This is a genomic window from Tuberibacillus calidus DSM 17572, from assembly GCF_000430685.1.
GTDB classification, from domain to species: Bacteria; Bacillota; Bacilli; order Bacillales; family Sporolactobacillaceae; genus Tuberibacillus; species Tuberibacillus calidus.
This window is the reverse complement of sequence record NZ_KE387194.1, coordinates 4291-61961: the sequence shown is the minus strand read 5'-3', so window position 1 is coordinate 61961 and position 57671 is coordinate 4291. Positions and strand designations below refer to the sequence as shown.

The window sequence follows — 57671 nt, the reverse complement described above, 5'->3', positions numbered from 1 at the left end:
GATAATCATGAGATCATGGTCGTCCATGAGGACAAGCATTACACGGTTTCCCAAAGCCGCTTTTCAAAAAATGAAAGAACCATTTTTAACGTCAGGGCATCGGATGCCGAAGAAGACGTGCTGGATCATATGCGGACGCTTTCCGGGGTTGAATTTTTAAAAGACCAGGCGGATTTCGCACTCGGCATTGTGACGGGAAATAATCAAGAATTCGTCCTTGATGAACCCGTGGACGGGGCGGAACCGGTCATTCGCGGTGGTGATGTTTTTAAATTTAATTTCTATTCGAGCGAACAATACATGATTTTTCAACCGGAACGCTTTCAGCAAGTGGCTCCGGAAAAATGGTACCGGGCAAAAGAAAAACTCATCTATCGTTTCATTAACGAACAGCTTGTTTTTTCGTACGATAATCATGGAACGCTTTCTTTGAATAGCGCTAATGTCGTCATCCCGCGGATCCCGAATCGGTCCGTCAAATACATTTTGGCCGTTCTGAATTCCCGGGCGGCGCAATTTTTCCATGAACTATCGTTTGCATCAGTGAAGGTGTTGCGCCAGCATATTGAAGCGATCCCGATTCCACCGGCTTCATCCACCGACGAGCACCTCATCGTTGAGCTTGTTGAAAAACTGATGGATACAGAAGACAAAAACGAACGGAGCCGTATTTATGAGGAAATTGATGACCACATTATGCGCCTCTATCACTTCACGCCATCTGAAATCGATGTGATTAAACAGAGAGTGCGGACCAAATTTCTTTCGAGGTGAAGCCTTTGGACAACTTAAGAAAAAAGCTGGAATCACTAATCGCCGAACTTGATGAGCATGAAGAGATTGCAGAACAAATGCGGCAATTGGAATCGGTTTTTCCGTTCAATGCATTCGAATATATGATCGCGACGTTAATCGGAAAAGGGAAGCTGTCTCTTGCGGATTACTATGAACTTCGGAAAAACTACATTGAAAACAACCGCTATCTTGGGATTTTTGAAATCAGTGCCCCGCGGGGCTTTGGTGAAAAATGGGCCCAAAATTATCTACATGAGCTTGTGCCTCAATTGAAAAAACCGTCCAAGAAGCTAGATCCAAACTACTCGGGCCAGTATGATTTCTTCTTGGAAAACATTAAAATCGAAGTGAAAGCATCGAGAGCGGTGGATTTCAACAGCAAGGAACCTTTGTATGTTAAGGCTCTGTCGTCAAACTCTCCCCTTCCGTTTAACATGAACTTCCAGCAAATCAAGCCCGGTTGCTGTGATGTTTTTGTTTGGATCGCTGTTTGGCGGGATGTCATTCGTTATTGGGTGCTTTCATCAAAAGAAGTGGAGATGAATCCTTACTATTCAACCGGCCAGCACCGCGGCAATGTTGGCGAAGGGCAGCTCCATCTTAACCATGAAAACATTGATGAATTTTCCATCTATGAATGCCATGCCGAGGAGCTTTATGAAAAAATTTTAGCCGCAAAAGAACGAAATGATAACAGCCTCATCCTCGGTGCCCAAAAGGCGGTCATAGGTTGAAAGTGAAAAGAGGACCGATCATCCGAGTCCTCTTTCTTCGTTATTTTGCTTTTTTTCTCCGATAGTCTCTTATGAAGCGAATGAATCGAATAAAGGCGCAGGCGGCTGTTGTAAAGATAAAATAAATGGTTAACAGTATGTAGAGAATTTCATCGGCAAGAATCAGGCAAACAATTCCGCCGATCACAAACAGAACGAGCAGAAAATAAATAAGATTAATGTTGCGGAATCGGTACTGCAAGATTCCGGCAATAATACATAAGATGATGCCGATGACGACTCGAATGAGTATATAGGGGACCGTTATTTCCATAAAGGACTTCCCTCCCAACCCGCTGACACTACCATTATATATTTATTTTTATTCCGGAGGAAAATCCTTCATTTCCAAATCCTTTAAAACATGCCAATGGTCCTGCCTGCTCCGCACTATTTCTTCTATTTAGACTAAAAAAGGTGGACCCGGAGAACCCGTCCTTTTATGGCCAGGTTCTTTCAAGTCCACCTCTCTTTATGCGGTTTTTACAACGACATCGTCATGGTCAACATCGACGACGACTGCTTTAACATTATTTTCTTCCATCATCAACTCAGCAATGCCATCTTCAACTTTTTCTTCGATGACGCGACGCAACGGGCGGGCACCAAAGGCCGGATGATAGCCGAGTTCAGCTAATTTTTCCTTAGCCGCATCTGTAACGGTCACCGTGATGCCTTGCTCAGACGCCGCCGCATACACGTCTTTCAACATCAGTTCAACGATTTGCTTGAGATCTTCACGACTGAGCGCTGAAAAAGCGACGATAGCGTCAAAACGGTTGAGAAATTCCGGTCGAAAATAATCTTTCAAGCGATCCAATAGATCGTTTTTGTTTTCCTCTTCCGTCACTTGACCGAATCCGACTTTGATCGGTTTCACATCGGTTTGGCCGGCATTGGATGTCATGATGATCACCGTGTCTTTAAAACTTACGGTGCGGCCTTGGCTGTCCGTCAAGCGGCCATCTTCAAGAATTTGCAAGAACATATTCATGACGTCTGGATGGGCCTTTTCCACTTCATCAAGCAAGATGAGACTGTACGGTTTGCGGCGCACTTTTTCCGTCAGTTGACCGGCTTCTTCATGGCCGACGTAACCGGGCGGCGAACCGATGAGCTTCGACACGGAATGTTTTTCCATATATTCACTCATGTCCAAGCGAATCATCGCCTCGCGGTCACCGAAAAGTTCTTCCGCCAGCGTTTTCGACAACTCGGTTTTACCGACACCGGTCGGTCCGACAAAGAGGAAGGAGCCGATCGGTCGATGGTGACGCCTGAAACCTGCGCGATTACGGCGAATCGCTTTCGCCACTTTTTTAACGGCTTCCGCTTGTCCAATGACTTTTGCGTTCAAACGGCTTTCAAGGTTTTTCATTTTTTCTTGTTCGTTTTTCTCTAAACGACGCACCGGAATGCCGGTTTTCTCTTCAATGAGCGCTTCAATATCCGCTTTATTGACGACGGCCTTACCGGCATTTTGTCCTTTAACTTCGGCAATTTTTGCTCGCAAGCTTTGTTCTTCATCGCGAAGCTGGGCCGCGCGTTCATAGTTTTCTTGGCGCGTCGCGGTTTCTTTTTCCCTTAGCACCGCTTCAAGTTGGGCTTCGAGTTCCGTTTCATTTTCCGAAGCCGCCCGCAAATTGAGCTTAGCTCCAGCCTCGTCCATCAAGTCGATCGCTTTATCTGGCAAATAGCGGTCTTGGATATAGCGATTGGACAGTGTGACACAGGCGCGAATCGCTTCATCAGTATAAGTGACTTCATGATAGTCCTCGTAGCGTTTCTTCAGGCCATTCAAAATGGCTATCGCTTGCTCAATCGTCGGTTCGTTGACAATTATTGGCTGGAATCGGCGCTCAAGTGCCGCATCTTTTTCGATTTTCCGATATTCTTTTAAGGTCGTGGCGCCAATGATTTGAATATCGCCGCGAGCTAGAGCCGGTTTTAAAATGTTGCCGGCGTCTTGGGATCCTTCGGCAGAGCCTGCTCCGACAATTTGATGGATTTCATCGATGAAAACAATCACGTCAGATCGTTGTTGCATTTCGCGAATCAATTGTTGCATCCTTTGTTCAAATTGACCGCGAATTCCAGTACCCGCAACAAGGCTTGCCATATCCAGCACATAAATTTGTTTGTTCCTTAATTTTGCCGGGACTTTTCCTTCTACAATGCGAAGAGCAAGACCCTCCGCAATGGCCGTTTTACCAACACCCGGATCACCAATCAAAACCGGGTTGTTTTTATTGCGGCGATTTAATGTTTCAATGACGCGTTCAATTTCTTTCTCGCGGCCGATGACAGGGTCAATCTTACCCGCTTGTGCTTCAGCCGTTAGGTTTTTGCCCAATTGATCGAGCAACCCGCCACGACCACCGCGATGCGGAGATTCCGTCATTACATGCGGTGTGCCGTTTGCGAATTGTCCGCCTTGGGCATCGCTGAAAAAGCCTTTCAAGAGATCATCAAAAGATGAACCTCCAAAAAGATTCAATTGAGGCGCTTCAGCACGCATTTTATTGTAACAATCTTGACAGAGTTGCAAATGTTCATGGTGATGGTTCATTTGCCAATCTAATTCAATCGTTGCAGGATTCATATGGCATTTTTCACAGAGCATAGCAAAAACCTCCTTCTGCAATGCTTCATTTTCACACTTCTTATTTTGACTTTGACTTTCTTTGACCTTAATGGTTTTAAATAACGCTCTAAATATTTTTAGAGCTTCCTTGTTGTTTGACTATCTTTGACCTTACGCCTTTATTATACTCTGACCTTTTTTGACTTTCAACCCCTTTGCCCAATTTTTTTATAATGATTTTCATTTAAGTTTAAATTTATTATATTACCTTCCAATGCGTGTAAAGAAAAATTAGCTTTGCCAAGCCTTTTAGGCAGAGGCAGAACCTTAGTTGCCCTTATGTTGGCCTAAAAATGATATCCTTTCTTACCAGTATAAAAAACCAGGCATACACCCGGAATCTTTTTAGGGTTTAACTGAGTTTTTGGCTGTTGCGCAATCTTTTATAGCCATTCCCCATTGGAATACCGCGAGTCCATGACCGCCACTCCTCCCGGAAAGCTAGCGCAAATTGCACTTACTCTAATTTTTATCGCTATTGAATCTTGGAAAATACCACCGTTCACGTCGCTGTTGTAGACCCCAGATTTTTTATACGTTCTTTTCCTTAAAGAAAAAAGACATCAGCAAGAAACCGATGCCTTTTATTTGCCGTTTGCCTCAGAACAACGTACACTAAATTTGAGCATTTACACAAATTGCTCTTCTTCGGTGGAACCTTTAAGCGCTGTGGTGGAACTGGTTCCACCGGAGACAATATTCGACACCTCATCAAAATACCCCGTGCCGACTTCATGTTGATGTTTCGTTGCCGTGTATCCTTTCGCTTCACTGGCAAATTCCGCTTGTTGAAAATCAGAATACGCCGCCATTCCGCGGTCGCGATAATCGAGCGCCAATTGAAACATGCTGTGGTTAAGCGCATGAAAGCCAGCAAGCGTGACAAATTGGAATTTATACCCCATCTTACCTAATTGTTCTTGGAAATGGTCAATGGTTTGATCATCCAATTTCTTTTTCCAGTTAAACGACGGTGAGCAGTTGTAAGCAAGTAATTTCCCAGGGAATTTTTTATGAATCGCCTCAGCAAATCGTTTCGCTTCTTCTAAATTCGGCTCTGAGGTTTCACACCAAACCAAATCCGCATAGGGCGCATAGGCAAGACCCCGGGCGATCGCTTGATTAATGCCGGATCTGGTATAATAAAAACCTTCTGTTGAGCGTTTCCCGGTTAAAAATGGATGATCATACGGGTCGACATCACTTGTTAAAAGCTGAGCCGCATGGGCATCGGTTCTGGCAATAAGGACCGTCGGCACATTCAAAACATCCGCGGCAAGGCGGGCAGCAATCAAATGGCGGACGGCTTGCCGTGTCGGCAAAAGCACTTTCCCGCCAAGATGACCGCACTTTTTCTCTGAGGAAAGTTGGTCTTCCAAATGAACCGCGGCGGCACCTGCTTCGATCATCGCTTTCATGATTTCAAAAACGTTTAAAGCCCCGCCAAAACCGGCCTCGGCATCCGCCACAATTGGGACGAGCCAGTCATTGCCTTCTTTACCGTCAATGTGATCAATCTGGTCGGCACGCTCTAACGCTTGATTGATCCGCTTAACCACTTGAGGCACACTGTTAGCCGGGTACAAGCTCTGGTCGGGATACATGTGTCCCGCCACATTCGCATCAGCCGCCACCTGCCAACCGCTGACGTAGATCGCTTTCAAACCCGCTTTGACTTGCTGCACGGCTTGGTTTCCCGTCAACGCCCCGAGCGCGTGTACATAATCTTCCTTATTAATTAGTTCCCAAAACCGCTCGGCACCGCGGCGTGCCAAAGTATGTTCAATCAGAACGGAACCGCGCAGCTTCACGACATCTTCAGCGCTGTAAGGTCGGACGATCCCCTGCCAACGTTCGGACTTCCATTCTTCCTTTAACTTTTGAATTTGTTCCACTTTAGTCATACCTTTCTCCTCCCCTTTTTTAAACCCCGTCATCAAAGCCTCTTAGGGTGAACATTTGTGCATTCTGGGCACATGCGCCGTTATTCCAAAAGATCGTACCCTGGAAGTGTGAAAAATTCCGTGAATTCATCCTTCTCAATCAATGTTTTGAAAAGGCCAATGGCTTCCGAAAATTTCCCGGTTTCAAAGCGATCCGCTCCAAGGTCATTTTTTATTTTCTGACACTCTTCCTCCATCAGCTCCAGTACTAACGCTAATGTGACTTTTCTTCCGTCTTCGAGAACGCCTGCCGGATGGTGGATCCATTGCCAGACTTGCGCTCGAGAAATTTCTGCCGTTGCCGCATCTTCCATCAAATGGTATAGCGGCACAGCCCCACGCCCGCTCAGCCAAGCTTCCATATATTGAATGGCCACAGTGATGTTCAACCGCAGCCCTTCCTCGGTAATCGTGCCCTCTGGTACTGACAATAAATCCGCAGCCGATACTTTGAGATCGTCGCGTTGGCGCTCAATCTGGTTGGCATTTGGCATATGCTCATCAAAAACCTTCATGACCCCTTCAACCAATCCCGGATGTGCCACCCAACTGCCATCGAAGCCATCGAGCACTTCGCGTTTTTTGTCTTTGTAGACTTTCTCCAATGCCACATGATTTGCTTCCGGGTCGTTTTTTACGGGAATTTGTGCAGCCATGCCGCCAATCGCATGAATACCTCGGTGGTGGCAAGTTTTGACAATATAATTCGTATATGCCCGCATAAAAGGCGCTTCCATGGTGACTTGCGAGCGGTCAGGAAAAATAAAGCGTTCGTTGCAGCGGAATTTTTTAATGACACTGAAAATGTAGTCCCAACGGCCGCAATTCAAGCCTGCGCTATGTTCTTTTAATTCGTATAAAATTTCATCTGCCTCGAAAACAGCGGGAATGGTTTCTATTAAAACCGTGGCTTTGATCGTGCCGCGTGGAATGCCAAGTTCATCTTCAGAAAAAAGAAAACAGTCGTTCCATAACCGCGCTTCTAAATGACTCTCTAGCTTTGGCAAGTAAAAGTAGGGGCCGGAGCCATTCTTCAGCAGCGTTTTCGCATTCAGAAAAAAGTACAACCCAAAGTCAAATAAACCCGCTGATATCGGCTCATCATCCACTAAAAAATGTTTTTCAACGAGATGCCAACCTCTTGGCCGTACGACCAAAGTCGCTCTCTTTTCATTTAATTGATAGCGCTTGCCGTTTTCGGCGGTCCATGTCAGACGGCCGCGAATGGCTTCATATAAATTTTTTTGCCCCTTTAGGAGGTTATCAAAAGCGGGGGTAAGTGCATCTTCAAAATCTGCCATATACACTTTAGCCCCCGAATTAAGGGCATTGATGACCATTTTGGCATCACTGGCAGGCCCGGTAATTTCAACGCGACGATCTTCCAAATCGTGCGGAACCGGTGAAACCGTCCAATCGGTTTCCCGAATGGCTTTTGTTTCTTCAAGAAAATCCGGTAAATGTCCGCGGTCGAACGCCTCTTGCCGTTTTTTACGAAATTCCAATAATTGTCTTCTCCGGCCCTCAAAACGTCGATGTAATTTCCCCATAAAAACCGCGGCTTCTTTCGTGATAAGTTCGCAGTCGATGGCGCGGCTGTCGGTTGTTGGCATGTGTTTCAACCCATATCTCTCCTTTTCCAACAGATTAAAATCCATACTCTAAGTAGCCGGTCCCATTGCAGTGTAAACATACCACAAAGCCTTCTCCACGGCAGCCATCACACGGTGTGCAATGGTCACCCCTGTTGCCAGTGCAGTTTGAACAGGCGATTTCGCCGTTTCCATTACACATTGGGCAATCCACGGTTTTACCTCCTTCCATTGTACCAATACAGATTATATTTATGTTCCCTATTATATAACAGTATATAGAAAAGTTTATAAATACTTTTCGACAAATACAAACAAAGAAGAGGTTGACCTCCGTCACCTCTTCTTATATTGGGGTTAATGTATACACGGCTCGGGCCGTGCGGAAAAACACACCCTCTGCATCGCAATGCAACTCTAAAGCTTCTTCGATTGGAATATCAAAGGAGGCATAAGGGAGGGCGGCTTGAGAGTCGTTCGTTAATGTCTGGCCGCTTCCGATCAGTTGCACCGCGGTTTTTGGCAAATATTCATCGGTATGGTTATACACTTCCTCATTGAAACGCTCGAGGTCAATCACCGTTTGATCTAAATCTCCGTTTTCTTCCTTTGTCACGAGAATTCTCCGGCCGATCCATTGCTGCAATACTTTTTTGAGCTCTTCGATGACTTTTTCTTGGTTCTCCTCCATAGATGATTCACCCCTTTGGACGACCTATTATTCCAATCGTTTAAGCGGTTTTTCTGCAGGCCCTTCTAAAATTTCACCTTTATAGTTAAACCGTGAGCCGTGGCAAGGGCAATCCCATGAGCGGTCGCCGCTGTTCCATTCCAATTCACAGCCCATATGCGTGCATGTTGTGTCGACGATATATAATTTTCCATCTTCATCACGAAACGCGCCTCTCCGTCCCCCTTTATAAAGAACCACACCGCCTTCCGATGGACCGAGTTCTTCAGGTGACCGATCGATGACATCCAGTTTCCCCTGAATCAAATGCTTGGCGGCATCACCGTTTAGCAACAAAAATTCTTTCAAGCTGGGGTCGGCGTAAAAGCGGTTTGGCGCAAATACCTTGCGATAAGGGTTGTCCCGATCCAAAATAATGTCCTTCATAATATGAGCGGCGACAACGCCGGAAGTCATCCCCCACTTTTTGTAGCCGGTCGCAACGAGGATATTCGGATAACTTTGCGTGATCTCACCGATATAGGGAACTTTATCAATCGTAAAAAGGTCTTGTGCCGACCATTTATATTTTATCTCTTTAATGCCTAAAACTTTTTCGCCGAATTGCGCTAATTTTTCATAGTGAATGCTTGTATCCAGGCCTTGACCCGTTTTATGGTCCTCACCAACGACAAGCACCATCTCTTCACCGTCAATCTTGGCGCTTCGGAGCGACCGCGATGGGCTTTCAGCGTTAATGTACATGCCGCCGGGGTACGGTTTTTCGGTTTTTACGGCAAGAACATAAGCACGGGACGCATACATCCTTGTAAAATAAAGGCCTTGCCATTCATAAAAGGGGAAATGCGACGCGGAAACCACCCATTGACACGTCAAACGCCGACCATCTCGAGTAATGACCGTCGGCTTTTTATTTTTCTCAACATCGACTGCCATCGTTCCTTCATACACCTTACCGCCCTTTTTAACGAAATCGTTTAAAAGTGGGACAAGGAATTTTAGCGGATGGCATTGTAATTGGTTTTTCATGACTAAGGCGCGTTTAATCTTTAAAGGGAAAGGAATTTGGTCGACAAGTTCCCCTGGGATGCCCAAGGTCGTATAGGCCTCATACTCCTTTTCCAATTTCGTGACGGACGTATCGGTTGTTGCGTACACATAAGCATCCTGAACGGACAAATCGCAATCGATGTTAAGTTTCTTGGCGGTTTCTTGATAAAAATCCATCGCTTTTTTGTTTGCTTCGTAATAAAGCCGGGCTTTGGTTTTCCCCATATGCTGGATCATTTCGTGATAAAACAGTTGATGTTGCGCCGTAATTTTGGCGGTCGTATGGCCGGTTGTGCCGTTCAATACCCGACTGGCCTCAATCAGAGCGACGGACAATCCTTCCTGAATCAGAAGATAAGCCGAAACAATGCCAGTCAATCCGCCGCCGACCACAACGACATCGACTTCCAAATCCTCTTTCAGCGGTTCAAAGCTTGGTATATCCACCGATTCCCGCCAATAAGAATGCGGTTCTTTTGGCATGAGTAATTCCGACAATGAAAATTCCTCCTTCGCCTTTCGATTACCTTATTATCCCAATCTAAGGGCTTAACTATACGGCCATTATTGCGCAATAAAAAATTGGCTCTGCTGGGCCTTTTAGGCGGAGGCAGAGCCGTGTGGTATTTCATCGAGATTCACTCATTGGTTGGAGTTTTCGATGTGCGGTCAACAGGTTTCCCATTGATATACTTGGGGATGTCACCGGTGTACGTCATTTCGGCAACGGGAAGATCTTGTCTAATGACTGAAGTTTTAGTGGCAAAAGGCATCACAATCCGCACGCTAACTTTAACATGGATGACAAGTTGAATTTGAACAACATTCAATCCTTTTTCTTCAATTTTTGGATCAATATACGTCTCGACATCACTAATGGGTTGAAAATGAATCGGAATTTCCGGCCCTAAGTTTCCAAATAAAGACATGTCGGTTGCTTGGCCGAGCGGGACACTTGCGGATGTTCCAATCGGTTTTCTGTTAATACGAATAATGCGGTCCGAGCCATGTTCAATGGAGATCGTGCCATTTTCGACAAGCCGCATAAACGTCTGAATACGCGCCGACTTGTTAAATAAAAAGTCTCTGATCGCCGCGTTGTCAAAAATGATGGAATCGACATTGCCGTTTCTGTCATAATCGACGTTAAAAAAATCGGCATTATTTTGAATGATATTTTCCTTTGAGAGGTCAATATCATGCTCCATTTGCTCCAAGGTCGCGTTGCTGAGCCCATAGTTTATCGCATACATGACCGCTTGTTCCGCTTCATTCTGGGCCATGTCCATCAAAACGGGGGTCAGCTCACGGCTGATATAATCTAGTCCCATAATGGTCACTGAAATGAACACGATGCATGCGAAATAAAAAATTTGGGCATTCGATAAGCGCCATGGTCGTCGTCCAAGTTTCAATCTTCGCTTTTTATAAAAAATCACGCCCATCACCTATAGCATGTATATGCCACAGGCCATAGCAAACTTGACCGCGTAATGCTCTTTTCGACGTATCGGACGCAAAAACAAGCCGATTCATATATGTCCCCTTTTTCTGATCTGATTAACGCTCGATTTTCTTACCGGAATAAAAAAAGCTGCCCAATTGAGCAGCTTTTCTAGGCTTCTTGCCCATGGATTTTATCCCGCCGTTTGATCATTAAATAAAGGAACACGACTACGGCGATAATCATAAAAGCGATCGACGTCCATTGTCCGCCGCTGAACCCGGCATAATTCGGGGAGTCGCCGCGGAAAAATTCCATCGTAAACCTCAGCAAGCCATATAGGAATAAGAAGAGTGAAAAAATAAAGCCTTGGAAAACTTTTTTGCCGAAAAAGTAAAGCAATATGGCGAAGATGACGAAATCGCCTTCGATCTCCCAGTTGATGACAGGCCACAAAGGTTCAGAACCAAATGTATCATAGGCAATGGTGCCTTCGGGATACACGATGCCATAACCGGAATGTGTCGGAGAACCAAATGCATCGCCGCCGAAGAAACAAGCGACACGACCAATCCCCATCCCGAGCATTAACGCCGGGGCAAGGTAATCGGAGAAGTCCCAAAAATTGAGCTTGTATTTATGTACGTATAATAGAAGCGAGACGATGCCGCCGACAATCGCCCCCATAATGGAAATCCCGCCATTCCAAATCGCTATGATTTCAGCAGGATGGTGCATATAATAGGGCCATTGGAACACAAACACATGCCATATTCGCGCACCGATGATGGAGCCAATCAGCGCCCAAAAGATATAGTTATACACGTGTTCGTGATAAATGGTGTGACGCGTTAATGTCAGAGCCACCCCAAAGCCGAGGATAATGGCGATGATCGAAATGACCGCATGCGTTTGGATCGTATAGCCGAAAACCGTGAATAAATCCTTGTACATTGAACAGGTCCACTCCAACTCCATGTTTTTATCCATTTTATCATATTTGTACCGCAACGCTAAACGGAAAATCCCATTTTCTTGCGATTAAATCCCATTACCTATTTTTTTAAAGGTCCAAAAAAGGTAAACTAAAAAGGAATCGTCCTCACTCCATAATGAAAGGAGTCCAATTATCATTGCAATGAAACTTCGCGCTTTTATCTTATCCCTTTGGGGATTGTGGGACCCCTTCTATTATTTCTGTTCCCATTTGACGTTGCTTGACCCCAATGACCGTAAAAACAACGTATTCCGAGTTAAACTCGTTCGCTATAAGGGACATCCAGTCGTTCTTAAGGATGGCACAATGGTTAGAAAAAATGATCTCCTTGTTAAAATACACCTTCATAATGTCCGACTTTTGAAAGACATGGTTAACATCAACAGTGAATTCCACAAAGGGCTTTTTATTTATAAAAAAATCAAAGATGCCTTACCGACGCTCGCGCATTACGTTCATAAACATGACAGGGCGGATGTAATCAAGGGCATCATCGGGATTTCCATGCTCCATCAAGGAAGCGAACGGCTTGGATTTGAAATTCATGGCATTTACAGTCGCTTTTATCGTTGGTTTAAAACGCTAGCCCAGTATCCCATCCATTTACTCGCATCGGACCATCCGTACCATGCCCGGCATCGGGTACACCCAAAATATTTATTTATGTCAAAAGCCACCTTGATTAGTCGTTATTATATCCATCTCGATCAGCGTGCTATTTCTAACACAATGGATGGGTTATAGTAGATAAGCACTACGGCATCCCATTTTCAATTGAAGTAAAGAAAACTTGGCGCTGCCTAGCCTTTTGAGCACAGACGAGCTTAGTTTCCCTTATGCTAGCAAGTATAAGTAAATAAGAGGTTGACTCAAGTGCGAGGTCATGCCCACTAAAACCATCAATCGTGTGGTTCGCAATAATGGATCATGGTGGGCGTTTGACCCTTAATGAGTCAACCCCTTCTTTTATTTACACAAAACCTGGTCGACAATGCCGTAAGCTTTGGCTTCTTCGGCGCTCATAAAATAGTCGCGATCAACATCGCGAGCGATTTTTTCCAATGGCTGGCCGGTGCGCTCCGCGAGAAATTCGTTTAGTTTTTGACGAAGCCGTAAAATCCGACGGGCGCTAATTTCCAAATCGCTCGCCTGTCCTTTGGCACCGCCGTGCGGTTGATGAATCATAATCTCGCTATTCGGCAGTGCCAGGCGCTTTCCTTTGGTTCCCGCCGCTAGAATAACCGCGGCAAATGATGCGGCCATACCGGTACAAATGGTCTGAACATCCGGTTTGATGAATGCCATCGTATCAAGAATCGCAAATCCCGCCGATGTCGATCCACCCGGGCTATTGATTAACAATGCAAAAAAACAAACCGCATATTGAACGCTTGCACCATACTCCACCGTCTCTTTCAAAAACAAATTGAATGCTATTCAAAACATTTGTCAACACCAATCCCCTCCATTCCGTCATGTTTAACCTTTAGGTCCAATTGGTTAGACTAGACGCGTACTTATTTATCAATTGGAGCTGATGGAAATGACACGGCACCGGCTTCTAATGACGGGTGCACTTGTCTTGATTTTCCTTTATCTTTCGCCATATTACATCCTTGGGGAAGATACGAGAGTACGCATTCATGACAATTTAGACTCAAATGTTGTTTGGTATAAACTGATGGCAGATACCCATACCCTTTTTGGCGGGCTTCACAGCGTGATTCCCAATATGATGAACGGGGTACCGCGCAATTCACTTGGTTCTGAATTTGATATCGGACTCATTCTTTATGTACTGTTTAAACCGTTTATGGCCTACACGTTAAACCAAACATTTATGCGGTTTGCCGCCTTTTTGGGCATGTATCTACTGCTAAAACGGCATCTCTTTAAAAAAGGGGAAGAAGCGCTGGTCATCGGGACCGCCTTATGTTACGCGTTTTTACCTTTTTGGCCATCTGGAGGTTTATCCATCGCCGGCTTGCCGCTTGCGCTTTACGCTTTTCTTAACTTCAGAGCGAATCAACAAACCAAATGGGATTGGCTGATCATCTGCTTTATCCCATTTTATTCCAGTTTTATCCTCAGTTTTTGTTTTTTTATTGGCTGCATGGGGATATGGTGGCTGGCTGAGGCGCTTAAGAAACGAAAATGGCATATCCCTTGGCTCTCGGCTTTAATAATCATGACGACGCTTTACCTAGCCATAAACTACAGGGTCATTTATGAAATGTTCATTCAAGATCGGTTTCTTTCTCACCGAGAGGAATTCAGCCGCGGCACATTAAACACCTTGGAAATGATCGGACGCGCCGTCATCTATTTTGTCATAGGCCAAACCCATGTCATTCGATTAACAGAATTTATCGTCCTTCCGACCATCCTTATTGCTTTATATCTTGGCTATGTATATAAGAAAAAAGTTGATCTATTATGGTGGATTTTTGGGTTATGCGGCTTGTTTTCTTTTTTGATAGCCGCCTACTATTGGCAGGGAACATGGACGCTTGAGAAATCATTTCCGATCATCCGATCCTTTAATTTCGGGCGCATTCATTTTTTAGAACCCGTCCTTTGGTACATTGGCTTTGCCCTCGCTCTTTTCATTATTAAAACAACCTGCCGAAACGGCCGTTTGGTGTCAACGCTCCTTTTAATTTCGCAAATCGTGTTGCTTTTTTCTTTTAATGAACAGTGGAAATACACGTATTACCACTTTCCAACCTATCGGGAATTTTATTCACCGGCGCTTTTTCAAGAGATAAAAAAATACATTGGCCAACCGCCGTCGACGTATCGCGTCATCTCGATCGGCATCCATCCGGCGATCGCAGCGTATAACGGCTTTTATACCTTGGATGGCTATGTGCCAAGCTATCCGCTCAAGTATAAACATGAATTCCGCCGCATCATCAGCCCAGAACTTAAGAAAAACGACCGCCTCCGCCATTATTTTGATGATTGGGGAAGCCGCTGCTATATTTTTGTCGATGAGTTGGGCCAGCACTATATGTACCGACACAAAACGATCCGTCATTTGCAGCTTAATATCAAGGCACTTCAAGAAATGGGTGGTAAATATGTGTTGTCAGCGGTTAGAATTGCTAACGCTAAGGAGAATCATTTGGTAATGCAAAAAAAATTTACCCGGCCATCCTCTCCTTGGACCATCTATTTATATAAAATCAGTTAAGGGTTTAAATATGTAAAATCTACCTAAATTCGCTATACTTTTAGTTAAAAATATATTATTTGTATGGAGTGATGAACATGCGACCAATGCAAAAAGAAATTATGCAAGCCTTACACGTCCGGCCCGAAATTGACCCTGAAGCCGAGATTCGCGCACGAGTGGATTTTATTAAATCATATCTTTTAAAGTCGGGGGCAAAAACGCTCGTTCTGGGCTTAAGCCTCGGCCAAGACTCAACGCTCGCCGGAAAACTTTGTCAAATGGCTGCCAATGAGCTCAATGAGACGGAAGGCGGGGGTTATGCTTTTATCGGCGTGAGACTGCCGTACGGGGTACAAAAAGATGCCGATGATGAAGCCGCTGTCCTCGATTTTATCCAGCCTGATTACACTTATAAATTTAATATTCAACCGGCTGTAGACCAATTGAAAGCGACCTATGACGCTGTTTTACCTGAACCGCTTGGCGACTTTCAAAAAGGAAATGTCAAAGCGCGCATGCGCATGATCGCGCAATATGCGATTGCTGGTGAAAAACGCGGTTTGGTTGTCGGCACGGATCACGCCGCCGAAGCGGTCACAGGCTTTTTTACGAAATATGGCGACGGTGCCGCCGATTTGTTGCCGTTAGCTGGTTTAACAAAAAGGCAAGGGAAAGCCTTGCTTAAAGCTTTAAACTGTCCTGAACAACTGTACTTAAAAACGCCTACAGCAGATTTACTCGATCAAAAGCCGCAACAGGCTGATGAAACGGAACTGGGCCTCACTTATGAACAAATTGACGATTATCTGGAAGGTAAAGAGGTACCAGAAGACGTTGCTGAAAAAATTGAAAACCAATATTCAAAAACCTGTCACAAACGAGCCCTACCGGTTTCGATGTTCGATTGATACCAGTACGGTTCGGGTTTGGTTTGGTTTTCCTTAATAAAAATGCCTGTTTTTTTGCGGCCATTTGAAGCTTGCTAGCATAATTCAACGAATCTTTTCATATAATTTGCTCGTCTAAAATAATAAAGAGCAAGTCACAAATCGTCGTTTTTTGGAAAAAGATTCAGTTTGACATTTTGACCAATCCGACTAAAATAAATGGAGTAAACAAATCCGTGGTTGGTAATAACTTGAAAATCTTTGCCAATGCATACCTCAAAGGTTCCTTCAAGTGGCCGATTCTGGCTTTTTAGGAGGGGAAACTATGACTCTTTTAAACATTACAAAGAAAATCATGAACAGAAAAATGACCTTTTTCTTTATAGCTGTGTTGCTTTTATGGGCGAAATCCTATTATGCCTATTTGACGGAGTTTAACTTAGGGGTTTCAAACAATATGCAACGCTTCCTGTTGTTTTTGAACCCGGCAAGCTCCGCCCTATTCTTCCTTGGCATTGCCCTTATTTTTAAAGGTCGCAAGCAGTATGTTTTAACCATTATTATCGACTTGATCTTGACGATCGTTTTATATGCTAACGTCGTGTTTTATCGCTTCTTCAGTGACTTTATTACACTACCCGTTATTTTCCAAACGAAAAACTTTGGGGAAGTCTCGGGCAGCGCTCAAGCATTGATGGAGCCGCACGACGCAATCTATTTTGTTGATATTTTGCTGTTAATCGCCCTTGTCGTCTTCAAAGTCGTGAAGCCGCATGAGCGGTTGCAATGGCGGACTGTGGGATCAGTGTTTACGGCTGCCATTGTTCTATTTGCGATCAACTTAAGCCTTGCTGAAGCTGACCGCCCGCAGCTGTTGCAACGGGCGTTTGACCGAAATTATTTGGTCAAATATCTTGGGGCATACAATTACACGATTTACGACTTGATCCAAAATGCCCGGACTTCGGCACAGCGCGCGATGGCCGACAGCAGCGATGTCGTTGATGTCGCCAACTACGTGAAATCGAATTATTCAGAGCCGAACCCCAAATATTTCGGCAAAGCTAAAGGCGACAACGTCATTTATATCTCTCTTGAGTCTTTGCAAAACTTTATGATTGATTATCAATTGCCTGATGAGAATGGGAAAATGCAGTATGTCATGCCGTTTTTGCATTCCTTGACAACGGACGACCATACGTTTTATTTCAAAAACTTTTTCCATCAAACCGGTCAAGGAAAAACATCCGATGCTGAATTTATGATGGAAAACTCTTTATTCCCGTTATCACAAGGTTCCGTCTTTTACACGAAAGCGCAAAACACGTACCAAGCGGCACCGGAAATTTTACATGATCACGGCTATACGACAGCGGTCTTTCACGGCAACTATAAATCCTTCTGGAACCGCGATGTCATGTACAAGTCGCTCGGGTATGACAAATTTTTCGATGCGCGCTACTATGACATGCAGCCCGACCATGTGATTAACTACGGTATGGAAGATAAGCCGTTCTTTACCGAATCCATGCCTTTACTGAAGGGCTTGAAACAACCGTTTTACACGAAGTTCATCACATTGTCCAATCACTTTGATTTTAAACTCGACCCGGAAGATATCGATTTTCCGGCCGGCGATTTCGGTGACGGTGTCGTCAACCGTTACTTCCAAACCGCGCATTACTTGGATGAAGCGCTCAAGCAGTTCTTTACGGATCTGAAGAAAAGCGGTCTTTATGACCATACGGTGATCGTCATGTACGGCGACCATTACGGCATCTCCGAAAACCACAATAAAGCGATGGAGAAAGTCATGGGTCAGCCAATCACACCGTTTGAAAACGCGCAACTCCAACGCGTTCCGCTTTTCATTCATGTTCCGCAAGTGAAAAGCCCAGGAAAACCGATTGAAACGTATGGCGGTGAAGTCGATGTCCGGCCGACGCTCATGCACCTGTTAGGCATTAATACGAAAGACTTTATTGCCTTCGGTTCTGACCTGTTATCCAAGCAGCACCGCGATATCGTCCCGTTCCGTAACGGCGATTTCGTGACAACGAAATACACGTCGGTCAAAGGCACTTGCTACTTGAATGCCACCGGAGAAAAAGTCGATAGCAAGCTCTGCAAACCTTACGATGAAATTGCGAAGAAGGAACTGGAAATGTCCGATAAAGTCGTCAACAGCGACCTGCTTCGCTTCTATAAACCAAAAGGCTTCGTGCCAATGGATAAATCGAAAATTGATTATCGCCGTGAAGTACAAGACAAAGACATGCCGCCATCTTCTTTCATCAACTATGATCAGCAACCAGAAACGACCACCAAAACGATGGGAACAGAAGGCGAGTAATCTATCATTTAAAAAAGAGCGGGCTCCACAGTGAGCCTGCTCTTTTTATTCCGGTTAGAAAGTCTATGAGATTTGCTTAAAGAGCCCAAAGGCTCTGCCTTCGCCTAAAAAAAAGACTTGGCAGAGCCAAGTTTCTTTAGCAGAGCCTAATTGTTTTATTTCATTCCAGTCCTCTCCCGACTTTTTTAACCAGAGATTTCTTTGTTCGTCAGGTTGATGAATTTTTCTTTCCCCATCAATAGAGCAAAAACGAACGTAAACGCTGCCGGCAGGATCAACCATAAAAACGTGATGGTGATGGACGATGACAAAGCGTCCGTCCATTTTTCTAACACCGGTGACGGAATGTGGGCGCGAGTTTCCGGTGCCATCATCGCTCGCGGGTCACCCGACATCATCTTGCCCATTGGTCCCATTCCGGAAATGACATCGGCCAGTTTATTCGTCATCAAGTGGCTTTGAATCATCCCATAAATCGTCAACCCGACGGTCATGCCTAGTTCGCGAACGAAATTGATGCTCGAGCCTGCCTGACCGCGACGTGTGTAATCAAAAGGTTGAATCGCTGCCATATTAAGAACCGAAAACGAAAACCCAGTGCCAAAACCGGTGATGATCATATAAATCGTGATCCACCACCGCGATGTTTCGACGGATAGCGTTGATAGCAAAATAATCCCTGCAATAAGAATCAGGCTTGAAAGGGTCATCACCGTACGGAACCGAAATTTAGCGACAATCATCCCACCAATAACGCTAGTGATGACCGACGCCAAGCTCATCGGCAATAAAAGGATCCCGGAGTTCGTCGCCGAGCCCCCTTTAACTCCTTGAATGAAAATCGGAATAAACATGACGGCTGCAACAAACACGATGCCATAAAATAAGCCAGCAAGGGTGCTCGTCGCAAATAAGCGGTTTTTAAACATTTCAAAAGAAATAATGGGGGATTCGGCCTTTGTTTCGATTATGAGAAAGGCGACCATAAACAGGACAAAAGCGGCAAACAAGCTGATGATGATGCCGGAATCCCATGCATAAATTTTTCCGCCTAACTCTAGGGCAAACATCAGGCAAACAACTGAAGTGACGAGGGTGATGGCCCCCCACCAGTCAATTTTTTGTTTTTCATGTACCGCTGACTCGTGATAAAAGACGCCGATCAAAAACAGCGTGATTAATCCCAGCGGCAAATTGATGTAGAAAACCCATCGCCAGTTGATATAATCCGTAATATAGGCTCCGGCTAGCGGCCCAATAATGCTCGATAACCCGAAGACAGCCCCAAAAACACCGGACAACTTTCCGCGTTGGTCTGCTGGAAAAACATCAAAGATGATGGTAAAGGCGATCGGGATCAGCGCGCCGCCCCCAATCCCTTGTATCGCGCGATAAATGCTGAGTTGTATAATGGACTGCGCCGTCCCACTAAGCACCGAACCTAATAAAAACATCGACAGACCGAAGAGAAAGAATTTTTTCCGGCCATACATATCCGACAATTTTCCGAAAATCGGCATGCCTGCGAGTTCCGTGACTAAATAAGCGGTTGTGACCCAGATGAATTTGTCTAAACCGCCAAGGTCGCTGACAATCGTCCCCATCGCTGTTGCCACGACGGTTTGGTCAATGGAAGCCACAAACATGCCGAGCATCAGTCCTGCAAGAACAAACTTTAATCGATTTTTACGTTCTGTCATCATACCACCCTTTCTACACCTTTTCATATTTTTGAACGACTGAATCTTCGTGTGCGTGATAATGCGTTTTATATTCCACGGTCTCGATGTCACAGCCTGGACCAAGACGAACATTTGTGCCTCTTACGGTTTTGGCCTTTGTAAATTCTAAGTAGATCTCATCACCTTCAATCGACTCGGCATTCAAGATCCCTCTAGAGTGTAACAACCCGATTAACCCTTTCCGCCTTTTTACAATGATTTCATCCCCGCCGATTTCTTTGACTTTACTCGGGCCGAAACTTTTCACTGAAATTTGAATGGTTCCAGCATTAAGGAGGCCATTGACTTCAAACGCTCCGATAGCCTCAAACCTCTCCGCTTCCACATCGCCTTGGACAGTGAGCCTTCCCTTAATCCTCACGCGCTCCGCCTGTATATTTCCCTGAACTTCTGCCTGTCCCCAGATCCCGAAATCGTCGGCTTGGACGTTGCGTAAAAACTCGGTCTGCCCAAAGATGCGAACATTTTTGGCTTGGACATCATCATGAAAATTCGCTTGACCAGCCACTCGCACATTTTCGGCCATCATTTGTCCCATCGCTCTCCCTGACCCGCGGCAAATGAACTCCGCACATTTTAAGTCAGTTGTGATGCTTCCTTCACCGCGAATGATGACCTTTCTAAAGTCACCACCAGCCGTCATGCCCGCGCCGTTAATGCGGATATCTTTATTTGTCATGATTCACACACCTCTTATAGCTTTTTAAAACTTTTAACTTCCGCTTCTTGATCTTGCGTCAATTCCTCGTAATACTCGACGAGGTCAATCATACAGCCGGGCCCGATGTGTACGTTTTTTCCGCGGACGACACGGGCTTTGGTATTTTCCAGCGAAATATCATCACCCTCAATGACATCCGCCGACAACATCGGTTGCAACCCATTAAAAAGTTTAGACAACGAAAATCCTTTATGCTCTTTTCTCACTTGTATGGTACTGCCCCCAATTTCCTTGGCCGAAGCATTTTGGTAAAGCATGATCTCGATCGTATCAGCATTGAGCATTTCACCAATTTTAAAAGAGCCTTTAATGGTAAAATGTTCACTCGCACAATTTCCTTTGATCGTGAGCGTTCCATTGACCTCTGTTTTTTCTCCGGTAAAGTGTTTATCAACTTTTAGGGAGCCGCTGGCTTTCAAGTCTTCACATGCTAAGCGGCCGTCGACACGGCATGCGCCGCTCACATCCATCGCTTGAGCCTCCACATTGCCGAAATGATGGCTGGTGCCGCTCACTTTCATGATTTTCACTTTCACATCGCCATCCGTTTTGCCCGACCCTGATATGCGGCAATAATCACACATCAAATCCCCGCTAACCGTTGCCGAACCGCTTATTTCAACGCGCCGATATTTGCCGCCTGCGGCTTTGGCCGTGCCTGATATGATTAAATCATGATTGTTTTCCATTCTCATTTCCATCCTCCTGGTTATTCGCTTCAAGCTTTTCTTTTAATGCCTCAATGGATTGAGCAATGTTGGCTCGGTAGGCAATCCTCGCTTCATTCTCAATAAAAAGTTCAGCGGGGCTTCCGATAATCATTGCAATTTGCAATCCTAGCTTTCGAATCAATATGAGCTCGCCGTTTTTCCCCTTAACGTTTTCATAATGGTCACGCATGACGTGAAGGAGTAGACGCCCCTCTTCTAGGCTGATGGAACCGTTTTTCAGCCCTTGATCGATGAGGAAAATGGTCAGCAATTCATCAAAATTGAGGATCGGCTTCTTTCCAAAGGCTTCTTCAAATAACTTCACAGCAACATTTGAAACAATGTTTTGTTTTAATAATTGTTCAGTTTCCACGGTGATGGCCGCCGGATTCGGTGAAACATGGGCGGCGATTTCATCCAAAGACAGATGGTCCTTCATGTTAAGGATTTTATCGATCCTTTTTAAAATTTTTTGCTTCGGAAAAAACGTTTCTTGACCGGTAAAGGTCGATTTCCGAATAAACCATTCTTCGGGAATCAAGTTTTTTCGCTTCCAACGATATAACTGGCCGTAGGAAATGCCGGTTAGTTCAAGCAATTCCTTTTTTGAAATCAATTCATTCTCCATTGATTGCCACCCCCTCCATTAAAGTAACATAACAATGTTATGTTGTAAAGATGTTATTTTTCGACTACAATCATTTTATAAGCCGAACGAATTTCGCCAAACGCTCCAGAGGTTTAACCTCTCTCAGCCCTAAGACGTATTTTTATATTTCCGGAGGGTGAATATGACCTACGAAGAAATCGCTAAAAAAGAATGCCTGGATTGGCAGCGTAAAATGATGAAAAAGAGCGGTATGGTAAGCCGTGCAGCCAAAAAAGTCCAGGTGGCTATTAATAATAAAATCCCCGAAGCCGTCCATCGCACTATGACGGAAGCCATAAAAAAAATCACCCAAGCGGCATTGCTCGGGTCAAAATGGACAACCCAACGGCCCCCAGCGGCAAATCTTTCACTAAAGGAAAGAGAAACACTTATTCAAGAAAAAATAAAAACCTACAAACGCGTGGCTGCTGTGGAAGGTGCCGGAACGGGCGCCGGAGGGTTTTGGCTTTCTTTAGCCGATTTCCCTGCTCTATTGTCAATTAAAATGAAATTTTTGTTTGAGGCTGCCACCCTTTACGGCTTCGATGTCAAAGATCAACGGGAAAGATTGTTCATCCTATACGTGTTTCTCACCGCTTTTTCAAGTGACGAAAAAAGACAGGACGCTTTCCTCAAACTGAAAAATTGGGAGCAGTACGATCACCATCCTGAAATGGACTGGTACACCTTCCAACAAGAATACCGCGACACGATTGACCTAGCCAAATTACTGCAATTGGTTCCGGGTTTGGGAGCTGCTGTTGGCGCTTTCGCCAATTATCGCTTTCTTGATCATTTAGGAAATACAGCCATGAACGCCTATCGCATGCGGATTTTTCGCCTTTAATTTCCAAGGTGGTATCCGTAACACTAACAGCTCGCCGTACTTTAAGACTTCTTCATCTTTAATTTCCAGAGAGACGGGGACCCCTTGACCGCCCCCCTTTTCGATGCTTGTCCAAAACCGGTATATTTTTGACCGCTATTTTCCCATCACTGTCACTCCAAAACAAACCACCTAATCACCTCGTATTAAGGAGCTTCAGACCTATGTCTTAAGCGCCTTATTTTTTTCGCAAATAACTTCGTCCCCTTGCCATTTAAATCAAAGTCCAACAGTCCCTTTTCCCAATACCAGAAATTTTGCTAAATGTTAAAATAAATTCACGTGACCACCCTATTAATCTATTAGGAGGGATAAAAGTATGAAAGGTTTTTGGAGCAAACTAGCTGTCACACTGTCTTCATCTGCATTATTGCTACTTGGAACTGCCACCGCTGACGCCTATTCCCCACATCAAAAAGCTTGGGAAGCAAATCATCCGGTCCACGTAAAACCATCCGCCACTCATTCCTACCAGTATGGGCTTAACCCGGCACAAGTTCGGCATGCCTATGGGTTGGATAAACTTAGTCAAACCGGTGCCGGCCAAACCATTGCCATTGTTGATGCGTACGGTAGCCCGACGATCCAAAACGACCTGCAGGTTTTTAATAACCAATTCAATCTCCCGCCCGCTAATTTACAAGTCGTTTATCCAAATGGTAAACCGAGAAAAACCGATCCGGGTTGGGCACTTGAGACCTCAATGGACGTTGAATGGGCACATGCGATTGCTCCGGATGCTAAAATTCTACTTGTTGTGGCGCCATCGGCATCCATCACTGACCTTCTTGCCGCCATCGACTATGCCACTAGCCACGGAGCGCAAGTCGTCTCAAACAGTTGGGGCGGCTCGGAATTTTCCTCTGAATCAAGCTATAACAGTCACTTTAGCCATCCCGGTGTGACGTATTTCGCCTCATCCGGTGATAGCGGAGCAGGGGTTTCATGGCCTGCGTCCTCACCTTATGTCGTCTCAGTCGGCGGGACGACTCTAAATGTTGACCCATCCGGAAATTACTTAAGTGAAAGTGCTTGGTCTGGTTCCGGCGGTGGGTTAAGTGCCTATGTATCAAGACCCGCTTACCAAGATGTTGTTTCCCAGCTGGTTGGTGCATCCCGCGGTAATCCGGACATCGCTTTTGATGCCGACCCGAATACGGGCGTCGCTGTCTATGACACGACAAGGTATCAAGGACAAAGCGGCTGGTATGTCGTCGGAGGAACGAGCCTCAGCGCGCCAGCCTGGGCAGCGATCGTAGCTTTGGCTGACCAAAGCCGTAACACCCCACTTTCATCAAACGAAACCTTAAATGCCCTTTACAGCCTCGGCAGCGGGTCCAACTATCAGACCTATTTCCACGACATTTTATCCGGCGATAACAGCGGTTATAATGCCGGAAGCGGGTATGATTTAGTCACCGGTTGGGGAAGCCCGATCGCCAACCAACTCGTACCCGCTTTAGCGCAATACTAAAATCAGGCGGCTGTATTAAAAATTAAACTGACAGACGAAAAGCCGGGTACCCGCCCGGCTTTTTTATTGGTAGGAAAGCATAAAATTTTTAGGACAGCATAAGTGCTACTAAGTCCCCCGCTTTCGCCTAACAGGCTTAGCCGATCTCCCACTTAAAACTTTTAATTAGGCCAGCATGACTGCACGAAGGCTTGGATGGAGCAAGTTTTGGACTTGACAAATAACCGAGTCATATATAAAATATATAAGCGAGGTTTCTTTAACATTCGGTTGCCCGGATGAGAAATGAAATCTATCATAAAAAGTATGAGATACATAGGGGCACCACCATCTGTCCCTTTTTATATTTAATAAAATGCAATAATAGGTGGACGCTTAAAGGGCCGTTTTTGGCCAGTTAAACGTAAACCGGCAATTTTCCATCATCCGTGGAATCTCTCATAAGAGCGGTTCCGAACGGTGGAAGTTGCCGGTTTTTTATTTTCATAAAAGTACAAAAATGAAGTTGGCCTGTTTGGAGGGAAACCACATGACGGATTTATTGCATACGTTATTGCCGATTCTTTTTATCGCATTTTTACTCCTTGCGGCTCTCAGCGCGCTTATCTTTTTACAACCCTGCGTACCATTGTCCTATGTTCGCGTGCATATGGGCCTTTTAACGTTACCGCCTTTGATCTCTCTTGGGGCGCTCATTATGGACCGGACCCCTACCATCCTAGGGCCGTTTCGCTTCTATTCATTATCATGGTTGATCGCCTTATTTGTACTGACGATCGGGCTCATCGTCCAACGCTATTCGGTTCGCTATCTCTTGGGCGATCGCCATTATCGCGGCTATTTTGCTTTTCTTTCCTTCATCACTTTTTTTGATGCTTTCGCTTGGGTCAGCGATGATATACGGCTTATGCTCGTTTTTTGGGGAGCCGTCCTTCTGTCTTTAACGCTTTTGATTCGGCTAAATCACACATGGCGGCAAGCACTATGGTCTTCTGCCTTAGCCGGCCGCGTGTTTAGCTTGAGCTGGCTATTCCTGTTAGTCGCCATCGTTTGGCTCGTCAAAGAAACCGGAAGCTGGCATTGGTCACAGCTCAGCGCTCATGTCGCCCAGCTTCACCCTTGGTCACATACCGGTATGACGCTACTACTCGTGATGTCGGTCATGATTCCTGCCGCTCAGTTTCCTTTTCAAAGTTGGCTACTCAACTCTGTTGTCACACCGACACCGGTTTCGGCGATTATGCATGCCGGCATCGTCAATGTCGGCGGGATTCTTTTGACGGTAGCTGCACCTTTATTTACAAATGCTTTAGCCCAAACCGTCCTTTTGATCGCGTCAGGGCTTTCCGTACTTCTAGGAACGGGCATCATGCTGGTTCAGCCGGATTATAAACGGCAACTTGTCGGTTCAACGATCGCGCAAATGGGCTTTATGCTCGTTCAATGTGCCTTGGGCGCTTTCGCTGCCGCCATCACACACGCTGTTTTACACGGTCTATTTAAGGCCACATTGTTCTTGCAATCCGGGAATGCCTTGCAACATGCGGAAAAGCCTGAACGTACAGGCCTTCATGCCAATCTATGGCGGGTGCTCGGACTTATTTTGGGCATCGCAGCAGGCGTTATCTACTGGACGCTTTCGCCGGACTATGGCTACCGGACAGCAAGTGCCGTCATTTTAGGGTGGTCACTCGCTATCGCTTGGACGCAACTGACCGCTTATGACTACGGGCGATTGGGACGGCTCATCAACTTGGGTGTGCTGTGTGTTGCGGGACTCATGTTTTTCTTGATCCATCTCGCTTTTTATCACCTTTTGAACGGCATTCCGTCCCCCGGTCCATCAACGCCTTTAGTCATCATTCTGTTAATACTATTAATTGGAGCCAGCCTGCTCGCCATCTGGGTCAAACGGCAGCGTCATTCAAAACTTTATACTTGGCTGTACCTTTGGCTCATTCGTATTGGTGAAGCCCACCCGGATGCCATGGAAAGCCATCCGAAATATCTCACACAGCTTATGTCAAAAGGAGGTCCAACGCGATGAATACCACTTTAAAAAACCTCGCGTTTTCATCGGTTCACGCCATTGATCTTCATCAACTGGTAAAAGCAGCTTCACGCGTCATTGCACCATATGGACCGATTACGGCTTTTGCTGCCCGCAGTCCTTGGGCCGGTTGGGAACACATGCAGTTCGATAAAGCAGTGGAGCGGTTGAAAAGATGGTGTGATGTCGACATCCTACCCAGTGAGGCGATGATTCAAGCCGCTATTAGCAGCCATCACATCGACCAACAGGAATTAAAGGCAGCGCTCCACCGCTGGCTTGAAAGCCAAGCCTTGGACATTCCGCAAGAGATCCAAGAACAATTTGGTTGGGCATTACTTAATGATAATAAGGAATACGCCGCCGACATAGATCCCGGTCATGTGAAAACCGTTTCGAAACGGCTGCGCCGCCTCGCCTCTCATCTAGCTGGGCCATCGATTGTTGAAACGCACAGTCGGAAAACGGAACGGCTCGGCATCGACAACACAGGGGAACGCCTCAATCACCAGATGATGAAGTGGTGTAAGTTATATCTCGATGATCAGCAAGCCGCTTGGCCGATGCCGCACCGGGAAAAAGGCTTTTATGGCGCTTGGAAGCGGCTTTCGCCTCATGATCCGGCACTTCCCCGCAGCCTGCGTCAACGGTTAAAAGCTTTACCGGAAGACGCTGAGCAAGCCCTTAAGAAAGCGCTCGTCGATTTACACATACGCCCGGAAGAAAGCCGTCAATATTTAGAAGCACATCTTTTGGCTTTGCCCGGTTGGGCGGGGATGTTGCTTTGGATGGCAGAAGAAAACGGTGATGATCACCTCCTTATCGACTATCTTGCCATCCGCCTCTCCCTTGAAGCCTTTCTTATTCCGCCCGAGTTGATCGAAACCCCTTCGTCGCAAGATGACGGTGGAATGCTTGAAGCGCTCATTCAATCTTGGGCGGCGTATGGCGGAATGGCGCCAAGTGATTGGCTCCATCTGACAACGGATGAACAAAAAAGCCGATTGCATCTCGCCCAGCGGCTAAAGGCCGCCCGCCGCCTGATTTGGCTTGAGGCTTGGGAGAGAACATATGAAGCGCATTTGAAAAACCTCATTTCGGAAAAGGTATCGGCACCTAAGACGCGCGAACAACCGCCTGTTGCGCAATTTGCTTTTTGTTTGGATGTTCGTTCGGAAGCGATCCGTCGCCACCTCGAAGAAACGGGTCCATTCGAGACTTTTGGCACGGCTGGTTTTTTTGGATTACCGATCAAAGCCCGGAAACTCGGAAAAAAGCGGAGTCACAGCGCGTTGCCGGTCATGCTCAAACCGCAATATAAAATCGAGGAAACCTTGCCGGATCTTGATTACCGGGATTTCCAGAAACGCGCCGATCTTGCCGAGTCACCGAAACAAACTTTTGAAACATTGAAATACAATATGCCGAGCGGCTTGTTGCTTCCGGAAATCAGCGGTCCGTGGCTCGCTTTGCATAGCCTCGCTTCAAGCTTTATTCCCGAAACCGTGCGAAAATGGTACGGGAACATACACAAGCGCTTGGTCAAAACGCCGAAGATCGGCTTGACACTTGACCGTTGTTGTGAAGGCGAAACGGACTTGCCTTTGGGATTTAGCGATGAAGAAAAAGTCTTCTTTGCGCGCCAAGCCTTGGTGACAATGGGCTTAACGGAAAACTTCGCGCCTCTAGTGGTGATTTGCGGGCATGAAGGGGAAACCGTGAATAATCCTCATGCCACCGCCTTGGATTGCAGTGCTTGCGGGGGCGCATCGAGCACATTCAACGCCCGCGTTCTCGTCGCCTTGTGCAATCTCCCGGAAGTACGCGAAAAGTTGAAAACAACAGGGATTATCATTCCAGAAGAAACCGTTTTTGTCGCCGCCAAACATGTGACAACAACCGATGAATTGCAATGGCTCGATGTACCAGACCTTAGTCCAGAAGCGCAATCGGCCTTTGACCGCGTCGAAAAAGTTTTACCTAAAGTCACTGAACAACTTGGCCGTGAGCGTCTCCCCCTTCTTCCAACCATTGTTTCGGTAAAAGAACGCACACATGCGGAAGCGGAAAAGCGGGCTAAGGATTGGAGCGAAATTCGTCCTGAGTGGGCGCTGGCGGGGAATGCCGCTTTTATCATCGGAGAGCGTTCCTTGACAAAAGGCCGCCATTTGGAAGGTAGGGTCTTTCTTCATAATTATCAATGGCAGAAAGACCGTAACGGTGAATTATTGGCCAACATAATTAAAGGTCCGGTGACGGTAGCCCAGTGGATTAACTTGCAATATTACGCCTCCACCGTGGCCCCGCATTATTACGGAAGCGGCAATAAAATCACCCAAACCGTCACGTCAGGTATCGGGGTAATGCAAGGCAATGGCAGTGACCTGTTGACTGGCCTCCCTTGGCAATCCGTCATGGCTTCTGACACGGCCATCTATCATGAGCCGTTACGCTTGCTCACGGTCATCCAAGCGCCGACCGAGTCCATTCAGCGCATCCTTGATCATGACCCGGATTTTCGACAAAAGTTGAAAAACGGTTGGCTTCGTCTAGCGACGATTGACCCCGACGGAAACTGGATCAGCTGGTCTTAGAGGGGCCCTTTTTCATAGACGGTTTTTGTTCAGCCTGTGAGAAGAAACTGCGAAAGCTTTGGTGGAAAGTCAGCCGGCCTAACGATTAACGGTTGATTCTCATTCATGATAAACTATAAAAAAGAAACGCTACACGGAAAGGAACACAATATGGGAAAAACAAAAGGTGATCTAGAAGCCGAAATCAGCAATGCCTTAACGCACTGGGAAAAAACATATCTCGGACGGGGCTCCATATCCGTTAAATCGGACATCTTACGCAACATGATTATTGTCACCCTTAGGGGCATTTTAACGCCTGCCGAGTATTCGCTATGTAGCGATAAAGACGGTTTATTGTCCGTCAAAAAACACCGAAATAGTTTGGTGGAGTCCGGTGTCGATGATTTAAAAGAAATTATTTATAATATTACGCAATTTGAAGTCGTCAGCATGCATACGGATTTAAGCACGAAAACCGGCGAACGCGTCATGGTGTTTAAGCTTGCCGGCAATCTTCAAAATGCCATAGAAGAAAGAGGTTGACCGATCGGGGTTTTGTCCCCCTGGTCAACCTCTTTTTATCTATATCAAAACCGTTTTTCCGCGATCTAGAGTGTATGCTCATTTTCCCAAGCTCAAAAGTGTACCAAAGTCCCGTTTTTGTCCATTTTCTTTGCTAACCCGGTCTTAGACACGGGCATACCGCCTCGTTTTTACATAATAGAGTCCCAACGCTTTCCCTTTAAGGTATCGAGGCATTTCCTGCTGAAAAACGGGCGGTCGCCGCAGTCTCTTCTAGTTTTTAGAAACGGAGGCTTGCCGGTTCAGTCCTTCCGTTAACCTCCACTTTGAAGATGGGGTTTCGGTTCTTCCTTTTTCCCCGGCAACGGACCGCAAAAGACGTAAGCCATTTAAAATAACTAAGATGGTGCTTCCTTCATGGCCGACAACACCAAAGGGTAAATTGATGACCTGAAGAAAATTGGAACAGATTAATAGGAAGATCACGGCCACGGCAAAGGTGATATTCTGTTTGACGACCCGGTTCATCCGCCGTGAAAGTTGAATGGCATAGGCGATTTTATCAAGGCTGTTTTTCATTAAAACGACATCGGCCGTCTCAAGGGCCACATCCGTTCCTTCCCCCATCGCAATGCCCACATCGGCAGTCGCAAGTGCCGGGGCATCGTTCATGCCGTCACCGACCATCGCCGTTCGCCCATAGCTTTCTTTAATGTTTTTAATGTATGCCAATTTTTCCTCCGGCAAGCATTTCGCGACATAAACATCGACTCCCGCTTCCTTAGCAACTGCACGGGCCGTCGTCTCATGATCCCCGGTGAGCATGATCGTGTGAATGCCTAAGCTTTTCAATGTCTTAATGGCTGAGGAAGCTTCAGGCCGTACCTTATCTTTCATCGCAATCAAACCTTGAATGCCGGCTTCATTACCAACATAAACGACGGTTTTCCCTTCTTCTTTAAGCGATTGGGCCTCGGCCGGTTCGTCATCTAGAAACCAACCGGCTTGCCCGATGCGCCATCGTTGGCCATCAACCGTCGCTTCCACCCCAAGTCCAGCGGTTTCTTCCATGTCACCGACTTCCGGTAGAGGAACTTGAGAAAGCTTTTTATATTCATGGACAATTGCCTGGGCAAGCGGATGATTGGAATGGTGCTCAATAGCTGCCGCTAATCGCAAAAGATCATGTTCATTTCGGTCGCCGAACGGCACAACATCCGTTACACTCGGTTGACCAAGCGTTAATGTCCCGGTTTTGTCAAAAGCCACAGCTTTAATATGACCTAATTGTTCAAGATGGACACCGCCTTTAAATAAAACCCCGCGCTTGGCTCCATTTGAAATGGCGGCCAGTGTAGCGGGCATAATGGAAGCGACAACCGCGCATGGAGACGCCACAACCAAGAGCACCATGGCGCGATAAAGGGTGTCCGCAAAGCTCCAACCGAAAGCAAAATGGGGGATCACCATCATCAGGAGCACAGCGAATAAAACGACTTTGACGTAGACATCCTCAAATTTTTCAATAAAAAGCTGGGATGGCGATTTTTCACTTTGGGCATTTTGGACAAGGTCTATAATTTTTTGGAATAACGTATCGTTTGCCTTTTTTGCCACTTCAACGATCAAGACGCCATTGACATTGATCGTCCCGGCAAACACCTCGTCATTCTTACACTTCATCACAGGGAGGCTTTCTCCTGTAATAGCCGATTCATCGACCGTGGTTTCCCCTTTGAGAATCACGCCGTCCGCCGGAATGCGTTCCCCGGGTTTTACAATAATTCGGTCACCGACTGCGAGTTCCTTGGCATGAATCACTCGTTCTTCTCCGTCTTCGATGCGCGTCGCTTTTTCCGGCTGGATATTCATCAGGGATGAGATTTCTTTTCTGCTTTTATTTGTCGTATAGGTCTCAAGCGCCCCGCTCAATGCAAAAATGAAAATCAGTACACCGCCTTCCCACCAATAGCCAATCAAAGCGGACCCAATCGCTGCCAAAAACATTAAAAGTTCCACGTTTAAGGTTTTCTTCTCGATGGTCTCCGTGATGCCTTCCTTCGCCTTCGCATAACCGCCGATCACAAACGCAATGATAAAGAAAACAATGGAAAAAATCGTATTTTCATAGGTTAAAAGCCATCCGATCAGCATGAGTAAACCGCTTGTGAGTGCTGCAATCAGCTCACCATGCTCATTTAAAATATATTTTACTTTAGTATTATTATTATTTTTAGTGAAAATTTTGGCGTATTCTGCCATGTGGAGATGCATGTAAACACCACCTTAATTGAGAATAAGAATCATTATACATTTTATATTCGAGTTTAAAAAAACTTGATATTTAGCCTTGCTTTTCTCCATTATATTCCCATTTTAAATTATAATCAATATAAATAATTATATTTTTAGATGATAATAATTATCATTAACAATTATCTTATTCCCACACCAAATTCGATTAAAGATTATGAATCTAACTTGTCCTAAAGAGAGGAATCGAACAGACTACGGAAGTCGAAAATGATTCTTTAGTTGACGAATTGAAAGACATGCCTTATAGTATAACCAGTTACTTTAATGCTTAAAAGCATTTATGCATAAAACTGCGAAAGTGCCAAAAGTCAAACAACGACAAGGGAGAGACAACAATATGAACAAACTTCGCAGGGAACTCAGCAGCTGGCACGGTTACGCATTAGTGATCGGCGGAATGATTGGTTCCGGGATATTTGTCGTCACAGGCCAAGCTGGCGCAGAGGCCGGGCCATCTGTTCCATTCGGTTATATCGCCCTGTTACCGGTTTTACTGGCTTCCGCCCTTGCTTACTTAATTTTTTTAAGCAGTCCATTGGGGAAAAAGCCCGGCGGTGCCTACGTCCATATCAGCCGTACTTTTCAAAGTCACTTCGTTGGATTTATCTTTATGTGGTTTCAATATATCGCTTTAATTGGCGTCATGGCGGTCATCGCGCTGTCTTTCAGCGATTATGTGACCAGTTTGTTAGGTTGGGGACATTCTCTGCTACTTGCAACCGTCTTCGTGCTCTTTTTTTACTTGCTGAACTTAATCGGTGTTAAATGGTTCGGACGCATACAACTATGGATGTCGATTATCCTTTTGGTTTCCATCGGCTTTCTCGTCTTACCAGGGTTGTTTGCTGTACACCTGAAAAACTACACCCCCATCCTTCCCCATGGGTGGCATGGATTCTTTAGCATCCTTCCTTCGTTGTTTTTTGCCTATTTCGGCTTTGAACAGCTCGCACAAACTGGGGGAGAAATGAAAAATCCACAAAAAGCCCTGCCGAGAACGATGTTGCGCGGGGCGCTCATCACGATGGCTATTTACTTTTTAGTGTCTTGGGTTGCTTTTGGGGTTCTGCCGGCGGACATTCTAGCTAAATCGCAAAGTGCGATGGCCGATGTGGCGGCCGTTTATTTACCGGGATGGGCCAAATGGATTGTCGTCATCGGTATCATCATGGCTTTTGCCACGACTTTAAATTCGATCATGATGGTCGTAAGCCGCATGCTGTTCAGTTATGCAGAGGACCGAACCGTCCCATCTGTTTTGGCATTGGTTAACAAAAAATTTGGCACGCCTCATCTGTCATTAACAGTAAATACGCTTCTTGTCATTGGGTTGCTTTGGACGAAAACATTGGATTTTATTATCAACATATCTTTACAGGGAATGTTTCTGATGTATATGGGACATGCCATCGCCATGATCGCCCTCCCATATGTCCGGCCGGCATTATTGGAAACCGCTCTTTTTAAACCGTCAAAAAAATGGATGGTTATCTGTGGCTGTTTTGCCTTCGTGGTGCTTGCCGTATTCAGTTTTCAAATGATACTTTCCGTCGCACCGATGCTCATTGGCTGGGCAATCATAGGAACAGCCTTATTTTTCATCGGTAAATGGGAGGGTAAACGGAAAGGCTTTGACTATCAGGCCAATTTGAAAGAGGATTGGGCGAAAAAAGCTTCATGAAAAACGGGGACAATCCCCGTTTTTATTTTTCCGGTAAGTGACCTATCCTTTTTCAGGCTAGCATGACACAACTACGGCTTTGCCTTTGTGCGATATTTTTAAGCTTCGGACATGATAAAACGTTGCGCAAAAAGAGGAAGCGCAACGTTTTTCGGTTCAATGGCGTCCAAAACGTCGCGCTGCAACCAGATATTAGGGAAATCAAGGCACGATTCACGGGTCCAGACGCCTTTGCGCGACTTTTTTAGGGCTCCGACACACGAAAACGTTGCGCAAAAAGAGGAAGCGCAACGTTTTTCGGTTCAATGGCGTCCAAAACGTCGCGCTACAACCAGAAATTGGGAAAAATCAGACGCGATGCTAGGATCCAAACGCCTTTGCGCGACTTTTTTAGGGCTCCGACACACGGAAACGTTGCGCAAAAGATGGAATCGCAACGTTTTTCGGTTCAATGGTGTCCAAAACGTCGTGCAGCTACCAGATATTAGGGAAATCAAGGCACAATTCACGGGTCCAAACGCCTTTGCGCGACTTTTTTAAGCCTCCGACACACAAAAACATTGCGCAAAAAGTGAAAGCGCAACATTTTTTGGATCAACGGCGGCCAAAACATCGCGCTGCAACCAGATATTAGAAAAATATAAACGCGTATCACGAGTCCAAACGCCTTTGCGCGACTTTTTTAAGCTTCCAACACGCGAAAACGTTGCGTAAAAGGTGGAAGTGCAACATTTTTTGGATCAACGGCGGCCAAAACATCGCGCTGCAACCAGATATTAGAAAAAAATAAAAGCAATTCACGGGTCCAAACGCCTTTGCGCGACTTTTTTAAGCTTCCAACACGCGAAAACGTTGCGTAAAAGGTGGAAGTGCAACATTTTTTGGATCAACGGCGGCCAAAACATCGCGCTGCAACCAGATATTAGAAAAATATAAACGCGTATCACGAGTCCAAACGCCTTTGCGCGACTTTTTTAAGCTTCCAACACGCGAAAACGTTGCGTAAAAGGGTCTTTAAATGGGAACATCTCTAAACAAAGAAGGCCGGGTCGTATGCCTGGTTTATCTTATATAAAATTTACTTTACAAGTGCGCGTAAATTTTACGACGCGGGTGAACATCATCCGGAAATGGGGTGTTCGGAGATTTCCTTCCCATCGGCCAGACCATCTTCATAGCCGGCGCCATAGGCTTCCCTGACAGCTTTTTCAATCAGGGACTTGTCCATATCGCTTAGGGATACTTGCGACTGTTCTAAGTGGTCGAGGATTCGTTTTGTTTGTATTTCATATTCCTTTTTGAAAGTCATCGCGAATTACTCCTTCTTTTTCCTATATTTATTTTTGCCATTTTAAAAGATAATATTATATTTGAAAGGCAAATGAGATCGATATGGGGGTAACAGAATGAAACAAATCATTCCACATATTACTGTAGAAAATTGCAAGGAAGCTCTCGATTTCTATCAAGGCATTTTCGGTGGCGAAGTCCGAAACGCCCAGCTCGCCGACGGCATCGAGATGTTTAAGGGCCATGAAGGCAAGTATATCCATGCTGAATTGCATATTAATGAAGCTTGCGTCATCTACCTCGTTGATATTTTCGGAAAGGAGCCGATTAAAGGGTACCATATTCAACTCGCTCTTCAAATGGATAGTGAAGACGAGATCAATCGCGTTTACGAAGCCCTTTCTAAAGAAGGACAAATCAAGATGGAATTGCAGGATACCATGTGGGGAGCGCGGTATGGCATTGTGGTCGACCGTTATGGTGTGATTTGGGAACTTAACTATCAAAAATAATGCGTGGCTGGCGTTGAAGACCATCAGGAAACCTTTTTTAAGCGGACGAATGGAAAGGTTCGTTTTCCTAAATAAAACGTGTTGGAAAAAGGCTATGAATGACGGGAACAAAGCCTCATGGTCAGACATCTTCCCCCTAGGTTACCGTTACAATAAAACCATAAATATAATCTGCTTGAGCCTTAAAATTGCGCATAAATCGGGTTTTTGCTCATTTTCGGTGGCCGTTCGGCCTGAATTTGCGCATATGCTCCAGTTATTTACAGTTTTTGTCCTTGTTTTTCCATTTACTGGATTTATTAAATGGGAAATCTCACGCTGTTTTCCCTAAAGAAAATTGGGAGAAATGGTATCAAAAATACATTGTTTCGGTTAAAACATTAAATAATTAGTGCTTTTTCATTGAAGTCACAAGTGCTTCCATTATTGAAGGTATCCAGCTTATGAGGATGATCGGCGATTGGACGATATAAAGGGAATTTAAGAAAACTGGGCTCCGCTTGTAGGCGGAGCCTTTGTTATCCTGATGCTGGCCCAAAAAACGACAGACGTTCTTATCCGCAAAAAACCGCCTCCAATGAGACGGCTGTTCGATTCTTTTTACTCGATGGAAAATGTCCCTAAAACATCATTTCCCCATTTTAACGTAAAACGGTCGCCGGTTTCCGCCGCACCGACTCCTGAAGGCGTGCCGGTGTATAAGAGATCCCCAGGTCCGAGGCCAAAATGCTCGCCCGCGAAATCAATTAAAGTTTGCGGATCAAAAATCATCTCCTTGATGTTGCCACGCTGAACCTCTGCATCATTTTTCAGTAAAACAAAATCGGTATCTTTCAATGGTTCAATGCCGGGAAAAGCAAGCCAACGGGTAAGAACGGCGGAATTTTTAAAGCCTTTTGCCCGAAGCCACGGCAGGCCTTTCTTTTTCAACTCCGTTTGGATGTCTCTTAACGTAAAATCGATGCCCAAGGCCATTTTGTCGACAATGTCATCGACCCGAATCCCTTTCTCATACGGCTTGGAGATATATAGCACCAATTCCGCTTCGTAATGGATGGCGCCAGCGCCCTTTGGCAAGTGAATCGCTTGACCGTCTGCTTTTACCAAAGCATGGGTCGGTTTGGTAAACATAAATGGGGATGACGGGACGGCGTTGTTCAATTCCTTGGCATGTTCGACATAGTTTCTTCCGACGCAAAAAATGTTGCGAATGGTTTCCATGGCCAACGTCCTCTCTTCATTGGTTACACTTCCCATGTTAATCCCCTCGTTCTTCTTTGACAATCATCTTTAGCGTTTTTCAAACTTTATTTGATGGAAAAATGTTAGCGAGTCATGACAGTTCATAAAAACACCCCCCGGGAGATCTCGAGAGGCGTATTTTTCGCCTTAAAAATTCAGAATTGTTTCCATCCAGCGGTAAATTTAAAAAAACTGACGGTAAAATGCTAAAAGATGACGGTAAATCCCCAAGACTTGACGGTAAACGGCTGAAACATGGCGGTAAATCATCAAAATCTGACGGTAAAATGCTAAAACATGAAGGTAAATCATCAAAATCCGTCGGTAATATGCTAAAACATGACGGAAAATCGAAAACCTGGTTGAAAGAAGACTCTAATGATGGTTTGAGAATTTTTTTGACTCCCTACTTGTAAAACGAAACACCCCGTACCACTTTTAGCGTGATACGGGGTGGTTATTGGAATGGGTCACATGCCCATTATCCCAAGTTGTTTTTTAATCTTATTACAGCCCTTCACTTTGTCTTACTCTGAGCGAGGTTTGAATGATCATGTCAAGCAATTCGCTGTATGAGATGCCGGCGGCCCGGGCGCTTTTGGGCAATAAGCTGTTTTTCGTCATTCCCGGCAATGTGTTGACCTCCATCACATAGGGAATGCCTTCTTTCACCATCATATCAATGCGCGCATACACGCTGCACTTTAGCGCGCGATAACAATCGAGGGTTGCTTTGGCCACTTTGTCCTGAAGCGCCTCGGGAAGCTCGATGGGCTCTTCAATCGTTCGGGCATCATTATATTTGGACTGATAATCGAAGAATTCGCCGGCGTGCCGGATGGATAATACGGGAAGGAGCTTACCGTCCAACACCGCACACGTGATTTCATCGCCTTTCACATATTGTTCGATGAGGACTTCGCTATCCCATTGAAAAACTTCTTTAATGGCCGATAATAAAGCGTCTTGGTCTTTAACGATTTTCACTCCGACACTGGAGCCGCCGGAGTTGGGTTTGACGACTAGTGGGTATCCCAATTTTTCTAGCTCCGCATAAGGGACTTCGTCTTCCCTTGAAAAACAGACCCAATCCGGTGTCGGAATCCCTTCGAAACGCATGATTTTCTTGGACATATTTTTATCCATGCACAAGCTGCTTGATAACACGCCGCTTCCGGTATAAGGGACGCCAAGCGTTTCCAACGTGCCTTGGATGGTGCCGTCTTCGCCGAACTTCCCGTGCAGGGCGATTAGAGCCAAATCTAAGTCTTTGGCCTTCGCGAATAAATCTTCCTTCTTATCAATTTGCACCGGAATAACGTCATACTTCGTTTGATCTAGATGAGCGATCATTTCCTGACCGGTCATTAAAGATACGTCTCTTTCGGAGGAGATGCCCCCCATGACTACGCCAACTTTCATGTTCTAGCCTCCAACATATTTTTTAAAGTGTCGCCGATCCGTTGAATGCCAAGACGGATCTCCGCTTCACTCAAGCGGGAAAAGCCGAGACGGAAGGTGTTTTTGCCACCACCGTTCGTATAAAAAACATCACCGGGTGAGAAAACGACACCTTTTGCATAACACTGTCTTAATAATGTTCGCGCGTCCACACCATCTTCTAACTCAACAAAAAGATGCAAGCCCCCGTCACCTGTTAAACGCTTATAAGGAATATATTTTTGGCATGCCGCCCAGGCGCATTCATATTTTCGTTTATAAACGGCTTTGGCTTTCTTCAAATATTTTTCAAAATACCCGTCGTGCATATACTGATACAACAGCGCTTGATCTAACGTTGAGGTATGGATGGTTCGGGCTCGTTTGACGCTTTCCAACTGCTCAATAAGATATCGATCGGCAAGAATCCAGCCGACGCGCAAACCGGGAAAAAGGATTTTCGAAAAACTGCTGATATAGACGACATTATTACCTTGACCAGCAATGGCCAAAAGCGGTGAAAAGTGGGATCCGGAATACCGCAACTCTTCGTTGAACCCATCTTCAATGATGGGGATGTCGTAATGGGAAAACAGGTTCATCACCGCCATGCGTTTTTCTGAGGATGTGACGATGCCAGTTGGGTTATGATAGGACGGAATAAAATACGCCAAATCATAGTCTGATTGAGAGAGCGCCTCTTTCAGTTGCTCGATCGAGACGCCATCCTCTTCCATGGGAATCCCATGGACGACATACCCGTGCAGGCGAAACAGCTTCAATGCCGATTGATGGGTGGGGTTTTCACAAATAATGCGCCCGCTTTTCTTACACAAGGCGGATAAAACAATGTCCAACCCCTCTGTAAAACCGTTTGTCATCAGGATGTCTTTGCCAGTGAGATCGACACCCTTCACTTCCATATAGTGAAAAAGTAAATCAATCAGCGGTTTATAGCCTTTGGCATAGCCGTAATTTAAAACCACTTGCCCCTCAATGGCCATCCGGTTGAGAAACGCTCTTTTCACATTTTCAACATCAAACAGTTTTTCATCAGGCGCAATGCTGTTAAAGGCGATCATACCTTTTTCCCAGCGAACGCCGTGTTTCATTAAATCCATGTCACACGCGATGCGCACATCATCATTGAGCTTCTTTTCCCAATCGAGACTCGCTTCCGGGGACTTCTCGGTGGTGACTTTTCCAACAAAATGGCCTTTGCCTTTTACCGGATAGACGAGCCCTTCTTGTTCCAACTCCCCATAACTAGCAAGTACCGTATTGCGGCTGACTCCCGCGAGTTCACTCATTTCACGGGTTGACGGCAGTTTCGTATGCTCTGGAAGATGGCCGTTTGTGATCAAGCGTTTCAAATACTCCTTAAGTTGGATATACACCGGCCGGCCTTCCTCAGGCTTAAAGTCGTTAAACAACTGCCTCACCCCTACTATTATTTTTACACACGGATCCTCTTTGAAGAAGAACCACCGCTTATGTATTTTTCATTGTCAGTGGTATCAATCTGTATTTTATTTTACTAAAAGACGAGTCATGCGGCTTGGTTTTTCATGGCGACTCCACCGCATAACTCTTATAACTTCCCAAGATCTTAACAGTACATCCGAGGGCTCTGATTTCTTCTAATGCAAATTGCAAAAGCGGCTCATTCAAGGAATGATTAATATCGATCATAAAAAAATAATTCCCGAGGCCGGTTTTTAGCGGGCGGGATTCCAGCTTGCTTAAATTGAGATTGCGCCAAGCAAAAGCCGAGAGCACTTGATTTAAACTGCCCGCTCGATCTGAAGCAAGCGTAACCATGACAGATGTTTTTACCACCGATGAGGAAAGGGCAAACTTCAACGGGCGATCGGATAAAGCGATGAATCGCGTATGATTAACGGTATAATCTTGAATATCCGCCTTGACGATCGTCAACCCGTATTTTTCAGCCGCCAATTGATTGGCAATGGCTCCATAGTTACCTTCCGGATGCTCACTCACATATTTAGCGGCAGCAGCCGTTGAATTCATCGGTTCAATCACGGCCTTTTGAAAATGAGAACGGAGAAACTTATGACATTGGGCAAGGGCATGGGGGTGTGAGACTATTTTTATTGCCTTTTCCCAATTCTGTGCATGGTGCGGGTGGACCATCAGATGTTGTTTGATCGGAACGATGATTTCTCCCCGAATCGGCGGATTTTCTTCGTGATACAAATAATCCACACTGACATTTACGGATCCTTCCAACGCATTTTCTAAAGGAATGACCGCTGCATCCGCTTGATTGTTTTTTACGGCTTCCAAACAATCAGGAATCGTCTGGCAAGCGATTCTTTCAGTGTCGGGAAAGACGGCTTTCACTGCCATCTCTGTAAAGGTTGCTTCAGGTCCAAGAAATGCAGTTTTCATGATATCACAGTCCTTAAGAAACATTTTCTACACATTATATAACGGTTCGGCCGCTAAGCCAATCATATTTAAAATGGCGGTCACTCCTTTAAGGGAGATGCCGCCTCTCTTTTGATTTTCCAACTGTCATACTTAATAACATTCAAATCCAGTTCTCCCTTTCGGAGCCAAGCGAATGCGGCAAGCACTAACGGTGATGCCGTATCAATGGTCGCTTCTTCTTCCGAAATCCATAATGCGCCGTCGGAATCCTGACCTTCAAAAATTTTCGGTGTGGATAATGTGCCGCCGATAATGTTAACTAAATAAAAGACGGCAATATGGTGGACATCGGTAAATGTTTTCCATTGCCAAGGCAGCATAAAGTCACAAACCCCGATGTTTTTCTCAACGGCAATGTCAAAACCGGTTTCTTCGTGGAACTCGCGCTTTAGAGCATGTAGCAAAGGTTCCCCGTCTTCCAAGCTGCCGCCGGGCAAGTCGTACCGGTTGATATATGGACCGCCGTTTTTACTAATGACGAGCAGCTTTCCTTCTTGATAACATATGCCATATACCCCGAAGGCACGATGAAAACGTTTGGTCTCCGTCACTTTTCCGCTCCTCACTGTTAAAAGGTCTTCAATGTCCGTGCGATTCTCATTAATCTACTTTAGTATAATTCATATTTTGGTAAGGCACTACTATTTCATCTATTGAATAGCCGCCATAGCGCAAGTCTTTTGGGAAAATTTTCTTATCCCATAAAGTAAAAACGGCACCGCGTTATAGCGGAGCCGTTCGTCGCTTTTTATGAAACAGGTGGCGGAGTGGACGCGCTTAAAGCACGTCATAGCCTTGATCTTCAATGGCTTCTTTCATTTGGTCGATGGTGACTTTGGCTGGATCGTATTGGACATCGACTTTACCAGACTCAAGATCCACTTTGACGTCACGGACGCCGATTTCATTCAAGGCTTTCGTTACGGCCTGAACGCAGTGGCTACAAGACATTCCTTGAACATCTAAAGTTAACTTTTCCATGCCGACATCTCCTTTTAAAAAGTTTAACCCGCTTTCATCTTAACGCATGAGCGACAATGCCTACAGGGCTGAGCCTCAAGCCCTGAACTTGGCACGGTGATGCGGAATTTTTAGTCGGTTTCTCGTTAAAATCCCGAATCAAACCGAATAGGTCATGCCAGTGTGAAAGTGCTTTGGGTCAGTTGCTTTATGATCTCCAAATTCACTTCGCGGAGTCAAAAATATACTCCACTTCATCACTACCCATGACCACTTTCAGCTGGTATTCATTCAGGAACCAGGCGTCATCCGCATTAAAATAGAAGGTGATGCCATCTACGACATCTTTAATGGCCGGTTCCCCTTCTTTTCCGACGGTAACCCCCAAATAATAGTCCGGATGGGCGGTTGGAATACCGCCATAAAGTTTTATAAAAAAGCGGACATAGTCCCCTTGACCGACACCAAGTTCTTCTTTAAACCATTCTGCCGCTTCTTTACTGACTGAGAATGCCATGTGCTCCACCCTCATTCCGGTTCTTTTTTCGATTCCAATATACAGCAATCCACTCGTCTTTCCCAATTTTTCGTACCGGCGACACAAAAAATTCAAGAAATAAGGTGTATCCGTATGGATCATTTCGCGGATTTTCTTAGAAATCCCTGTTTCATACGGTGACATCAGCTAGCGCAATAAATTCGTTCTAGCCAATTGCACCAATTTGCTGCCTTCACCGTTCAGGACGGCTTTCAGCATCCAGAGGGTAAAACCATGCGCTTGTTCAAAGTTGATTTTCGGCGGCAGTGAAAGTTCTTGGCGGTTGACTAGGACATCCAGCAGCACGGGGCCGTCCATGGTAAAGGCCCGATCGACCGCTGCTTCCAGGTCACCAGGGTCTTCAACCCTTATTCCGGTAATGCCGATGGCTTGCGCGACGGAGGCAAAATTCGGATTAACGAGTTCTGTGCCTGTCTCTAAGTAACCGGCGGCTTTCATTTCAAGCTCCACAAAGCTCAATGCGCTGTTGTTAAAAACCACGATCTTAATCGGCAATTGATATTGGTGAATCGTCAATAAATCACCCATTAACATTGAAAGCCCGCCATCGCCGCATAATGCGATCACTTGCCTTTTGGGGTCAGCACACTGCGCACCGATTGCTTGCGGCATGGCATTTGCCATCGTCCCGTGATTAAACGAACCTAAGAGCCGCCTTTTTCCGTTCATCTTCAAATAGCGCGCCGCCCATAACGTCGGCGTGCCTACATCACATGTAAACACAGCATCTTCCTTGGCGTGGTCGCTAACGACTTTCGTTAAAAATTGAGGGTGAATTGGTTTGCGCCCCGGCTTGCCATCCGCCAATGCGTCAAGGCTGCGGCGCACTTTTTGATAGTGAGCAACATATTTTCTTAAATGACGGTCATCGGTCTTTTCGTTTACATGGGGCAATAATGCCTCAACCGTTTCTTTGACATCCCCGCAAACCCCCATCGTCAGATTGGCACGCCGCCCAAGATGCTCTGCCCGAATGTCGACTTGAAGAATATCGGCTTCTTTCGGAAAAAATTGCCGGTATGGAAAATCGGTCCCCAACATGAGTAAAACATCACAGTCCATCATGGCGTGAAAACCGGACGAATAACCGATGAGCCCTGTTAAACCTACAGAATAGGGATTATCATACTCCAGATGTTCTTTCCCTCTTAGGGCAATGACCATCGGCGCTTTTAGCCGATCACAAAGTGCCATCAGTTCGTCATGAGCGCCCTCACAACCGGCTCCGCATAACAAAGTGATGCGCTCGCCTTTATTCAGGTATTCAGAGAGCTTTTTAATTTCTTCATCAGACGGGCGAACGACGGGATGGGTGACATGAATGACTTCCTTGGGGACGGACTCATCATCCGGAAGCGCCGCAACATCACCGGGAAGCACGAGTACGGAAACATCTTTTCTTGAAATGGCGTGTTGCATGGCAATCGTCACCATGCGCGGCATTTGTTCCGGGCGTGTTAGCACCTCGCTGAAAACACTGCATTCGCGATACAGCTCTTGGGGGTTGGTTTGTTGAAAATATTCACTGCCAATTTCATTACTCGGAATATGTGCTGCAATGGCTAACACAGGAATACGGCTTCGATGACAATCATACAACCCATTGATCAAATGTAAATTTCCCGGTCCGCTTGAGCCGGCACATACGGCAATGCTTCCGCTGAGAAGGGAATCCGCACCTGCAGCAAACGCCGCCACTTCTTCATGGCGAACGCCAATCCACTGGATTTTTTTTGAGCGGCGAATCGAGTCCAGAACGGCATTAAGGGAATCCCCAACGATGCCATAAATTCTTTTGACACCAGCACGAACAAGAGCATCAATCAGTAAATCAGCAATGGTTTGTTTCATGGTGACCTCCAATAGTCTATCGTTCAAACCTTGAGCAACAATATTGAATAGCGTTCACATGTGTGTACCACGGGCGTAACATCCGTGTAAGAAATATTCTTTCGGATTTGTATTAAGGGGATTGTGGTGATTTGGCATCGCGCATGAGCGATTCAGCGTCTGCCATATCATCGTAGGAAATATTCAAATCGGCATCTTCGAAGAGATCGCCAAACAAAGAAAAAGTCTCCGGTGGTAAGTGACGATCGAGGTTCACACGTTCTTTGATCGTTGCGATGACGTTTTTTATGTACAACGAATGTCGCCGCCCTTTCGCTTATAAACATTCTTTAACTATTGACTAATATGCCTTGAAACCTTAACAGCTATACCACAGGGTCCGATCAGTGACAAAACACATGGTAAAAAGTGATGCGCAAATCTTGCAATGAGCTGATTGGCTAATAAAAAAACTTGGCTCTACCACACCTTTTAAGCGATAGCAGACCCATAGTTACTCTCATGCTAGCTTGACAAATGAAAAAAATTTCTTACCAGGGCCAGCTTTTTGGGCGAAAGCTAAACCAGTTGCACCTATGCTAGTCTGAAAAATGAATGACTTTCTTCCCAATACAAAAAAGGTTGACTCAAAGCTCGGGGCAAAACCCCTTTGAGTCAACCTCATGATCGCAAGGACTTATTGAATATTTTATCTGAATTCCGGCGGGATACGGCGGGCGACCCCCGTCAGAATTGCGGTTTCAATCACGGCATGGCGGACTTTCGAAACCACTTGTTCATTGAAGATACTTGGGATGATGTATTGTTCATTCAATTCACTATTGGTGACCACAGAAGCGATCGCTCTTGCGGCTGCCAATTTCATCGGTTCATTGATGACGCTTGCGCGGCAGTCGAGTGCGCCTCGATAAATTCCAGGGAAAACTAAAACGTTATTGATTTGGTTCGGATAGTCACTCCGACCGGTCGCAAACACGCGCACATGCTCCAGAGCTTCCTCCGGTGAAATTTCCGGGTCCGGATTAGCCATCGCAAAAACAATCGGATCCGGCGCCATTTTTTTAACATCCTCGACATTTAAAATGCCGCCGCGAGACACCCCGATGAAAACATCAGCATCACGAATGAGATCCTTAAGCGTGCCTTCTTGGGCTTCAACCTGTTCTTGCTCCGAAAGCCATTGCCACATGGGATGTTGATAGGTTCCCCCGCGCACGATGGCACCATCGCGGTCAATGGGCACAAGTCTTTTGACGCCGGCATTGATCAGCATTTTACAAATCGCCACCCCAGCTGCACCGATGCCATTCACAATGACGCGTACTTGATCCATTTGCTTTCCGACAACTTTTAACGCATTTAAAAGCCCGGCAATGACAACGACAGCGGTCCCGTGTTGGTCATCATGAAAAACGGGGATATCCAACTCTTTAGACAATCTTTCTTCAATTTCAAAGCAACGCGGCGAACTGATGTCTTCAAGGTTAATGCCACCAAAAATCGGGGCGATGTTTTTGATCGTCTGAATAATTTCCTCAGTGTCTTGGGTGTTCAAACAAATCGGGAAGGCATCAACATCCGCCAATTGCTTGAATAACATCGCTTTTCCTTCCATAACCGGGGCTGAAGCCAGCGCACCGATATTTCCGAGACCAAGAACGGCACTTCCGTCGGAAATGACGGCGACCGTATTTCGCTTGATTGTCAGAGAATAGGCTTTCCTTTCATCTTCATGGATGGCTGCGCACACACGCGCAACGCCCGGAGTGTATACCCTCGATAAATCGTCACGGTTTTTAATCGGAATTTTTGATTTCATGGCGATTTTACCGCCCAAGTGGGCAAGGAATGTCCGATCCGAAACATTGATAATTTTGACGCCCGGGGTCGCGCGCAAGCTTTCTAAAACTTGCTCCTCATCTGCGTCCCTCACTTCAATGGTGATATCGCGTACGGATGTTTCACCGCTTGAGCTAATCACGTCAATAGAAATGATATCGCCGCCCGCTTTGCCAATGACGGAGGCCACTTCACCAAACGAGACATGCGTTAATTCCACACGAGCGATTAAATTATTGTAAGCCATGGTTTTCTCCTTCTGTACAAATTTAGCTTGTCAAAAACTATTCTACTAGATTTCAAAAAAAAATTTAACTGTTTTCGCTGCTATTTTTCTTCTAAAACGATGGCGTGATTCGAATCGCGTTAAAAGCCATTTTGGATCGTCTCTTACTCCAAAATGGCTTTTGGGATACAGTTATTAGGAAAATATGGCTCGAATCGGGTTCATTTTTCCAATAAATTCAGGCTAAATACCATTTTGAAAAAATTTTCAACTCAAAATGGCAGATAGAGCCTCTCTAAAGACCATTTTGAGCGCCTTCCCATCTCAAAATGACCAATTGGATACAGATATTGGGAAAACTACCCTCAAATCAAACTTGTCCTTCCAATAAATTCAAGCTAAATACCATTTCAAAAAAATTTTTAGCCCAAAATGACAGATAGAGCCTCTCTAAAGGCCATTTTGGTCCTCTTACCTTGTCAAAATGGTCATTAGGATACAGTTTCTAGGAATTATTACCTCAAATCAGGCTTGTTCTTCCAGTAAATTCAAGCTAAATACCATTTCAAAAAAATTTACAGCCCGAAATGGCAGATAGAGCCTCTCTAAAGGCCGTTTTGGTCCCTTTACCTTGTCAAAATGGTCATTAGGATACAGTTATTGGAAATTCTAACCTCAAATCAGGCTTGTTCTTCCAGTAAATTCAAGCTAAATACCATTTCAAAAAATTTTTCAGTCCAAAATGGCAGATAGAACACAGGACAGCCACTCACACCTACAACTGCGTAGCGTATACATACCGCCCAATTAGAGGACTTGATTTAGCCGATTTTTAATGTTTTCTTATACTACAAGTGAAAACAGCTGATTTCCCGAACGGAAAACCAGCCGTTTTTATCCCTATCTCAAAGGACGACTTCATAGCCTTGATCTTCAATGGCTTCTTTCATCGCCTCAACGGTGACTTTTGATTCGTCATAAGTGACTGCGACATTAGCGGCCTCCAAATTCACTTCGGCGCTGGATACTCCGTCCAGTTTTTTCAAAGCGCCTTCAACAGCCATTTTACAATGTCCGCATGTCATACCTTGAACGTTCAACGTTTTCTTTTCCACTCGTTTTCACCCCCTTTTATAAGGAAAACCAAGAACCCATTTAAGTGAAGGCGGAACTTACGTAGCCCATATCCTGGCATGTTAAAGGGAATAATTTTTAGAATGACGCGCGTTTTTCTTGATTTAGGTCGCAAACCCTTTAAGGCTAGTTTAGAAAAACTACTTTACAACCTCACTCGCTTCAGACGAAGGGCATTGGTGACAACACTTACGGAACTCAGTGCCATCGCGGCGCCGGCAATCCACGGAGCAAGCAAACCAAAGGCTGCAATTGGTATTCCCGCCGTGTTATACCCAAATGCCCAGAACAAATTTTGTCGGATATTGCGGATCGTGGCATGGCTAATCTTAATGGCCTTCGGTATGAGTAATAACTCCCCGCCGAGAATCGTCACATCGGCTGCTTCAATGGCCACTTCCGTCCCAGTGCCTATGGCCATGCCGATGTCGGCGGTAACCAACGCGGGGGCATCATTAACGCCATCGCCAACCATCGCCACTTTTTTTCCTTGGTCTTGAAGGGCTTTAACCTTATCGGCTTTTTGTTCGGGAAGGACTTGAGCGATCACGCGATCAATGCCCACCTGTTTGGCAATCGCTTTTGCCGTTCTTTCGTTGTCGCCGGTCAACATGATCACTTCAATCCCCATATCCTTTAACTGCTTGATCGCTTTGGGTGCCGTTTCTTTAATAGTGTCGGCGACCGCCACGAGTCCCCGACATTGTCCGTCGACGGCGATCACCATCGCGGTTTTGCCGTTTGTTTCATATTCGGCTAATTGCGCTTCATATTCTTCCATGGCGATATGATAATCCCGCAATAGCTTGCGGTTACCGACAAGAACGTGTTTTCCAGAAACTTTCGCTTCGATGCCTTGGCCGGGGATGGCGCGAAAATCATCGACAGGTAAACATTCGATTTCGTGCTCCGCCGCGTACGCCACGATCGCACCTGCCAGCGGGTGTTCCGAACCTTTTTCCGCACTCGCTAATAACTGTAGGGTTTTTCTATCCCCCGTAAAATCGGTGACTTCCGGCTTCCCTTTCGTGATGGTTCCCGTTTTATCCAATACAATGGTTTCGATTTGGTGGGTTCTTTCCAGGTGTTCTCCACCTTTAAATAGGATGCCGTTTTCAGCGGCCTTTCCGGTGCCGACCATAATCGAGGTTGGCGTTGCCAGGCCCAGTGCACACGGACAGGCAATCACAAGGACAGCAATCGCCGCAACCCATGCCGGTTCAAATCGGCCAGGCGCAACAAAGATGATCCAGATCAAGAAGGTTAGGACAGCGATGCCAATAACGATCGGAACAAAATAACCGGAAATCACATCAGCCAGTCGTTGGATCGGCGCTTTGGAACCTTGAGCTTCTTCTACGACTTTTATAATGGCGGCAAGGGCCGTATCTTTCCCTACTTTTGTTGCTTCCATTTCGATGACACCATTTTTGTTAATCGTCGATCCGATGAGTTTGGCGCCGCGCTCTTTTTCCACAGGTAGGGATTCGCCGGTGAGCATCGATTCATCGACAGACGTACGGCCGTTGACAACGAATCCATCCACTGGTATTTTCTCCCCAGGTTTCACAATCAAATGATCGCCAACAACGACCTCTTCCACCGGAACCATTATTTCTTCGCCGTCTCGGATGACGCGCGCTTCTTTGGCTTGTAAATTTAGCAATTCGGAAATGGCATTAGTCGTTTGGCTTTTCGCCCTTGCCTCCAAATATTTGCCGAATAAAATCAATGTCATGAGTACCGCACTCGTTTCGAAATATAAATGCGGCATATATCCCGGATTTCCTATAGTTTTAAAGGCTTCATAAAGGCTGTAAAAATAGGCTGCGCTCGTTCCCAATGCGACAAGGACGTCCATGTTGGCTCCGCCGTTCCGGAGGTTTTTAAAAGCACCCACATAAAACGGCCAGCCGATATAAAATTGTACTGGAGTAGCCAACGTAAACTGGAACCAGGGATTCATCAAGATTTCTGGCAAGTTGGCACCAAGCATTTCCAAAAGCATTGTTAATAATAAAGGTGCGGAAAGGACGGCCGAAATGATCAGTTTAACCTTCTTGCGTTGCAGTTCTTTTTCCTTATAAGTTTGTTTTTCGTTGGCTTCAGCCTTTGGTTTCGCATCGTAGCCTAAACGTTGGATTTTCTCAATTAAAGTTTGCACATCCACTAATCCGGAATAATACTCAATTGCGGCACTTTCCGTCGTTAAATTAACCGTGGCTCTGGCGACGCCGGCTTGTTTGTTCAGCATTTTTTCGATGCGGTTTGAGCAAGCCGCACACGTCATGCCAAAGACGTCAAGTTCTGCTTTCTCCCTTAAAACCCCGTAACCGATCTGCTCAATTTTCTTTGTGATCTCTTCAAGCGAGGTTTTCTCCGGATCGTATTGGACAGTGGCTTTTTCTGTCGTTAAATTCACTTGGGCTTCGACGCCGTCCATTTTATTTAACGTTTTTTCAATCCGATTCGAACAAGCGGCACACGTCATCCCTGTGACACTGAGGGTTGCCTGTTTGGTTTCACCCATCCGAATCCCTCCTTACTTCGTAAACTGCTTTAAGACCTCCATTAATTCTGCAATCGTTTCTTTTCCGTCACCTTGCTTGATCGCATCGCTGACACAATGTTGTATATGCCGTTCGGTAATCGAGTAGCCGACATTTTTCAAAGCCGACTGAACAGCACTGATTTGCACCAAAATATCCATACAGTAACGATCTTCTTCAATCATCTTTTGGATGCCGCGGATCTGGCCTTCTATTCGTTTTAAGCGGTTGATTAACGCTTGCTTTTCCCCTTGGGTTCTTGGCTGGCTTGGGTGATCATGCAAAAATTTGTCCAAATCAACACATCCTTCATTTTTAGTTATACTATACCCCCCTATCGTATCTTTGTCAATCTTAATGCACCTTCTTGCGACATTCCTTCTTCGAAAATAGCCGAACACAATGATTCTTTTTCGGTGAACGGATGAATGGGCCATCAACCAAATGCCACCTTTCCAAAAAAAGGTGACCAAGAGCTCTTATGTTCCATCCACCGCATCTTCTGGCGATGACAATGCTGTTGACCGTATACAAACAATTTGCTATTTTTATAATTGTAAGCGTTTTCGCATTCAAGAGGGGGAGAAGCATTGAAAACATTAACGAATTTCTTTGATCAATTGGTAAGAAAATACTTACCCGATGCTTTTTTATTTGCAATTATTTTAACTCTGGTTGTTTTTGTATTAGGCATGGTCGTCATGGGTCACAGCCCTGTCGACATGGTTCAATATTGGGGCGAAGGCTTCTGGGAATTGCTGAGCTTTTCCATGCAAATGTCCTTAGTGGTTGTAACGGGATATGTCTTGGCTAACACCCCCACCGTAAAAAAAGGGCTATATAAAATAAGTTCACTGGCAAAAACACCAGGACAAGCGATTTTACTTGTCACATTTGTCTCCATTATCGCTTGTTTAATTAACTATGGATTTGGGCTCATTGTTGGGGCACTGCTAGCCGTACACGTTGCCAAACGGGTCCCTACGGCAGATTACCGTGTACTCATAGCCGGTGCTTATAGCGCCTTTTTGGTTTGGCATGGCGGATTTTCCGGTTCCATACCGTTAACGATTGCCACACCCGGACACTTTTTAGAAAAAACCATCGGTGTCATTCCCGTCACCGAAACGTTATTTAGCAGCTATAATATTTTTATTGTTGTTGTCTTACTCGTCACCTTGCCGCTTCTCAATTGGTACATCATGAAAACGCGTGACCCAATAAAAGACTATGATGCCCATATTTTTCAGGCAGCAAGTATGGAACCCGAGACGGCGGAGGAACCTGTTGCCAAGACAGATATGTATCCCGCCGACAAGTTGGAAAACAGCCGGATCATTTCGCTCATCATTGGCTTACTTGGTCTTGCATACATTGTGTATCATTTTGTGACGAAAGGCTTTGATTTAAACATCAACATTGTGAACTTTATTATGTTTTTCCTCGGTATTTTGCTGCATCGTACTCCGCGCCGATTCTTAGATTCTGTTGCGGATGGGGTAAAAAATGCTGGTGGCATCATCATCCAGTTCCCTTTTTACGCCGGCATCATGGGCATGATGACCGCTTCTGGGCTGTCAGCGGCTTTATCTACGTGGTTTGTTCATATTTCAAACGAAACAACTTTACCGCTTCTTACATTTATCAGCGCGGGAATCGTGAACGTTTTTGTCCCGTCCGGCGGCGGTCAATGGGCGGTTCAAGGGCCGATTATGATTCCAGCGGCACTGCAAATTGGTGCAGATACGGCAAAAACGGCTATGGCCATTGCATGGGGGGATGCATGGACGAATATGATTCAACCGTTTTGGGCTTTGCCGCTCCTTGCTATTGCTGGCTTAAAAATCCGTGACATTATGGGCTTTTGTGTCATCGCTTTATTTTACAGTTTTATCCCCATTGCCATCGCCATGTTATTTTTATAAAGAAAAGTTAGCGCTACTAAAGTCAACTTGGCTCTGCCAGGGCTTTTGGATATTGGTAGAGATACATGCCCTAAAAAAGAAAAATCTCATGCCAAGCGTGCCTTTTACGTAATGACAGAGCTTTCAATGCCCTTATTCTAGCCAGATAAAGTACAAACCTTTTAAACGAATGTGGCGCCTTTTCATTACCCTTATATTGGCCAAAAAATGATATACTTTCAAATAAGTAAAAAAAGATCCTCGCGTGATTCATGCGATGGATCTTTTCTTTTCTCCTTTTTTCATCATTTGGGCGATCACAATACCCGCAATAATTAAAATGGATCCCGTGATGGTTCCCAAAGTTAATTTTTCATCTAAATACAGCCATCCCAAAAATAATCCAAAAACGGGGACAAGCATCGTGGATATGGTTGCCGTGACCATGTCAATCAAGCTCAGTATGAGAAACCATAAAGAAAAGCACAGAGCGCTCGCTAAAATACCCGTAAACAAAATAAGAAAAAGGCTTGTGCCAGTAAATTTAACCGGCTCACCCCATTCCATGATAAAGGCCACTAGCGTTATGCCTATTGTGCCGAATAACATTTGATAAGCGGTAACCACAAGACGCGGCAGCTCTTCCAACTTCACCCGATAATAAACATTGGAAGCTCCCCATGAAACGGCAGCCAGCACAATCAGCAGTTCACCAAAAATTGACCGTAAATTCTGGCCCGCCCATAGATCTGCGCCGAGAATGGCCAATAAACCCACCAATCCTAAGATGTTCCCCGCCACCTGCCATGGCGTGACATGTTCCCTTAAAAATCTTACCGCAAGAAGAGTGCTCCAAATGGGCATGGAATAAAGCAAAATCGAAGCCTTACCCGCGCCAATAAATTGCATGCCGTACATCACAAGTAAAAAGACAATGGATGTTTGTAGGATCCCAAGAACAATGAGCGGTTTGATGTATTTCTTCGGCGGCCTTTTCATTTTGAATAAAAGGATGGAAATAAATAAGGTGATGGCTCCCGTCCCAAAACGGAAAGCCGAGAACGTAAATGGTCCCATGTAAGCCAACGAGACTTTCATCATCACCCATGAATAACCCCAAATCACTGTAATGACGAAGATTAAAACCCAAACCACACTTTTGCTGCGGGTAAAAAATTTCATCCTGATCAGACCTTTATATTAAAGGATGATTTCATTTTACCACGTAGGAAAGTCTTTTTATATTAAATTGCAAATTTGCGAGAGGGTCTATGTTGGTTATTTAGGTTCTACTCAATATTATGAATGGAACTATAACTTAACCGATAGCCATCCGGCTACCTATTTGCGTAATGCATGTTATGGATGGTATATTGATGTAACAACTAACAATTCCGAGGACTATTGGCATGTTGACCATGATTTTGAAAGATTAACGTACATGTGCTTATAAGGGGGGTTATCATGAAGAAGAAAAATCTCATAATTGGCGGTATTGTAGGAGCAGCACTAGCTGTTGTTATTTCCGGTTTTGTTTCACAAGAAAAAGCAACATCAGCAAATTCCTATCAAAACACGAAAGTGACAGAAGATACAAAAATAAAGGTCGAACGTTTTAATGGAATTGCCCAAGATAAACTGTCGTTTAAAGCCAAAAAACCGACTGTGCTTCCGGAAGATGTGAAAGAACTTGAACCTAAAACAGAGGTAGTTATTCAAGGAGCCAAAAGACTAAAGGTTGTCAAACAGGCGTGGGTGGATAAAGACGCTGATAAGAAGTTAAAGTATCAACGAAAAGAATTGTTAATCATTCAATCCGATGATGATGGAAGAGTTAAGCCGATGAATGTTCTCTCAAAAGGAGAAAAAATTCAAGTAGCTGGCGTAGATGCATGGTTGATTAAGCGTGGCGAACATGATCCTATTCAGCTGATATTTTGGAAAGATGGTCGTTACTTTAATGTCCGAGGTATGAACATTAAAGCCGACAAATTAATCAAGATTGCAGAATCCCTTCAATAATCAAAATCGCGGCTATCTGCCGGGGTTTTTTCTCTTTTTAACATAGTTCCGAAAGAGAAGTCTTCCGCCCTCCTTAAGCCTTCATCAATCGTAAAAATAACATGACGATGGTTGACTTGAAGAACATCTTCAGTCAATAGTCGACTTCACTCTTCACTTTCTCCAACTGAACATGTGGTACAAAATCGTCCTTTACAACGATAGGGTACCTTGCGTACATCATGGCAACCTTCGCAAACAAAGAGTTTAAATCCTTTTTTCAAATCCCCGCAGTCACGAAATTTTTCAACCTCTTTGATCACAATAAGGCGGATTCGACGTCTATATTTTCGTTTGAAAGCTTCCCTATGTTGATGTTGATCAAAGAAAATCTGCCTTAGTATATTTGTTTCCATATATAGAAAATACCACAGTTTACATCACTGTGGTAGACCCGAATTTTTATACATTCTTATCCTTTAAAATAAAAGGAACCATAAAATTTCCAAACGGAAATTTTATGGTTCCTGTCACAGCGTATAAAAAAACCACCATCGTTATGTATGGTGGAGACGGTGGGAATCGAACCCACGTCCAAAGGCATCGTAATTTAAGCTTCTACGAGCGTAGTCGATATATTCCATTTTCGCGAACACGTCGGCCTATCGACAGGCACCGGTGCTGCTAGTCCGATTGGTCTCTTCCCCTATCCTCGGACTGCGGACACAGGGCGTATCCCACTACGTTGAGTCCCTGACCCTACCACGTGGGCGATGGAGGGAGGAACCGCTTTAGGCTAATTAGGCAGCTAAAGCGAGATTGTTGTTAGCTTTGCCAGTTATTGGCTTTGGCGTTTTTACGAGGCCGACCCCCTCGGCTCGCCACTTAAATCCGACCTACCCTTGTCGAATCCAAAACGTCCCCATGATGTAAAAGAAACGTTCTTGGACAGCATCAGTCTTCAATGGCTGACAGTTAATAGTATACCAAACCTGTGGATAAATTCAAGGGCTTTTTCAGTTTCTACCTTTAGTGAATCCTGCCAAATGTGACGTTTGCCCCCAACTTCAAACCTCCGCTCATTTTCGAGAATCTTTACAGGCCTTTTTCCGACCGGCGCAATGCCTTTTGAATTTGCCGCTCCGCTGTTCGTTTTTTCAGCGTTTCACGTTTATCATAATTTTTCTTCCCTTTTCCGAGCCCAATCTCCAGTTTGGCGAAACCGCCTTTTATATAAAGCTTCAATGGCACGATCGTATAGCTGGTTTCCTTCACTTTACCGATCAATTTGCTGATTTCCTTTTTATGCAAAAGCAATTTCCGGGTCCGCAAAGGATCGTGGTTGTAACGGTTGCCCTGTTCATATGGCGCGATATGCATGTTATATAAAAACACTTCGCCATTTTCGATGCGAGCAAAGGCATCTTTGAAATTGACCGAGCCTTTACGGATGGATTTGATTTCCGTACCTTTTAACACGATCCCTGCTTCATACGTATCCTCAATAAAATAATCATGGCGGGCTTTTTTGTTTTGGGCAATCAGATGTCCGTGTTCTGGCATGAGTTTCCCTCCCTTGCGTAAAAGTGACAGCGATTGAAGACTTTGACACAGCATTCATTATAAATGCTGTTTACAGAAAACGCCATAAGTGAAATTTTAGATGTTCACTTAAAACTCAAAATCAACGGCCAATTTATCAATACAGCCGATCTGATCCAGATACTGGACGACGGCTTGGTGCTCAGGCGACGGCCCGTAATGCTCTAACGCCTTTTTCGATTCAAAACGAACGACAAGACCCATAGTGTAGCCTTTTCCACGATCAGAAAAGTTATGGCCTACCTGTAAATCAAGAATGCCCGGCAATTTGTCTTTAAGGGCTTTGAGCCGTCTCATACCTTCTTCTTTTTCCTCTTGAGTGGTTGTTTCCTTAAATTTAAAAAGGACAATGTGTTCGACCATGAGATTTTTCTCCTTTCATCATCATAAAAATTTATGGACCATCTTTGTGTCGAAGATATCGGGCCAAACCTATAGGTGCTCGCTGAGTAAACGGTGGATCGCTAAAGCCACACCATTTTCCTCATTTGTGGCGGTGACGTAATCGGCCATCGCCTTTACCGGTGGTTCCGCATTACCCATGGCGACACTAATGCCCGCTACCTGAAACATCGAAGCGTCATTATAATTATCGCCGATGGCAACCGTTTCTTGAAGAGGGATTTGCAAATGTTTTGCTAAGGTTTCCAGCCCTTTCCCTTTCGTTGCCTTGCAATCCATAATTTCGAAATTTCCCTTGCCAGAGGAAACGATGTGAAAGCGTTCATCATCGCCAAGTGCCGCTCTTGCATTTTCGAGTTTTTCCGGGTCAAAAGAAAACGCAACGACTTTGTAAATGGTCTCCTTAAGCTCCAAGATTTCTTGATAATCATGAAAAAGGCGGGCCATATCTTTCGTCAATTTGTTCGGAGTCAAAAAGCGAGTGATGTCTTGAACTTTGGCTGACCAGTGATTTTTCCATCGTTCATAGTCGCTTTCGAGCCAATCGATGCCTTGTTTGTGGCCGTACTTCCCGTTTTCCGTAAAAACGGTAAAATAAATCTGGTGCCTTACGAGTTCCGCAAACAGTGGGATAAGCGCTTCTTTTTCGAGCGGCGCCTCATAAATCTTTTCACCTTCCTTTGTGTGGACGGTGGCGCCGTTCGTCCCGATAATAGCCGCTTTGAGCCCTGCTTTTTTTAAATAATCATCGACATTATAATAAATGCGGCCGGTCGCAATGGCCAGCTCCACACCGCGCGATTGCGCAAAACGCAAAGCTTTCAAATTTTCTTCACTGATTTCATGGTCTTTATTTAACAGCGTGCCATCCATATCTGACGCAAACAATTTCATGAGGCATGTCCCTTCTTTTTAAAATGATTAGAGACAGGCGGCTCTTTTTTGTAAAATGGATAAAAAGGAAAAAGGAGCGCTCGTCATGAGAATTGTATCACTTTGTCCAAGCAATACGGAAATCCTTGCATGTTTAGGATTGACCGATTCACTCGTTGGCGTTGACCATTATTCGGATTGGCCGCCTGAAGTGCAGTCACTTCCCGACCTCGGTCCCGATTTACATATTAACATAGAAAAAGTGAAAGCATTACATCCTGATTTGATCGTCGCTTCACTTAGTGTGCCAGGAATGGAGAAAATTGTTTCCGAACTCGAAACCATGACCATTCCCTATCTCGTTCTCGCCCCGCACCGCCTGAACGATATCTATGATACCATTATAGAGGTGGGTGAGGCATGCGATTGCTATCAAAAGGCGGTTGCCCTCGTCCAAGCCATGAAAGAGCGGCTGCAGGAAATTAACGAAAAATGTCCCTTCGATGTCCCGGCAAAACGGCTTTACTGGGAATGGTGGCCGAAGCCGGTATTTTCACCAGGAGGAAACAACTGGCTGACCGATTTGTCGGAAGTAGTTCGTGCAGAAAACATATTTGCCCATATTGCCCAAGACCAAGTGAAAACCGACTGGCAAACGGTGGCCGAAAAAAAGCCGGATTACACGCTTGTCGTCTGGACAGGGGTGCCGGCTAAGCATGTGCCGATTGCAAAAATATTGAACCGGCCCGAATGGCAAGGAGCCCCTTTTGCGCAGCCTGACCGCGTCCATGTCTTGGAAGAAGGTTGGTACTGCCGCCCATCACCGCGCTTAGTGACCGGTGCCGAACATTTGGCTCATCTTCTTTACCCGGAACGGTTTCCGGAAGCCCGGAGCTTTCTAACACCTTTTTAAATGCTTAAAGGTTAAAACTGTAAAAAGCTGGAGTGTATGCGTACTTGTCAAGCCGATCCGGTGCGAAAATGCGCAAAAACCGCATTTATGCTCATTTTTCAGCCGTGAAGCCCGCGAAATTGAGCAGGCGTTCCATAATCTGGAAAAATTGCAGCTAAAAATGTTAAAAACTGGAGCATATGCGCATTTCCAAACCAGATCCAGGGCAAAAATGCGCAAAAACCGCATTTATGCTCATTTTTC

49 protein-coding genes, 1 other RNA gene and 1 pseudogene (1 of these 51 running past the window's edge) are annotated in these 57671 nt (G+C 45.3%); 17 read left to right on the top strand and 34 right to left on the bottom strand.

The window, feature by feature from the left end:
- Together H532_RS0115470 and H532_RS19165 are read left to right on the top strand one after the other, a co-directional pair.
- Positions 1 to 774: the 3' end of a TaqI-like C-terminal specificity domain-containing protein gene (locus H532_RS0115470; RefSeq protein WP_027726223.1), read on the top strand. 1326 nt of this gene lie to the left of the window's left edge; the window shows 774 of its 2100 coding nt (coding positions 1327-2100); the start codon falls outside the window, past its left edge; it ends in the stop codon at positions 772 to 774.
- Positions 775 to 779: 5 nt separating this feature from the next.
- Positions 780 to 1529, top strand: coding sequence for a hypothetical protein (locus tag H532_RS19165; RefSeq protein WP_051263379.1), 750 nt, complete (start codon positions 780 to 782; stop codon positions 1527 to 1529).
- 40 nt (positions 1530 to 1569) lie between these two features.
- Here the strand turns inward: H532_RS19165 and H532_RS0115460 are convergent, their stop codons facing one another.
- The 8 genes from H532_RS0115460 to lgt all read right to left on the bottom strand — a co-directional run bounded on the left by H532_RS0115460 (position 1570) and on the right by lgt (position 11886).
- Complete coding sequence (locus H532_RS0115460) at positions 1570 to 1842, bottom strand: hypothetical protein (protein ID WP_027726222.1); 273 nt, start codon at positions 1840 to 1842, stop codon at positions 1570 to 1572.
- A 198-nt stretch (positions 1843 to 2040) separates the two neighbouring features.
- The gene (locus H532_RS0115455) at positions 2041 to 4191 is read right to left on the bottom strand and encodes an ATP-dependent Clp protease ATP-binding subunit (RefSeq protein WP_027726221.1); all 2151 of its coding nucleotides are present in this window, start codon (positions 4189 to 4191) and stop codon (positions 2041 to 2043) included.
- 650 nt (positions 4192 to 4841) lie between these two features.
- Positions 4842 to 6116 (bottom strand): isocitrate lyase, encoded by a 1275-nt coding sequence (aceA, locus tag H532_RS0115450; protein ID WP_027726220.1) that lies wholly within the window; start codon positions 6114 to 6116, stop codon positions 4842 to 4844.
- An 80-nt stretch (positions 6117 to 6196) separates the two neighbouring features.
- Positions 6197 to 7768, bottom strand: a complete 1572-nt coding sequence (gene aceB / locus H532_RS0115445; RefSeq protein ID WP_027726219.1) for a malate synthase A — start codon at positions 7766 to 7768, stop codon at positions 6197 to 6199.
- A gap of 325 nt (positions 7769 to 8093) precedes the next feature.
- Positions 8094 to 8438 (bottom strand): protein YmzB, encoded by a 345-nt coding sequence (ymzB, locus tag H532_RS0115435; RefSeq protein ID WP_027726218.1) that lies wholly within the window; start codon positions 8436 to 8438, stop codon positions 8094 to 8096.
- Between the two features lie 27 nt (positions 8439 to 8465).
- Positions 8466 to 9986, bottom strand: a complete 1521-nt coding sequence (locus H532_RS0115430) for an FAD-dependent oxidoreductase (protein ID WP_027726217.1) — start codon at positions 9984 to 9986, stop codon at positions 8466 to 8468.
- A 140-nt stretch (positions 9987 to 10126) separates the two neighbouring features.
- Complete coding sequence (yunB, locus tag H532_RS0115425) at positions 10127 to 10933, bottom strand: sporulation protein YunB (RefSeq protein ID WP_081412498.1); 807 nt, start codon at positions 10931 to 10933, stop codon at positions 10127 to 10129.
- 170 nt (positions 10934 to 11103) lie between these two features.
- The gene (lgt, locus tag H532_RS0115420; RefSeq protein WP_027726215.1) at positions 11104 to 11886 is read right to left on the bottom strand and encodes a prolipoprotein diacylglyceryl transferase; all 783 of its coding nucleotides are present in this window, start codon (positions 11884 to 11886) and stop codon (positions 11104 to 11106) included.
- 184 nt (positions 11887 to 12070) lie between these two features.
- Between lgt and H532_RS0115415 the strand changes: the two genes are divergently transcribed.
- Positions 12071 to 12673: a YkoP family protein gene (locus H532_RS0115415; protein WP_027726214.1), complete on the top strand. Its 603-nt coding sequence runs from the start codon at positions 12071 to 12073 to the stop codon at positions 12671 to 12673.
- Positions 12674 to 12895: 222 nt separating this feature from the next.
- Here H532_RS0115415 and H532_RS19160 read toward each other — a convergent pair whose 3' ends face one another.
- The gene (locus H532_RS19160) at positions 12896 to 13348 is read right to left on the bottom strand and encodes an ATP-dependent Clp protease proteolytic subunit (RefSeq protein ID WP_245566486.1); all 453 of its coding nucleotides are present in this window, start codon (positions 13346 to 13348) and stop codon (positions 12896 to 12898) included.
- A gap of 124 nt (positions 13349 to 13472) precedes the next feature.
- Between H532_RS19160 and H532_RS0115405 the strand changes: the two genes are divergently transcribed.
- The 3 genes from H532_RS0115405 (at position 13473) to ltaS (ending at position 18347) form a co-directional block, all read left to right on the top strand.
- Entirely contained in the window at positions 13473 to 15125 is a 1653-nt protein-coding gene (locus H532_RS0115405) for a DUF6044 family protein (protein WP_051263377.1), read from the top strand.
- Between the two features lie 86 nt (positions 15126 to 15211).
- Positions 15212 to 16015 carry an ammonia-dependent NAD(+) synthetase gene (nadE, locus tag H532_RS0115400; RefSeq protein WP_038112741.1) on the top strand — a complete coding sequence of 268 codons (804 nt, stop codon included), beginning with the start codon at positions 15212 to 15214 and terminating at the stop codon, positions 16013 to 16015.
- A 304-nt stretch (positions 16016 to 16319) separates the two neighbouring features.
- The gene (ltaS, locus tag H532_RS19155; protein ID WP_051263376.1) at positions 16320 to 18347 is read left to right on the top strand and encodes a lipoteichoic acid synthase; all 2028 of its coding nucleotides are present in this window, start codon (positions 16320 to 16322) and stop codon (positions 18345 to 18347) included.
- A gap of 185 nt (positions 18348 to 18532) precedes the next feature.
- Here ltaS and H532_RS0115390 read toward each other — a convergent pair whose 3' ends face one another.
- The 4 genes from H532_RS0115390 to H532_RS19150 are packed head-to-tail and all read right to left on the bottom strand — an operon-like array spanning position 18533 to position 22148.
- Positions 18533 to 20047, bottom strand: coding sequence for an MDR family MFS transporter (locus H532_RS0115390; RefSeq protein WP_027726211.1), 1515 nt, complete (start codon positions 20045 to 20047; stop codon positions 18533 to 18535).
- A 13-nt stretch (positions 20048 to 20060) separates the two neighbouring features.
- On the bottom strand, positions 20061 to 20768 hold the full coding sequence (locus H532_RS0115385) for a hypothetical protein (RefSeq protein ID WP_027726210.1): 708 nt from the start codon (positions 20766 to 20768) through the stop codon (positions 20061 to 20063).
- Between the two features lie 14 nt (positions 20769 to 20782).
- The gene (locus H532_RS0115380) at positions 20783 to 21505 is read right to left on the bottom strand and encodes a polymer-forming cytoskeletal protein (RefSeq protein ID WP_027726209.1); all 723 of its coding nucleotides are present in this window, start codon (positions 21503 to 21505) and stop codon (positions 20783 to 20785) included.
- On the bottom strand, positions 21483 to 22148 hold the full coding sequence (locus tag H532_RS19150) for a YhbD family protein (RefSeq protein ID WP_038112712.1): 666 nt from the start codon (positions 22146 to 22148) through the stop codon (positions 21483 to 21485). Before H532_RS19150 ends, H532_RS0115380 begins: the two co-directional genes overlap by 23 nt.
- A gap of 163 nt (positions 22149 to 22311) precedes the next feature.
- On the opposite strand from H532_RS19150, the gene H532_RS0115370 reads away from it, so the two are divergent.
- From H532_RS0115370 to H532_RS0115350, 5 genes are all read left to right on the top strand, one after another.
- Entirely contained in the window at positions 22312 to 23016 is a 705-nt protein-coding gene (locus H532_RS0115370; protein WP_038112710.1) for an EcsC family protein, read from the top strand.
- A gap of 358 nt (positions 23017 to 23374) precedes the next feature.
- Positions 23375 to 24529, top strand: a complete 1155-nt coding sequence (locus tag H532_RS0115365; RefSeq protein ID WP_027726207.1) for a S53 family peptidase — start codon at positions 23375 to 23377, stop codon at positions 24527 to 24529.
- Positions 24530 to 25058: 529 nt separating this feature from the next.
- Entirely contained in the window at positions 25059 to 26576 is a 1518-nt protein-coding gene (locus H532_RS0115360; RefSeq protein ID WP_027726206.1) for an NADH dehydrogenase subunit 5, read from the top strand.
- Positions 26573 to 29173, top strand: a complete 2601-nt coding sequence (locus H532_RS0115355) for a DUF2309 domain-containing protein (protein ID WP_027726205.1) — start codon at positions 26573 to 26575, stop codon at positions 29171 to 29173. The genes H532_RS0115360 and H532_RS0115355 overlap by 4 nt, the downstream gene beginning before the upstream one ends.
- Before the next feature lie 150 nt (positions 29174 to 29323).
- Positions 29324 to 29698 (top strand): Na-translocating system protein MpsC family protein, encoded by a 375-nt coding sequence (locus tag H532_RS0115350; protein WP_027726204.1) that lies wholly within the window; start codon positions 29324 to 29326, stop codon positions 29696 to 29698.
- A gap of 252 nt (positions 29699 to 29950) precedes the next feature.
- Here the strand turns inward: H532_RS0115350 and H532_RS19145 are convergent, their stop codons facing one another.
- Positions 29951 to 31939 (bottom strand): heavy metal translocating P-type ATPase, encoded by a 1989-nt coding sequence (locus H532_RS19145; protein WP_081412503.1) that lies wholly within the window; start codon positions 31937 to 31939, stop codon positions 29951 to 29953.
- A 391-nt stretch (positions 31940 to 32330) separates the two neighbouring features.
- Between H532_RS19145 and H532_RS19140 the strand changes: the two genes are divergently transcribed.
- Positions 32331 to 33674 (top strand): APC family permease, encoded by a 1344-nt coding sequence (locus H532_RS19140; RefSeq protein ID WP_038112708.1) that lies wholly within the window; start codon positions 32331 to 32333, stop codon positions 33672 to 33674.
- Between the two features lie 1120 nt (positions 33675 to 34794).
- Here H532_RS19140 and H532_RS0115330 read toward each other — a convergent pair.
- On the bottom strand, positions 34795 to 34983 hold the full coding sequence (locus H532_RS0115330) for a hypothetical protein (RefSeq protein ID WP_027726202.1): 189 nt from the start codon (positions 34981 to 34983) through the stop codon (positions 34795 to 34797).
- A 97-nt stretch (positions 34984 to 35080) separates the two neighbouring features.
- On the opposite strand from H532_RS0115330, the gene H532_RS0115325 reads away from it, so the two are divergent.
- On the top strand, positions 35081 to 35476 hold the full coding sequence (locus H532_RS0115325; protein ID WP_027726201.1) for a VOC family protein: 396 nt from the start codon (positions 35081 to 35083) through the stop codon (positions 35474 to 35476).
- 600 nt (positions 35477 to 36076) lie between these two features.
- Here H532_RS0115325 and H532_RS0115320 read toward each other — a convergent pair.
- On the bottom strand, positions 36077 to 36697 hold the full coding sequence (locus H532_RS0115320; RefSeq protein WP_027726200.1) for a fumarylacetoacetate hydrolase family protein: 621 nt from the start codon (positions 36695 to 36697) through the stop codon (positions 36077 to 36079).
- Between the two features lie 182 nt (positions 36698 to 36879).
- On the opposite strand from H532_RS0115320, the gene H532_RS0115315 reads away from it, so the two are divergent.
- A complete protein-coding gene (locus H532_RS0115315; RefSeq protein WP_027726199.1) occupies positions 36880 to 37134 on the top strand; it encodes a hypothetical protein in 255 nt (84 codons plus the stop codon).
- Between the two features lie 91 nt (positions 37135 to 37225).
- Here the strand turns inward: H532_RS0115315 and H532_RS0115310 are convergent, their stop codons facing one another.
- From H532_RS0115310 to H532_RS0115255, 12 genes are all read right to left on the bottom strand, one after another.
- Positions 37226 to 38140, bottom strand: coding sequence for a D-alanine--D-alanine ligase (locus H532_RS0115310; RefSeq protein ID WP_027726198.1), 915 nt, complete (start codon positions 38138 to 38140; stop codon positions 37226 to 37228).
- A complete protein-coding gene (locus tag H532_RS0115305; protein ID WP_027726197.1) occupies positions 38137 to 39591 on the bottom strand; it encodes an aminotransferase-like domain-containing protein in 1455 nt (484 codons plus the stop codon). Before H532_RS0115305 ends, H532_RS0115310 begins: the two co-directional genes overlap by 4 nt.
- A 133-nt stretch (positions 39592 to 39724) precedes the next feature.
- Positions 39725 to 40573 (bottom strand): prephenate dehydratase, encoded by an 849-nt coding sequence (gene pheA, locus H532_RS0115300; RefSeq protein ID WP_027726196.1) that lies wholly within the window; start codon positions 40571 to 40573, stop codon positions 39725 to 39727.
- Positions 40574 to 40653: 80 nt separating this feature from the next.
- The gene (locus H532_RS0115295) at positions 40654 to 41166 is read right to left on the bottom strand and encodes an NUDIX hydrolase (RefSeq protein WP_027726195.1); all 513 of its coding nucleotides are present in this window, start codon (positions 41164 to 41166) and stop codon (positions 40654 to 40656) included.
- 226 nt (positions 41167 to 41392) lie between these two features.
- A complete protein-coding gene (copZ, locus tag H532_RS0115290) occupies positions 41393 to 41596 on the bottom strand; it encodes a copper chaperone CopZ (protein ID WP_027726194.1) in 204 nt (67 codons plus the stop codon).
- 202 nt (positions 41597 to 41798) lie between these two features.
- The gene (locus H532_RS0115285) at positions 41799 to 42092 is read right to left on the bottom strand and encodes a HesB/YadR/YfhF family protein (protein WP_027726193.1); all 294 of its coding nucleotides are present in this window, start codon (positions 42090 to 42092) and stop codon (positions 41799 to 41801) included.
- Between the two features lie 168 nt (positions 42093 to 42260).
- Positions 42261 to 43985, bottom strand: a complete 1725-nt coding sequence (poxB, locus tag H532_RS0115280) for a ubiquinone-dependent pyruvate dehydrogenase (RefSeq protein ID WP_027726192.1) — start codon at positions 43983 to 43985, stop codon at positions 42261 to 42263.
- A 112-nt stretch (positions 43986 to 44097) separates the two neighbouring features.
- Positions 44098 to 44280 (bottom strand): hypothetical protein, encoded by a 183-nt coding sequence (locus H532_RS0115275; protein WP_027726191.1) that lies wholly within the window; start codon positions 44278 to 44280, stop codon positions 44098 to 44100.
- A 393-nt stretch (positions 44281 to 44673) separates the two neighbouring features.
- A complete protein-coding gene (locus H532_RS0115270; protein WP_027726190.1) occupies positions 44674 to 46071 on the bottom strand; it encodes an NAD-dependent malic enzyme in 1398 nt (465 codons plus the stop codon).
- Between the two features lie 884 nt (positions 46072 to 46955).
- Complete coding sequence (copZ, locus tag H532_RS0115265) at positions 46956 to 47165, bottom strand: copper chaperone CopZ (RefSeq protein ID WP_027726189.1); 210 nt, start codon at positions 47163 to 47165, stop codon at positions 46956 to 46958.
- Between the two features lie 164 nt (positions 47166 to 47329).
- Positions 47330 to 49714, bottom strand: coding sequence for a heavy metal translocating P-type ATPase (locus tag H532_RS0115260; protein ID WP_027726188.1), 2385 nt, complete (start codon positions 49712 to 49714; stop codon positions 47330 to 47332).
- A gap of 12 nt (positions 49715 to 49726) precedes the next feature.
- Positions 49727 to 50029, bottom strand: coding sequence for a metal-sensing transcriptional repressor (locus H532_RS0115255; protein WP_027726187.1), 303 nt, complete (start codon positions 50027 to 50029; stop codon positions 49727 to 49729).
- A gap of 294 nt (positions 50030 to 50323) precedes the next feature.
- Here H532_RS0115255 and H532_RS0115250 point away from each other — a divergent pair, with 294 nt between their 5' ends.
- Positions 50324 to 51658, top strand: a complete 1335-nt coding sequence (locus H532_RS0115250; protein ID WP_027726186.1) for a short-chain fatty acid transporter — start codon at positions 50324 to 50326, stop codon at positions 51656 to 51658.
- 249 nt (positions 51659 to 51907) lie between these two features.
- Here the strand turns inward: H532_RS0115250 and H532_RS0115240 are convergent, their stop codons facing one another.
- Positions 51908 to 52819 carry a DMT family transporter gene (locus H532_RS0115240; protein WP_027726184.1) on the bottom strand — a complete coding sequence of 304 codons (912 nt, stop codon included), beginning with the start codon at positions 52817 to 52819 and terminating at the stop codon, positions 51908 to 51910.
- 282 nt (positions 52820 to 53101) lie between these two features.
- Between H532_RS0115240 and H532_RS0115235 the strand changes: the two genes are divergently transcribed.
- Positions 53102 to 53659 carry a DUF4367 domain-containing protein gene (locus H532_RS0115235; protein WP_027726183.1) on the top strand — a complete coding sequence of 186 codons (558 nt, stop codon included), beginning with the start codon at positions 53102 to 53104 and terminating at the stop codon, positions 53657 to 53659.
- 71 nt (positions 53660 to 53730) lie between these two features.
- Here H532_RS0115235 and H532_RS20070 read toward each other — a convergent pair.
- The 5 genes and pseudogenes from H532_RS20070 to H532_RS0115210 all read right to left on the bottom strand — a co-directional run.
- Positions 53731 to 54054 (bottom strand): annotated as a pseudogene (locus H532_RS20070) (transposase zinc-binding domain-containing protein); the annotation flags it as partial.
- Between the two features lie 148 nt (positions 54055 to 54202).
- Positions 54203 to 54562, bottom strand: a transfer-messenger RNA (tmRNA) gene (gene ssrA / locus H532_RS20065).
- Between the two features lie 171 nt (positions 54563 to 54733).
- The gene (smpB, locus tag H532_RS0115220; RefSeq protein ID WP_027726182.1) at positions 54734 to 55201 is read right to left on the bottom strand and encodes an SsrA-binding protein SmpB; all 468 of its coding nucleotides are present in this window, start codon (positions 55199 to 55201) and stop codon (positions 54734 to 54736) included.
- Between the two features lie 108 nt (positions 55202 to 55309).
- Positions 55310 to 55603 (bottom strand): Dabb family protein, encoded by a 294-nt coding sequence (locus tag H532_RS0115215; RefSeq protein WP_027726181.1) that lies wholly within the window; start codon positions 55601 to 55603, stop codon positions 55310 to 55312.
- Positions 55604 to 55672: 69 nt separating this feature from the next.
- Positions 55673 to 56536 (bottom strand): Cof-type HAD-IIB family hydrolase, encoded by an 864-nt coding sequence (locus H532_RS0115210; RefSeq protein WP_027726180.1) that lies wholly within the window; start codon positions 56534 to 56536, stop codon positions 55673 to 55675.
- Positions 56537 to 56621: 85 nt separating this feature from the next.
- Between H532_RS0115210 and H532_RS0115205 the strand changes: the two genes are divergently transcribed.
- A complete protein-coding gene (locus H532_RS0115205) occupies positions 56622 to 57428 on the top strand; it encodes a cobalamin-binding protein (RefSeq protein WP_027726179.1) in 807 nt (268 codons plus the stop codon).
- Positions 57429 to 57671: the final 243 nt, after the last annotated feature.

Bases quoted from the DNA above. Each gene is read 5' to 3' on its own strand.
- H532_RS0115460 (WP_027726222.1), bottom strand. From the start codon at position 1,842: ATGGAAATAACGGTCCCCTATATACTCATTCGAGTCGTCATCGGCATC.
- H532_RS0115455 (WP_027726221.1), bottom strand. From the start codon at position 4,191: ATGCTCTGTGAAAAATGCCATATGAATCCTGCAACGATTGAATTAGAT.
- aceA (WP_027726220.1), bottom strand. From the start codon at position 6,116: ATGACTAAAGTGGAACAAATTCAAAAGTTAAAGGAAGAATGGAAGTCC.
- aceB (WP_027726219.1), bottom strand. From the start codon at position 7,768: ATGCCAACAACCGACAGCCGCGCCATCGACTGCGAACTTATCACGAAA.
- ymzB (WP_027726218.1), bottom strand. From the start codon at position 8,438: ATGGAGGAGAACCAAGAAAAAGTCATCGAAGAGCTCAAAAAAGTATTG.
- yunB (WP_081412498.1), bottom strand. From the start codon at position 10,933: ATGGGCGTGATTTTTTATAAAAAGCGAAGATTGAAACTTGGACGACGA.
- lgt (WP_027726215.1), bottom strand. From the start codon at position 11,886: ATGTACAAGGATTTATTCACGGTTTTCGGCTATACGATCCAAACGCAT.
- H532_RS0115415 (WP_027726214.1), top strand. From the start codon at position 12,071: ATGAAACTTCGCGCTTTTATCTTATCCCTTTGGGGATTGTGGGACCCC.
- H532_RS0115405 (WP_051263377.1), top strand. From the start codon at position 13,473: ATGACACGGCACCGGCTTCTAATGACGGGTGCACTTGTCTTGATTTTC.
- nadE (WP_038112741.1), top strand. From the start codon at position 15,212: ATGCAAAAAGAAATTATGCAAGCCTTACACGTCCGGCCCGAAATTGAC.
- ltaS (WP_051263376.1), top strand. From the start codon at position 16,320: ATGACTCTTTTAAACATTACAAAGAAAATCATGAACAGAAAAATGACC.
- H532_RS0115390 (WP_027726211.1), bottom strand. From the start codon at position 20,047: ATGACAGAACGTAAAAATCGATTAAAGTTTGTTCTTGCAGGACTGATG.
- H532_RS0115385 (WP_027726210.1), bottom strand. From the start codon at position 20,768: ATGACAAATAAAGATATCCGCATTAACGGCGCGGGCATGACGGCTGGT.
- H532_RS0115380 (WP_027726209.1), bottom strand. From the start codon at position 21,505: ATGAGAATGGAAAACAATCATGATTTAATCATATCAGGCACGGCCAAA.
- H532_RS19150 (WP_038112712.1), bottom strand. From the start codon at position 22,148: ATGGAGAATGAATTGATTTCAAAAAAGGAATTGCTTGAACTAACCGGC.
- H532_RS0115370 (WP_038112710.1), top strand. From the start codon at position 22,312: ATGACCTACGAAGAAATCGCTAAAAAAGAATGCCTGGATTGGCAGCGT.
- H532_RS0115365 (WP_027726207.1), top strand. From the start codon at position 23,375: ATGAAAGGTTTTTGGAGCAAACTAGCTGTCACACTGTCTTCATCTGCA.
- H532_RS0115360 (WP_027726206.1), top strand. From the start codon at position 25,059: ATGACGGATTTATTGCATACGTTATTGCCGATTCTTTTTATCGCATTT.
- H532_RS0115355 (WP_027726205.1), top strand. From the start codon at position 26,573: ATGAATACCACTTTAAAAAACCTCGCGTTTTCATCGGTTCACGCCATT.
- H532_RS0115350 (WP_027726204.1), top strand. From the start codon at position 29,324: ATGGGAAAAACAAAAGGTGATCTAGAAGCCGAAATCAGCAATGCCTTA.
- H532_RS19145 (WP_081412503.1), bottom strand. From the start codon at position 31,939: ATGGCAGAATACGCCAAAATTTTCACTAAAAATAATAATAATACTAAA.
- H532_RS19140 (WP_038112708.1), top strand. From the start codon at position 32,331: ATGAACAAACTTCGCAGGGAACTCAGCAGCTGGCACGGTTACGCATTA.
- H532_RS0115330 (WP_027726202.1), bottom strand. From the start codon at position 34,983: ATGACTTTCAAAAAGGAATATGAAATACAAACAAAACGAATCCTCGAC.
- H532_RS0115325 (WP_027726201.1), top strand. From the start codon at position 35,081: ATGAAACAAATCATTCCACATATTACTGTAGAAAATTGCAAGGAAGCT.
- H532_RS0115320 (WP_027726200.1), bottom strand. From the start codon at position 36,697: ATGGAAACCATTCGCAACATTTTTTGCGTCGGAAGAAACTATGTCGAA.
- H532_RS0115310 (WP_027726198.1), bottom strand. From the start codon at position 38,140: ATGAAAGTTGGCGTAGTCATGGGGGGCATCTCCTCCGAAAGAGACGTA.
- pheA (WP_027726196.1), bottom strand. From the start codon at position 40,573: ATGAAAACTGCATTTCTTGGACCTGAAGCAACCTTTACAGAGATGGCA.
- copZ (WP_027726194.1), bottom strand. From the start codon at position 41,596: ATGGAAAAGTTAACTTTAGATGTTCAAGGAATGTCTTGTAGCCACTGC.
- H532_RS0115285 (WP_027726193.1), bottom strand. From the start codon at position 42,092: ATGGCATTCTCAGTCAGTAAAGAAGCGGCAGAATGGTTTAAAGAAGAA.
- poxB (WP_027726192.1), bottom strand. From the start codon at position 43,985: ATGAAACAAACCATTGCTGATTTACTGATTGATGCTCTTGTTCGTGCT.
- H532_RS0115270 (WP_027726190.1), bottom strand. From the start codon at position 46,071: ATGGCTTACAATAATTTAATCGCTCGTGTGGAATTAACGCATGTCTCG.
- H532_RS0115260 (WP_027726188.1), bottom strand. From the start codon at position 49,714: ATGGGTGAAACCAAACAGGCAACCCTCAGTGTCACAGGGATGACGTGT.
- H532_RS0115240 (WP_027726184.1), bottom strand. From the start codon at position 52,819: ATGAAATTTTTTACCCGCAGCAAAAGTGTGGTTTGGGTTTTAATCTTC.
- H532_RS0115235 (WP_027726183.1), top strand. From the start codon at position 53,102: ATGAAGAAGAAAAATCTCATAATTGGCGGTATTGTAGGAGCAGCACTA.
- smpB (WP_027726182.1), bottom strand. From the start codon at position 55,201: ATGCCAGAACACGGACATCTGATTGCCCAAAACAAAAAAGCCCGCCAT.
- H532_RS0115215 (WP_027726181.1), bottom strand. From the start codon at position 55,603: ATGGTCGAACACATTGTCCTTTTTAAATTTAAGGAAACAACCACTCAA.
- H532_RS0115210 (WP_027726180.1), bottom strand. From the start codon at position 56,536: ATGAAATTGTTTGCGTCAGATATGGATGGCACGCTGTTAAATAAAGAC.
- H532_RS0115205 (WP_027726179.1), top strand. From the start codon at position 56,622: ATGAGAATTGTATCACTTTGTCCAAGCAATACGGAAATCCTTGCATGT.